This is a genomic window from Streptomyces sp. WZ-12 (genome assembly GCF_028898845.1).
GTDB lineage: Bacteria > Actinomycetota > Actinomycetes > Streptomycetales > Streptomycetaceae > Streptomyces.
Genome location: NZ_CP118574.1, coordinates 4,402,721 through 4,458,330, shown reverse-complemented (window position 1 = coordinate 4,458,330; position 55,610 = coordinate 4,402,721). Strand labels below are relative to the sequence as shown.

Here is a 55,610-nt window from a genome sequence, read left to right as displayed (position 1 = left end):
GTGGGGTGGACGCCCGCGGCGGCGTCCCCGGCTACGGCCTCCAGCTCGTCGGCGCGCTCGCCGAGTCCTGGGGCGTGACCTACCGCAGGTCCACCAAGACGGTCTGGTTCCGGCTGACCGCCACCGAGGGCCGGTCGGCGACCGCGCCGGCCGGACCCGACCGGCGCGGCGCCGGTGCCACGGCCCCGACCCGGACCCTGGCGCCGCGCGGGCCGGGAGCGGCCGCCGAGTGGGTCGACCGCGGCGGCCCCTCGTTCCTCGCGGAAACCAGCGAACTCCTCGCCGGCCAGCTCGACCAGGACATGGTCACCGCGCTCGCCGCCCAACTGTTGGTGCCCCGGCTCGCCGACTGGTGCGCGATCTGGCTGAGCACCGAGGGCGGCGGCATGCAGCTCTCCCGGGTGTGGCACGTCGACGAGCGGCGGATCGGGCCGCTCCGCGTCGACTTGGAGCGCGAGCCGCCCATCGACGTCGTCCGGATCGGCGGCACCCCCTGGGCCTGGCCGGAATGTGCCGGCGCGTCCAGGGAGGGCGGGGCGGCGCTGGCCTTCCCCCTGGTGGCCCGCGACGAACAACTGGGCGTCCTGCTGCTGGGCCGGGCGGGCCGGCTCAAGATGACCGACACCGTCGCGCGCATGGTGGAGGACGTCGCCCGGCGGATCGCCCAGGCCGTCCACACCGCCCGCCAGTACACCCGGCAGACCACCATCAGCCTGGCCCTCCAGCGCCGCCAACTGCCCGCCACACTGGCCAGCATCCCCGGCGTCGACACCGCGATCGTCTACGAGCCGCACGGCCAGGGGCAGGCCGTCGGCGGCGACTTCTACGACGTCTTCCCGATGGGCGAGAGCCACTGGTGCTTCCTGTTGGGCGACGTCCAGGGCAAGGACCCCGAGGCGATGTCGGTGACCGGGCTGGCCCGCCACCTGGTGCGCCTGCTGGCCCGTGAGGGCCACGGCGTCGAATCGGTCCTCGGGCGGCTGAATCTGGCCATGGCCGAGGAGGGCGCCGAGGCGGTGGAACTCGGCGGGGAACAGGCCAGTTCGCGCTTTCTGAGCCTGCTCTACGGGGAGTTGACCGTCGATCCCGGCTTCCCCGGGGCCCGTTGCACCGTCGCCAGCGCCGGGCACCCGCCGCCGCTGCACCTGTTCACCGACGGCACCGTGGAGCCGGCCGCCGACCCGCAGATGCTGCTGGGCATCGACGAGGGCGCCGAGTTCCGCGCCAGCACCTTCCCGCTCGCACCCGGCGAGACGCTGCTGTGCGTCACCGACGGGGTCACCGAACGCCGGTGCGGGAACTGGCAGTTGGACGACAACGACGGCCTGGCGGGGGTGTTGCGCGACGGCCTCGGACTGGGCGCCAAGGCGCTCGCCGAACACGTCCGCCGGGCCGCCCACGACTTCGGCACCGGACCGGTCGAGGACGACCTCTCGGTCCTGGTCCTCCAGGCGGTGACGCCGAAGCCGGGCGCCACGGGGTAACGGCGGACCTACGGGGCGTGGGGTCTTCCTGGCCCGTTGAGGCGCACCGGATGCGCCGGGCGGTCGGCTGTTTGGCTGAAGCGCCCGTGTGTGCGGCATGGAAGATGGCAGGAGGAGCCGTGGTCAGGGCAGGTTGCGGTAGATCACCGATCGCGAATTCAAGGAGGAACCATGCGCGTTCGTGGCGTTGTTGCCGCAATGGCGATCGCCGGTGCCGTCGTCCTCGGCGTCGTCGGCTCGGCCAGTGCCGCCGGCGGTGGGCACGGCGGGACCGACCAGGCGACGGAGCAGAGTGCTCCGAGCTCGCTGGACGACGGAGTGGAGGTGAACGTTCCGGGCTTCGGCCCCATGCACGGGACCATTTCCCAAGAGGTCAGCAGCGACGGCTAGTTGGCGGGTAGGCCGAGTGAGACGGCCGGGGGCCGAAAAGACCAGCCGCGCGGCGGGTCGGGCCCCGGGCCGTCCTTCGCCGAGATCGGCCGCCGGGCCGCGCAGTTGGCGCACGCGCTGCGCGACGAGCTCGACGTGGCCCCCGAGGAACGGGTCGGCACGCTCATGTGCAGCAGTGCGGGTAAAACACTTGGTCTGTGACCTGCGAAAACGCAATAAGGCGCCCCCATCGGGAGTTCCCCGGTGGGGGCGTCATCGTGCCGTGCCCGTGGGTGTGAGGAGAGGGGGCTGTTCAGCCGTTGGCCTTGGCGAACTGCACCAGGCCGGCGAACGCCTCCCGGGTCAGTGTGAGCTGCGGGCCGTTCGGGGCCTTGCTGTCACGGACGGGGACGATGCCGGGGACATTGGCGGCGACCTCGATGCACTGGCCGCCATTGTCGCTGTAGGAAGACTTGAACCATCGGGGGGAAGAGTTGGTCACGGGGTGCCCTTTCGTAACTTGTTGATCAAGGCCACAGACGCCGCCTGGGGATACGCCTCCGCCTGCAATTGATGGTAGGCCGTCAGTATGGGCAACACCGAGGTGCTTTCCCGTTCGAGATGGCCCCGTTGAACTGACTCGGCGTACGACATGAGTGATCGATCCGGCAGCGTGAGCACGGTAATCGGCAGCCTGAACGTTCGGCGCTCTCCCAGGTCGAACGGTGCCACCTGGAGCACGATGTTTGGCAGCTCCGCGAACTCGATCAGGCGTGCAAACTGTGCGTCCATGACGAGGTGTCCGCCAACGGGCCAACGAACGCAGCTTTCGTCTAGCAGGACGAAGACCAATGGCGGGTTTGGCCGAACTAGTGCGGCTTGTCGCTCCGCTACAAGTGAGACTCGTTCGTCTGCCTGCTCGGGCGTGATCGCTCCGCGCTTGGCGGCGCTCTCGGCGAGTACTGATGCGTACTCCGGGGTCTGGAGCAAGCCAGGGATCACGCCCACTTCGTACAGCCGGATTTCTGCCGCCCGGCCCTCGTGCCTGACGTACTCCGGGAACCCCTCCAACAGGCTGCCGTGCCTGATCTCGCGCCACTCACGCTCGAACAGATCTCCGGTCCCCAACGCCTTGTCAGTGCCAATCGCAAAACGCTGAGTTGGTGGTCGCCGCCCAGTTTCGACGGCAGAAACATGCGCCCCGGTGCACCCGATACGCTCACCCAATTCGTCCTGAGTCCAACCGCGTTCGTCCCGTAACCTGCGCAAGCGCTCCCCGAAGCGGGCACCGGGTGACGCTTCGGGATCCAACTCCTTGCGGTTCACCATGACATCCCCAACTCATCAATCAGTATTCCCTAGTTGATGGGTGTAGCGACTGTAGGCCACGCTGAGGGCTCACCGGTAGTGGAAGCACTACAGAGAGGCAAGGAGGGCGCCACCATGACCGGTCCTGCCCGCACGCCGTATCAAGTGTGTGCCGACGCGGGAGCACAGTTCGACGACGCCCTGAGGGCGATCGGCATCCATGCGGACCGGAGCACGGTGCACGTGACGTCGTGGGAGGACGGGATGCTTCTGCACTGCTTCGCTCCGGCCCGGCTCACGCCGTACCAAACCATCACCCTGGCACGTCACTTGAAGGCGGTGTACCAGTGAGCGGCCGGCCGGACGACGTGAGCCAGAAGACCAAGGAAGTCAACGATCGCAGCAACGGAAACAACACCGGCAAGAAGACGGATGGCCGGGGGCGACCGTGCAGCGTCTGCTAGCGCGCCTCCCCGCTGCCCGGCCAGAGAATGACCCGGAGACCGACGCACCCTGGGATGACTGTCCTCAATGCCCCTTTGCTTGGCACGACATGGAACCCCTTGGCGACCACGCATACCGGTGCGACACCCACGGCGCGACGCTGATCGTTCACCCACCCGGGCCGACGAAGCGCCAGCGGTTCCGCTGGATGGCGGCGACTTGGGACGCCGCACGGGCATGGACGACCACCAAGTCCGCTAGGCATCAGAGGAGTTACTCGTGAAGCGCACCCGCGATGAAATGGACATGGTGCGGGCCGCTGTACTTGCAGGGCGAGACCGTGTGATCCGGTTGTACCGCGAAGGGTGGTCCATGGCGAGACTGGACCGGGCCTACGGTCACCCCGGCGAACAGTGGCTGGCCGCCCAGTTCGACAGATGGGGCGTACCGCGAGGAGTGGCCGCAGGCCGCCCCGGCGGCTACCGCCCCAGCGGGTAACCAACAGGACCACCTACTTCCCAACTCCCGGCGCAGGCGAGGCGTCGGGACCGCCCCCCGCGGTAGAGCCCACACCCCTGTGGCGCTCCCAATCGCCATCCCGCCGGAGACGAAGGGGAGTACGGAGTCCACTGGCCCGTTACGGGTGTCGGCCAGGCGGACTCTCCGCCGCCCAGGCCCCTCCCCGCCCGGGCCTGGGCGGCCACCCTCACCCGCCCCGGCACCCAGGGATTCACGTCCCGGCCGGGGCGGGCCCCAACCACCAAGGAACGCCCCTGAACTTCACCCTCCAGGAAGTCGTGCAGGACACCACCAGTGGCCGCATCGGCCGAATCACCGCCGTCAACGGGGACTGCCTGGTCCTCACCAGACCGGGCCACGATCCGTGGGATGCCCTGACCTCCTGGTGCATGCCCGCAACCCCCGTCGAACGCCGCGACCTTGAGGACCGGGAGCAGGAGGCCGCCGCAGCATGAGGGAGCGGTTCCAGCCCCTGCACTTCTGCGGGGGCTTCCTCATGTCCGAACCGGACTCTTGACGGCCAACGCCAGTGGGGCAATGGTCATGCAATCGGGCGCAATCAGATCGACAGAGGGAGCGGCTAGGCATGAAGCTGAAGTTCCTCGGGATCATCCCGAACACCGGCAAGGACGACTCTCCCACCATCTGGTTTGACGAGCACAGCGGGGACCTGCTGATTCAGTCCTACAGGGCCACCGACGAGGAGTTGAAGGCTTGCCAGGAGATCGGATCAGTCCCCGGTCATGGCACGAATGTGCCAGATCACGAGACGGTGATCCGTCTGCCGAAAGTCATGCTCCAGTACATCCCCCGTCCAGACGGAGACGACGCCGATGAAGCCTCCGGCACGTAAGCCCCTGTCCCAAGCCCAACGGTCTGCCATCCACCTCGAAGTCCGGGACCACTACCAGAGCGAAGACCCGGACTACCTGGAGTGGCGGGAAGGACGCCGGAAGTTCACCCCGGACAACCGGTCTGACTGGTGGGAGGGTTGGCACGACGCAGTCCACGCTGCGGCGTCACGCGGCGTGGCCATTCGTCGCGCCCGCGTGGTCTCCGAGCCCCTATCGGACTACGTACGTTGGGAGTACGACTACGCCGCCACCAACGTCGCCGCCGGTGAGCAAGTCCGTTGGCTCCCTCGGCGCCGGGCAAAAGATCTAGCCATCCCCGCCGTGGACTTCTGGGTCTTTGACTCCGAGCTGGTGCTGTTCCACCACTTCAGCGGAGACGGCGTGCTCGTTGAACGTGAGTACGTCACTGACGCCGAACTCGCCACGTGGTGCACCGACGCTTTTGACGTGATCTGGGATCGCGCCACACCACACGAGGGGTACAAGCCGGTCTAACGCGCCATGCCCCAACCAGCATCATCGAACGTCCAGGAAGCCCGACAAGCCCTTGCCGCCCGCCTCCGTGAGTTGGTCAAGGACGCCGGGCTGGACGGCAAAGACCTCGCCATGCTGTGTGGATGGCATCCGTCCAAGGTGTCTCGGATCTCGACGGCTAAGACACAGCCCAGCGAAGACGACATTCGTGCGTGGTGCAGGGCATGCCGCGCTGAGGACCAGGCAGGCGACCTGATCGCCTCTCTCCGTGCCGTTGAAGGCATGTGGCTCACCTGGCGTCGTATGGAGCGAGCGGGACTACGACGCTCCCAGGAAGAGCGTCTTCCGTTGTATCAACGCACACGTTGGTTTCGCTCGTACTGCTCGTGGGCGCTGCCCGGACTCCTCCAGACGTTCCAGTACACCGAGGACGTACTTCGGGCGATCCAGCAACAGCGAGTGCCGATCGATGATGTGGCCGACGCAGTAGCCGCCCGCATGGAGCGCCAGCGTGTACTACAAGACGGCCAGCGCCTGTTCGCCTTCCTCATCGAAGAACCGGTACTACGCAACACACTCAGTGCCAGTGAGGCACAAGGGGAACAGCTGGAGCGCCTGCTCACCGTGAGCCGTCTACCGCATGTCAGCCTCGGCGTGGTTCCCGTAGCCCAACAGCGGCGCCAACTGCCCGTTGAAAACTTCTGGATCTACGACACGACTCAAGTCAACGTGGAACTTGTCTCCGGGTATCTCACGCTGACGCAGCCCAGCGAAGTGAAGACCTACGCCGACACCTTCGCCACGCTGGCCGACATGGCGGTGTACGGCGCGAAGGCTCGCAGGTTGATCACGGCGGCCATGTCGTCGCTGGGGTAATTGGCCCGCAATCACGTGCAATCGGCTGGGCGTCAGAGCCCACCACTCCCTAGCGTGTCGTCAGCGAGACCACGCGCAACGGATGACGAAGAGTCATGAGACTCCCGCCCCGGCGGCGGAGACCCTGGACAGGTAAGCGCCGGGGCGGGTGACCCACCCGCAGCGTTGCTGCGGACCATTGGGCCGTGCCATCGACAGTACGGCGGTACGGCCCCTCACGAAAGAGGAGGTTGAGAGATGAGCGCTGTAGCTGTCGAGACGTACGAGACCCGCACGCCCGACGCCGAAGGCTGGCGAGGCATCCCCTTCCGGCACCCCGCTGACCTAGTGGTCGTCGCCGAGGCGGACGGTGGGAAGCACGACGGCGGGCCCATGCCCCCGGAGGCACCCCGCGACCCCGCCCCGCAGCCCAGCGGCGGGGACAAGAAGTAGCCTGACCGGGCCGGCTTTCGAGAATTCGGAAGCCGGCCTCTCGCGCTGAAACGGAGCGGAGATGGATGGCTTAGAGCACCCGATATCGGCGTGCGCCGGATGCAACGCAGCAGCTCATGATGGTGCCGTGCAGGCCCGCGAGGCTGAAGAACGCGAGGCACGGTCCCACACCGCTGGCATGGCAGTAGCGGCGGGTCTCGCCTGCCTCTTGGCGCTAGGTCTGTGGGCCGGCGCCATGGCCCTTCTGTCGCACGTGATCGGTTGAACTACTGACGCCCCCCGGCCCGGCTGGCACGTGTACGGCAACTACGCTTGCAAACGCCCAAAGTGGCCCGCCCCGACGCATCGGGCCGGGCCACTACATATGGGGGAGGCTACCGGGCGGCGGTGGCCTGCCAGACGGTCAGGCACATCCCGACGACGCCGACCAGCGCGGCGATGCCGGGGAGTGGCCAGCGGCGGCGTTCGACGGCGTCGAGGCGGGTGTCGAGGTCGGTCACGTGCTACCGCCTCCGGTGTCCTCGGTGCGGCCGGGCGGCGCGCTGCGCAGCCAGCCGGGGAGTGGGGCCTGTACGCCGGGGAGGGCCATGACGCGGGCGAGGCCGCCGGCGACCCAGGGCAGCGTGGCGGGGATGCCGGCGGCGTCGACAACTGCGGGCAGCAGTACGGCGAGGGCGACGGTGGTCTGCACGATGGGGCGGACGGTGCGCCGGGTGGCGTGGGGCGGTTCGGCGGGGTCGTGGTGCCGGTCGCCCATGCCCGCAGCGCGGCCCGTGCGTGGGGCGGAGCCGCTTCACCGCTCGAAGGAACTGATCCTTTTCCGCGCACGATGCGCGGGTGCCGGACCCGGTGGTCTCCCAGCCAACGGCCAGGACGTTACCGGCGACGCTGGCGCACTTCTCGACGAAGTACCTTGCCTGTGCCTCGATGTTGCCTGGCCACAGGAAGTGGTAAAAGCCCACGACGAGCCCGTTTCTGCGGGCGTGGGCGGCTTGTCGGTCAGCTTCAGCGAGGCCGCAACGTAGTGAGCGCGGATGAGCTGTTTTGGAGCCAGTGATGCACCCCGTTGACGTCCGCGGCCCGAGACCCTGAAGTCGTGGCGTCGGCATTCCAGTTGGTTGCGGCAAGGTAGGTCACGGCTACTGAGGGAAACCCCTCTGGCAGTGACGCAGGCGACGCGGGTTCCCGGCCGAATCCGGCCCTCGGGGGAAAAGAACACGCCATGGAGGCGTGACATACCACCTGGTACACATCGAGAATCGCAGCACCACTACCCGCCCGTAACAAAGCGGAGGCACCCGGTGCTCAGCACGATGCAGGACGTACCGCTCACCGTCTCGCGAATCCTCGCCCATGGGTCAACGGTCCACGGAGACGCACAGGTCATCACGTGGACCGGCGAGGCGGAGCCGCACCGCCGCACCTTCGCCGAGATCGGCCGCCGGGCCGCGCAGTTGGCGCACGCGCTGCGCGACGAGCTCGACGTGGCCCCCGAGGAACGGGTCGGCACGCTGATGTGGAACAACAGCGAGCACATGGAGGCGTACCTCGGCATCCCGTCCATGGGCGCGGTGTTGCACACGCTGAACCTCCGGCTCGCGCCCGAGCAGCTCGCCTGGATCGTCAACCACGCCGAGGACCGCGTCGTCCTCGTCAACGGCACCCTGATCCCGCTGCTGGCGCCCCTGCTGCCGCACCTGCCCAAGGTGGCGCACGTGATCGTCGTCGGCCCCGGCGACCACGCCCCGCTGGCCGCGGCCGACGTCCGCGTCCACGACTACGAGGAACTGCTCGCCGGGCGGCCGGAGCGCTACGACTGGCCGGAGATCGACGAGCGGGAGGCGGCCGCGCTCTGCTACACCTCCGGGACCACCGGCGAGCCCAAGGGCGTGCTCTACAGCCACCGTTCGCTGTACCTGCACTCGCTCCAGGTCAACACCGCGGAGGCGTTCGCCCTCGCGTCGAAGGACATCGCGCTGCCGGTGGTGCCGATGTTCCACGTCAACGCCTGGGGTCTGCCGCACGCCGCGTTCATGGCCGGCGCCTCGCTGCTGATGCCGGACCGCTTCCTCCAGCCCGCGCCGCTCGCCGAGATGATCGAGACGGTGCGGCCCACCATAGGAGCCGCGGTCCCGACGATCTGGCAGGGCCTGCTGGCCGAACTCGACGCCCACAAGCGGGACGTGAGGTGTCTGGCGACGGTCGTCATCGGCGGCTCGGCCTGTCCGCCCGCGCTGATGCGGGGCTTCGAGGAGCGGCACGGGGTCCGCGTGGTGCACGCCTGGGGCATGACCGAGACCTCCCCGCTGGGCTGCGTCTCCCACCCGCCGGCCGGCGCCAGCGGCGAGGAGGCGTGGGCCTACCGCGCCACCCAGGGCCGCTTCCCGGCCTCCGTCGAGGCCCGGCTGATCGGCCCGACCGGCGAGGAACTGCCGTGGGACGGCGCCGCCGCCGGCGAGCTGGAGGTCCGCGGCCCGTGGATCGCCGGTGCGTACTACGGCGGCGCGCAGGGCGAAGCGCTGCGCCCGGAGGACAAGTTCAGCCCCGACGGCTGGCTGCGCACCGGCGACGTCGGCACGATCACCCCGGACGGCTACCTCACCCTGACCGACCGGGCCAAGGACGTCATCAAGTCCGGTGGCGAGTGGATCTCCTCGGTGGAGCTGGAGAACCACCTGATGGCCCACCCCGGCGTCGCGGAGGCCGCGGTGGTGGCCGTCCCCGACGAGAAGTGGGGCGAGCGGCCGCTGGCCACCGTGGTGCTGACCGACGGCACCGCGCTGACCTACGAGGAGCTGCGGGCCTTCCTCGGCGAGCGGATCGCCCGCTGGCAACTCCCGGAGCGGTGGGCGGTGATCCCGTCGGTGCCGAAGACGAGCGTCGGCAAGTTCGACAAGAAGGTGCTGCGCCGGCAGTACGCGGACGGTGAGCTGGACGTGACGCGGCTGGGCTGACGCCGGCACCCGGGCCCGTCGGGGTGCAACCGGTGGGCCCGGCCGGTCAGTTGGTGCCGATCTTCGCCAGCAGGTCCACGATCCGGCCCTGCACCTCGTCGCTGGTGGAGCGCTCGGCCAGGAAGAGCACCGTCTCCCCGGAGGCGAGCCGCGGCAGTTGGGCCGGGTCGAGGTCGGCGGCGGTGTAGACGACCAGCGGGGTGCGGTCCAACAGCCCGTTGGCGCGCAGCCAGTCCACGATGCCGGCCCGGCGGCGGCGCACCTGCATCAGGTCCATCACGACGAGGTTGGGCCGCGCCTGCGTCGCCAGGGCCGCCGCGTCGGTGTCCGCGCCGGCCCGGGCCACCTGCATCCCGCGCCGCTCCAACGACGCGGTCAGCGCGCCCGCGATGGCGTCGTTCTGCTCGATCAGCAGCACCCGCGCCGGCTGGTCCTCGGCGTCCCGCGGGGCCAACGCCTTGAGCAGCACCGCCGGGTCGGCGCCGTACGCGGCCTCCCGGGTCGCCTGCCCCAGCCCGGCGGTGACCAGGACGGGCACCTCGGCGGCGCCGGCGGCCTGGCGCAGCGACTGCAGCGCGGTGCGGGTGATCGGCCCGGTCAGCGGGTCCACGAAGAGCGCCGCCGGGTACGCGGCGATCTGCGCGTCCACCTCCTCGCGGGAGTTGACGATCACCGGGCGGTAGCCGCGGTCGCTGAGCGCCTGCTGGGTGGCGACGTCGGGCGCCGGCCAGACCAGCAGTCGGCGCGGATTGTCCAGCGGCTCCGGCGGCAACTCGTCGTCCAGCGGCGGTTGTTGACGCTCCATCACCTCGACCGCGCCGTTCGGTCCGTCCAGCGGCTCGGGCCCCTCGCTGCCCTCGTCGGGCGCCGAGATGGCGAACGCGCGGCCCTCGCCGGCGTCCATGAGGTGCCCCTGCGGACCCGGCTGCTTGGGCCGGGCGGCCGGCTGCGGCTGGGGGCCGGCGGCCGGCGCCGGGGTGCCCGGCGCGGGGGTCTCGGCGGCGCCGGTGCGCTCGCCCTCCGGCGGGGGCGCGGCCAGCTTGCGGCGGCGGCCGGAACCGGTGGCGGTGCCGCCCGGCGGTACGGGCCCGGGCTGCGGCGCCGGACGCTGCGGGTCGGCCACCTGCTGGGCGAACGGCACGCCCTGGCCGAGCGTGCGCACGCTGAACGCCCGCCCCGAGGTGTGCCCGGGGTCCTCCTCGGCGGGCGGCAGCGGCTGCCGGGCCGCGGCGGGCGGCGGGCCCTGCGGCGGCACGGGGGCGGCCTCCTCGGCGGGGCTGGGGCGGCCGCGGCGGCGGCCGGTGGGCGCGGACGGCGGCGCGGCGGCGCCGGGCACCCCGGGAGCGGTCCCGGTGCCGGTGCCGGTCGCCTCCGCCGGGGCGCCCGGGCCCGCGGCCTCGGACGGCTGCGCGACCAGCCCCTCGGGCCCCGCCACGAACGTGCCGGACGCCTCGGAGTCGGCCATCGCCGCGCCGCCGCGGCCGCACGCTCCTCGGCGGCGGCCCGCCGGGCCCGGCGCCGGCCGGTCGGCTCGGCGTCCCAACCGCCCTGTGCGTCGGGGGAGTCGGCGGGGGCGGCCGGCTGCCCTGCGGCCGGCTCGGGGCCGGCCGCCACCGCCCCGCGCGCGCGCCGCCGCCCGGTACCGGCGTCCTGTGGGCCGGCCTCCGCCGGGGCGGGGGGCGCCGGCGCGGGCGGGCACCCCGCCGGCGATCGCGGGCAGCGCCGGCTGGGGCTGCTGGGTCGACGGGGTCGATGCGGGAGCCGGCTGCTGCGGCGCCCGGTCCGCCGCGGCCGGCGGCAGCGCGAACGGCGACCGCGGCGCGTCCTGGGCCTGGGCGGCCCGATTGCCGCCCTGCTGCGGCACGTTGGCACTCCGGGTGGCGGGCGCCTCCGGCCCGCCGACCCGCTCGGACGCCTCGGCCAGCGCCCGCCGGGCCCGCCGACCACCGGCGGCCCCCTGAGCGCCCGACACGGTCCGCTCCGGGGCCGCGCCCTGCGGCTGACCCGGCCGGGGTGCCGGCTGCTGTCCTTGGCGCGGCACCGGCCCGAGCGCCGGCGCCACCGCGGGCGTCAGACCGTGCGCCGGAGCGCCGGCGGGGGCCCCGTCGCCGGCCCCGGACGGCAGCGCGGGCAGCGCCGAGCCCTCCGGCGCCGGCCGCGCCCGGCGACGACCGCTCGGCGGCACCGCCTCGGCGCCCGCCGGCAGCCCGGCACCCTGCGTGCCGTCCGCCGCGGGGTCAGGCTCCGTTCCCGGGCGCCGCGCGCGACGGCGTCCGGTCGGCTGCTGCGCGCCGGTCGCACCGTCCTCCGCCTCGCCGTCCGCGGGCGGCCGCGCGCCGCCGCCCCGGCCGCGCCCGTCCGCCCCCGGGGTGGTGGCGGCCGTCTCGGCCGGCCCGTCGCCCCCGGGCGGCTGCTTCCCATCCTCGGCCGGCTCCTCGTCGTCCGCCGGCACCGGTTCGTCGATCAGCACCGGCAGTTCCAGCACGTACGCGCTGCCGCCGGCGCCGGAACCGCCCGGCACCTTGTGCGTCTGGATCAGCCCGTCGTGCATCCGCACGATGCCGCGGACGATCGGCCCGTGCACCGGATCGCCGCCGCCGAACGGCCCGCGCACCTCGATGCGGACGACCTCGCCGCGCTTGGCCGCGGCCACCACGATCGTCGAGTCGCCGGGCACCGGACGGCCGCCCTGGCCGCCGGCGCCGGCACTGGCCGGGTGCCGGCCCGTGGAGTCCACCCCGGCCACGTCCGCGATCAGGTGCGACAGCGCCTGCGCCAGCCGCTCCGCGTCGACCAGCGCCGCTATCGGCGGCGCGTGCACCGCGAACTGCGCCCGGCCCGGCCCGATCAGCTCGATGGCGCCCTCCACACCGGCCGCGACCACCTTGTCGAGCGCCACCTTGGTGCGGTTCAGCTTCGCCTTGCCGGCGTCCAGCCGCTGGTAGCCGAGCACGTTGTCCACCAGCGTCGTCATCCGGGCGTGCCCGGCCGCGAGGTGGTGCAGGATCTGGTTGGCCTCGGGCCACAGTTGGCCCGCCGGGTCGGAGGCGAGGGTGGTCAGCTCGCCGCCGAGCTCTTCGAGCGGCCCGCGCAGCGACCGCTCCAGGACGGCCAAGAGCTGGGCGTGGCGCGCCGCCAGCGCGTCGAGCGGCCGCCGGTCGGTGAACGTCATCACCGCGCCCACCAGTTGGTCGCCGTCCCGCACCGGAGCGGTGGTCAGGTCGACGGCCACCGAACGGCCGTCCTTGGCCCACAGCACCTGCCCGCGCACCCGGTGCTTGCGACCTGACTTGAGGGTGTCGGCGAGCGGGGTGTCCTCCCAGGGCAACGCCGAACCGTCCGGCCGGGAGTGGTGGACCAGCGGGTGCAGCTCCTTGCCGCCCAGCTCGCTGGCCCGGTAGCCGAGGATCTGCGCGGCGGACGGGTTGACGAGGACCACCCGGCCCTCGGAGTCGACGCCGACCACGCCCTCCGCCGCGGCCCGCAGGATCATCTCCGTCTGCCGCTGCTGGCGCGCCAACTCGGTCTCGGTGTCCACCGTCCCGGTCAGGTCGCGCACCACGAGCATCAGCAACTCGTCGCCGGTGTAGCCGTTGCGGTGGTCGGCGTAGGCGGCCTCGAAGGCGGACTCGTACGGGGTGCGGCCGTCCTCCAAGTTGGCGCTGGTCACCTCGACCAGCAACTCGACGCCGTCGGTGCGCCGGGCGACCATCCGCGTCGGCCTCGTCCGGCCCTCGACCTCCTCGTCCCGGCGCCGCATCGACCCCGGGATCCGCTTGGAGTCGAAGGTCGGCAGCAGGTCCAACAGCCCCCGCCCGACCAGGGCCGTGCCCGGGGTCTCGAACATCTCCAGGGCGATGGCGTTGGCGTTGACGACGGTGCCGTTGCAGTTGACGAGCAACAGCGCGTCGGGGAGGGCGTCCAGTATGGCTGCGAGGCGAGCAGCGCCTCGGGATGGCCTGCTGCTCACGAGACGCTTCCTCCCTGTTACCGCACCTTGCCGACCCACCGTGGTGGGTCGCTGGGATGGAGTCTACGGGCACATGCCGGGGAGGCGGGGGCGGATGACGCCCGCCGCAATGCCGCGCCCCGGCGCGACTCACCGCACGCCCGACATGTGCCCCTCGTCCTGACCTGGCGCGCTACTCCGCCACGAACCGGGTCAGGAAACGGTCGACGGGAGCATCGGTTCGAAGCGGCCCCAGCGTTCGATCTCACACCCGTTGGTGCGCCGGAAAACGGTGTTGACCGGCCGCCCCGCCCACACCCCGGCGACGTGCGCCCGCGCCGGACCGCCGTACATCATCGTGCACTTGGCGCCCTGCGGCACCGGCGCGAACGGGTCCTCGCCCCAGCGCGTCATGCGGTCCAGCCGGTCGCAGGCGCGGCCCGCGGCGAAGTGGTTCCCGCCGCGCGGATGGCAGCGCAGCTCGAACGTGCCGTCCGTGCGCGCCGACCCGGACTCGGTGACGGTGATCGTGAGGTGGTCCCCGCGCGGCCCGCCGAGCGCCGGCAGGTCGATGAAGCGGAGGTCGTCGAAGCGGATGTCGTCGTGGTGGTAGGGCAGCGGGATCGGGGCGGCGGAGGCGGCCGGCGCGACGGCGAGCGCGGGCAGCGCGCACACGGCGGCGGCCGCGGCGACGAACAGGGACAGCGACCGGGACGGGATCCGGCGACGGGACATCACGGGCTCCAGGGGGCGAGTGCGGCCGCACCGGATGCGCGGGCTCGCACGGGACGGGACGGCGGTACGCGGTCGTACGCGCCGGGGGGCGCACGACACGTGCGGCCGCGCGACCCCGTCTCTCTAACGCCCTTCCGGCCGCGACGTTGCGCCGCAGGAACGTCTTTGCCGGGTGGGTCGCGGGCCTAGTACCGTAGGGGGCGATTGGTGACGGGCCGCTGGGCTGTGTCATCATCTGGTCACGCCGCATCGCGCCGCACGCGCGATGAGGGGTGTGTGGAGGCGTCGCCTAGTCCGGTCTATGGCGCCGCACTGCTAATGCGGTTTGGGTTTTACCGCCCATCGAGGGTTCAAATCCCTCCGCCTCCGCTTGTGCGTTCAGCTCCGGGCCCGGTCGATCACGACCGGGCCCGGAGCTTTTGCGTGGGCGGATCCGACGGCCGGGCGGATCTTCCGCCCCGCCCCGGTCCCTGCGACGCGGCGGCCGCTCCCGCGCCGCCGCCCCGCCGCCTACGCTGCCGCCCATGCCCCTGCCGAGCCCGCCGCCACCGCCCCGGCCCGCGTCCCGGCGGCGCGGCCCCGCCGTCCGCACCGTCGTCATGCTGGCCTTCGAGGGCGCCCGACTGCTCGATGTGACCGGCCCGTTGGAGGTCTTCAGCGTCGCCGCGCGCCTCGGCGGCCGCTACGAGATCCGGCTGTGCTCCCCCGACGGCCACCTCGTCACCACCGCCTCCGGCACTCGTCTCGCCGTCGACGCGGGCGTCCGGGAGCTCTCCGCCCACCCCCTGGACACCGTCCTCGTCCCCGGCGCCGAGGACCTCACCCAGGGCCGCTTCCCGCCCGGCCTCCTGGACGCGGTCCGCGCCCTCGCCGGCCGCTCCCGCCGGGTCGCCTCCGTCTGCGCCGGGGCGTTCGCGCTGGCCGGCGCCGGGTTGTTGGACGGTCGGCGGGCCACCACCCACTGGCGCCACACCGCCACCCTCGCCGCCCGCCACCCCACCCTCACCGTCGACCCCGACGCGATCTACGTCCGCGACGGCGACCTCTTCACCTCCGCCGGGGTCTCCGCCGGCATCGACCTCGCGCTCGCCCTCGTGGAGGCCGACGAGGGCCCCGACCTGGGCCGCGAGGTCGCCCGCGACCTGGTGGTCTTCATGCAGCGCCCGGGCGGCCAGTCCCAGTTCTCGGTGCCCGCCCGCACCCCGCGGCCCCGCCACGACGCGCTGCGCGCCCTCCTGGACGCGATCGCCGCCGACCCGGCCGCCGACCACTCCAACACCGCGCTGGCCGCCCGCGCCGGCCTCAGCCCCCGCCACCTCACCCGGCTCTTCCGCGAGCACACCGGCACCACCCCCGCCGGCTACGTCGAGGCCGTCCGCCTGGAGGCCGCCCAGACCCTCCTCGCCAACGGCGAGACCGCCACCGCCACCGCCCGCCGCACCGGCATCGGCACCGACGAATCCCTCCGCCGCCTCTTCCTCCGCCGCCTCGGCGTGACCCCCTCCGCCTACCGCGCCCGCTTCCACACGACGAGCCGCTGACCGCCGCCCCCATGTCCCCATCTGTGGGGCGTTCGTCCCACAGACACCGGGCGCCCGCACCCCCTACGGCGCGACCCTGGCCCCATGACCACCAACGAGCCGTCCAACGAGCCGTCCAACAAGACCGCCGACGAGGGCCCCCGCACCCGGCCCACCCAGGACCTGCCCACCCTCGCCGGCATCCCCGTCCCGGACAGCCGCCTGGCCCGCGAGGCCACCGAACTCGTCCGCGACCTCACCGACGACCTGCTCTACCACCACTCCCACCGCGTCTACCTCTTCGGCGCCCACCACGGCCTCCGGCACCACCTGACCTTCGACCCCGAGCTGCTCTACGTGGGCGCCCTCTTCCACGACCTCGGTCTCACCGGGAAGTTCCGCACCTCCCAGCAGCGCTTCGAGATCGACGGCGCCGACGAGGCCCGCGCCTTCCTCACCGCCCGGGGCATCCCCGAAGACCGCGCCCGGCTCGTCTGGGAGGGCATCGCCCTGCACACCACTCCGGAGATCCCGCACCACATGGCCCCCGAAGTGGCCCTCGTCACCGCCGGCGTCGAACTCGACGTCCTCGGCATCGGTTACGCCGACCTGCCCGAGGAAACCCGTGCGGCCGTCATCGCCGCCCACCCCCGCCCCGACTTCAAGCGCCGCATCCTCCGCGCCTTCCACGCCGGGCTGGCCCACCGCCCCCAAACCACCTTCGGCAACGTCAAGGCCGACGTCCTGGACCGCTTCGAAGCCGACTACACCCGCCAGAACTTCGTCGAGATCATCGAGAACTCCCCCTGGCCGGCCTGACCCGTCGCCCCCAACACCCCCTCCCCACCCGCCTGATCATCATTTCCGCAGGTCAGAGGGGGTGTGGGCAACGGATTTCGCCTCACGGCCCAGGTCATGTAATGTTGTTCTCGCAACGCCGACCGGCAAGAAAAACCGCCGGGAAGCCAAGCGCTCGTAGCTTAACGGATAGAGCATCTGACTACGGATCAGAAGGTTGCAGGTTCGAATCCTGCCGAGCGCACAGCAGATCAAAGCCCCCGCCGGGTTCTCCGGGCGGGGGCTTTGTCGTGCGGTACGGCAGCGAAGTGCGGGAACGGGGTTACGTGGTGGCGGTGTCGGCCCCGCCTTCGGCCTCGGCGCAGAAGAACCTGGCGAGGGCTGTGCGCCCTTTGGGCGGACTTTCACGGCCATCGGCAACGAGCCGCGCGTGTGGCGGGTGTGCTGCGGCGGGATGACCCGCAGTCCGGCGCGAGCCCGTAGCGCGCACCTGCGGGTGAGGTTCCCCGGCTCGATCGGGGTGCCGTGCTTCGGGGCGGCGGTGACTCCTTAGTGACCTCCTTGTCCCGCTGGCCGGTCTCTGTGGGGCGGGTGCCAAGTGCGGGGTCAAGGGGTCAGGTTGAGGAGGGGGGTTAGGAGGGTGCGGGTGTGGGTGAAGGTTTGGGGGGCGGTGCGGGTGGTGGTGTGGAGGGGGAGGAAGTTCCAGGGGGTGGTGGCGAGGAGGCGGCGGGTGAGGGCGGTTTCGGCGCGGAGGTGGGCGGCGGCGGAGTCGAGGTCGTGGACGGCGTTGGTGCCGGGGGAGTTGGCGAGTTTGGTGAGGTACCAGTCCTCCCAGGCGGGGCCCTCGCGGTCGATGGCGCGGCGGAGGGCGGCGGCGGGCGGCGGCGGGGTCGTCCTGGACGTAGACGACGGTGACCTCGGTGGGGTGGACGGCGGCGACGAGGTCCTCAAGGAAGCGGGCGAGGGCGGGTTCGTCGTGGCCCCAGGCGACGAGGGAGGGGAGGAAGGGGAGGAGGGCGTCGGTGACGAGGAAGTCGGTGCCGGCGGCGCGGGCGTCGGTGACGTAGGTGCGGGCGGCGGCGATCAGGGTTTCGGGGCGGACGGTGTGTGGGGCGGCGGCGCATTCCTCGGCGACGGGACGGAAGGCGGGGTGGGTGAGGATGTCGGCCTCGGCGAAGTGCTCGACGGTGGCCCCGGTTTCCGCGAGCCAGGTGGCCAGGGAGTGGCAGAGGGTGGATTTGCCGACGCCTGGGCTGTTGCCGATGACGGAGATGAGGTGGGGGCGGCGGTGGTGGCGGTGGTGGTTGGTGGGCATGGGGGGAGTTTTTCAAGTGGGGGGTGGTTAAAGGGAGTTCGGGGGTGGGGTGGTGGTGTAGTGGGCGGCGGGGCCGGGGGGCGTGGGGGTGAGGTGGGGGTGGAGGAGGAGGTTGTCGTCGTAGTCGCCGGTGTTTTGGTGGCGGAAGGGGAGGGGGTCGGTGGTGGGGAGGGTGAGGAGGCGGTGGCGTAGACGGGTGGCGGCGGTGGCGTAGGCGTCGGGGGTGGTGCGGTCCGCGCCGGGGATGAGGAGGGGCGGGACGACGGCGATGCCGGTGTACCAGAGGGTGCCGTGTTGGAGGGGGAAGAGGAGGTCGTTGAGGTCGCCGTTGACGCCGCGGGGGCCGAGGGTGGCGGCGCGGGCGCCGGCGGTGACGACGACCAGGGCGCGTCTGCCGGCGAGCGGGCCCTCGCCGTAGCGCTGCGGGCGGCCGGTGGCGGGGTCGGTGTGGCCGAAGGCGAAGCCCTTGACGAAGACCCGGTCGAACCAGCCCTTGAGGATGGCGGGCATGCCGTACCACCACAGGGGGAACTGGAGGACGAGGGTGTCGGCCCAGGCGAGCTTCTGCTGTTCGGACGCGATGTCGGGGCTCAAGTGGCCGGTGGCGTGGGCGCGTTCGGACGCCTCGCCGATCCGGAGGCGGTCGGCCGGGTCGTGGTCGTAGTCGGCGGCGTCGACCAGCGGGTTCCACTTCATCGCGTAGAGGTCGGAGACCTGGTGCTGGTGGCCGTGGGCTTCGAGGGTGCGCAGCCCCTCGGTTTTGAGGGCGCCGTTCAGGGAGCGGTGATCGGGGTGGGCGAACAGCCAGAGGACCTTCATGGGGTCCACCTTCTGGCGCGGGTGGGAGCGAAACGAGTGGCCCGATGGACAGTGTGTGGAAGGATCGGGCCAAGGGTGGTCAGGGGCGTGCCAAGGGCCGGACCATGGCCGCTATGGAAGGGAAGGGATGGGGGTGCGGAGGGTGGCGCGGGGGATGCGGCGGCGGCATCGGGTGGTGGTGTTGGTGCGGCCGGGGATGCTGCCCATTGAGGTGGGGATCGTGCACCGGATCTTCGGGGAGGCCAGGTCGGCGTCCGGGGAGCCGCTGTACGAGCTGGTGACGTGTGCGCTCCAGCCGGGGGAGGTGCGGACGGACACCGATTTCACGGTGAACGTGGCGCACGGGCCGGAGGCGTTGGCGACCGCGGACACGGTCGTGCTGCCGGCGTCCTCGGTGGACTACGACCCGGGGACCGAGCAACGGGACGGGCGGTTGAGCCCGGGGATGGCCGACGCGCTCGCGCGGATCCGGCCGGGGACGCGGATCGCGTCGATCTGCACGGGGGCGTTCGTGCTGGCCGCGGCGGGGCTGCTGGACGGGCGGCGGGCCACCACGCACTGGCGGTCGGTGGACGACTTCCGGCGGTTGTTCCCGCAGATCGAGCTGGACGCCGACGTCCTGTACACGGACGAGGGGGACGTGTTGACGGCGGCGGGGGTGGCCTCGGGGGTGGATCTCTGCCTGCACATGGTGCGGTGCGATCACGGGGCGGCGGTGGCCAATGACGTGGCGCGGCGGACGGTGGTGCCGCCACACCGGGAGGGCGGACAGGCGCAGTACGTGTGGCGGCCGGTGTCGGAGCCGCGGGTGTCGTCGACGGGCGCGGCGCGGGCCTGGGCGCTGGAGCATCTGGACCGGCCGCTGAGCCTGCGGGAGTTGGCGGCGCGGGAGGCGATGAGCGTGCGGACCTTCACCCGGCGGTTCCGGGAGGAGGTGGGGATGTCGCCGGTGCAGTGGATGACCCAGCAACGGGTCGAGCGGGCGCGGCAGTTGCTGGAGGAGACCGGGCTGACGGTGGACCGGATCGCGGCGGAGGCCGGGTTCGGGACGGCGGCGTCGCTGCGGCAGCACTTCCAGGTGGCGCTGGGGGTGTCGCCGCGGGCCTATCGGGCCACGTTCCGGGGGGAGGGCGAGCGGGAGCAGGAGCCGGAGGGGGCGCGGGCGGCCGTGGGGTAGCCGGGCGGTGGTCGGCGCGCGGGGGCGTTGTCAGTGGGCGGTCGTACGCTGACGGTGTGTGGCGATGTACGGGACCGCGGTGGTCGGGCGGCGGGCCGGGGGCCGGGCCGGTGGGGCGGTTCGGCCAGCGGCTCGGTTGGTACTGCGCGGAGCGGGATGCCGAGCGGGTGAGCCCGTTGCCGGTGGGGAAGGCGCTGGCGTTCGCGGCGGTGGGGGAGCGGAGGTGCCTGGGGGTGCGGCGGGCCGGGCGGTGGATCGTCTGTCCGTACGGTGCGGTGCTGGAGGGCGAGGGGGGCAAGGACCAGTGCCCGCGGTGTGCGCAGTTGGACCGGTCGCGGTCGGTGGCGGCGGACACCATGGCCGATGATCCGCGCCCGTACGGCGTCTATCTGGCGTACTTCGGTCCCGGGCTGGTCAAGGTGGGGATCACGGCCGAAGAGCGCGGGGCGGCGCGGCTGGTGGAGCAGGGGGCGGTGGCGTACGCCTGGTTGGGGCGCGGGCCGTTGATGGCGGCGCGGCGGGCGGAGGCGCTGTTGGGGAGCGCGCTGGGGGTCCCGGACCGGTTCGCGAAGGAGGCGAAGCGGGCGGCCCGTGGGGCGCTGCCGCCGTGGCCGGAGCGGGCCGCCGAGCTGGCGCAACTGCACGGCGTGGCACGGGGGTTGGCGGGTTGGCCGGAGACGTTGGAGCCGGTGGGGTGCGAGCCGGTGGACCACGGGGAGCTGTTCGGGCTGGCGCGGATAGCGGCTTCCGGCGAGGTCGGGGAGGTGGGCGGGCTGACGGCCGGGGCGGAGGTCGTCGGTGAGGTCGTGGCCGGGGTGGGGGCCGATGTGTATCTGCGGTTGGCGGGGGCCGGTGGGGGCGGCGGGGTCGCCGTGTTGGACGCGCGGCTGCTCTCGGGGTGGGTGCTCGGCGCCGCCCGGGGAGCGGTGACGACGGCGCCGGTGCGATGGGCGGCGGAGCACGGAAGGGGGCGGGGAGGGGAACAGGAGGGGTTGTTTTGAGGGGTGGCCGCTACGGGGTAACGGGGGTGTCCGGCGCGGCGGTTGGGGTGGCCTCGGCCGTCGGCGTGGCTGCGGCGGCTGGCGCGGTCCTGGCCGTCCACGTGGTCGCGGTGGCCAGGTGGGACATGGCGGTGCGGAGGTCGGCGAGGGTCGGGGCGTCGGTGACGCGCTCGGTGCCGGGATCGACCTTCGGGCCGATGGCGGGGATCTCCCGGCAGGCGTCGGCGATGACATTGCCGGTCATCATGCGCAGGATCTCCCGGAGTTGGGCGTTGGCGTGGTCGCCGCCGGTGGGGAACGGGGAGGCGGTGATCACGGCGACCGGCTTGTCGACGCATTCGCCGCTGCTGACCAGCCAGTCGAGGGCGTTCTTGAGGACGCCGGGGACGCCGTGCGCGTACTCCGGGCTGACGATGAGCAGCGCGTCGGCGGCGGCCACGGCGGTGCGCAGGGCCGCGACGGGGGCGGGCGGGGTGGCCTCCTCGCCGTCCAGGTCGGGGTTGAAGTGCGGGAGCGCGCCGATGTCCGCGGTGGCGGTGGGGCCGTCGAAGAGGTCCAGGGCGGAGCGCAGCACGGCGCCGTTGGACGAGCGGGCGCGGAGGCTGCCGGAGAGGGCCAGGAGTCGGGGCATGGGGCGACGGTACGGGACGGGGTGGAGCGGGCGGGAGCGAAGAAGGGGGAGAGGAAGGGGAGGGGGTCCCTGGGGGCGGTGTCACCGTCGGTGTCGGCGGGTGAGGTAGGCGAGCAGCCCTTCGGTCATCGGTGAAAGTGCAGGTCAGGGCGATTGTCAGTGGGGGGTGGGAGGCTGGGTGCAGGTGATCGGTCCGGGCCGCGCGGGGGGCGGTCCGGGCTGGTTCCTCGGCCCGGTGGGCGCCCTGCGGGGCGTCCGGGGCGAGGGTGAGAAGCCGTGGCCGCGGGCCCCTCGTCGTGGGGAGCCCGGCGGCGTGGTCGACGGCTTACGGGGGCTTGACCGACGGAAGGGGAGATTCTCAGGAGATTCACAGAAACCGGCAAGGGAGCTTTCAGAGGGGTTGGTCAGGCTCCCGTCATGACCCTGACTTCGTCGACGTCCTCAGCTTCGTACCGTGCGCCGGTCCCGGGTTCGTCCTCCAGAGGGGCGCCCGGCAAGGCGTCCGGTCAGGCCCCCGGCAAGCAGCCGGAGTTGTTGCGGGCCGACGGCAGCCCGGTGCGGGTGCTGGTCGTGGACGACGAGTCCTCGCTCGCGGACCTGCTGTCGCTGGCGCTGCGTTACGAGGGTTGGGACATCAAGGCGGAGGGCGACGGCGCGGGTGCGCTGCGGTGCGCCAGGAGTTGGCGGCCGGACGCGGTGGTGCTGGACGTGATGCTGCCGGACATGGACGGGCTGACCGTCCTCGGCCGGCTGCGGAACGAACTACCGGACGTTCCGGTGCTGTTCCTGACCGCCAAGGACGCGGTCGAGGACCGGATCGCCGGGCTGACGGCGGGCGGCGACGACTACGTCACCAAGCCGTTCAGCCTGGAAGAGGTGGTGGCACGGCTGCGCGGGCTGCTGCGTCGGGCGGGCGCGGCGGCGATGCGGAGCGAGTCGCTGCTGACCGTGGGCGACCTCATGCTGGACGAGGACAGTCACGAGGTGTGGCGGGACGGCCAGGACATCCATCTGACCGCCACCGAGTTCGAGTTGCTGCGCTATCTGATGCGGAACCCGCGGCGGGTGCTCAGCAAGACGCAGATCCTGGACCGGGTGTGGAGCTATGACTTCGGGGGGCAGGCCAATGTGGTCGAACTGTATATCTCGTATCTGCGGCGGAAGATCGACGCCGGTCGGGAGCCGATGATCCACACCCGGCGGGGTGCGGGCTATCTGATCAAGCCGGCCGGGTAGCGGTCGTGGGTTCGTCCCGTTCCGCGGGGCGCTCGGGTCGTCGGGGGCGGCGGCGCTGGACGCTGCGCACCCGGCTCGTGGTGTCGTCCGTGGCACTGATCGCCGTCGTGGGGGCGGTGATCAGCACGGTCACCGCGATTGCGCTGCACTCCTACCTCCAGGGGAAGTTGGACGCTCAGCTCTTCGACGCCATCGTCCGGGCGGAGCTGCCGCGGCCGCACGATCCGCAGCGGAACGAGGGGCTGGAGTTCGTGGCCATGCCCGGCCAGCCGTTCGGGTCGGTGGGCTCGCGGGTGGCGCCGGACGGCACGTTGGGCGCCGGCGCGCGGGTGAACCGTTCGCAGAGCCGGACGCCGTCGGAGCGGCTGACCTCGCTGAGCGGGGAGCAGCTCGCGGCGCTGGCCTCGGTGCCCCGGGACGCCAAGCCGCACACCCAGCACCTGCCGCGTCTCGGTTCGTACCGGGTGCAGTACGCCGGCGACGGCGCGCTGGTCTTCGGGATGCCGCTCAACGAAGTGAACGACACGGTGGGGCGGTTGGTGCTCATCGAGTGCTGTGTGACGGGTTCCGGGCTGGTGGCGGCCGGGATCGCGGGCTCGGCGATGGTCGGGATCGCGCTGCGCCCGCTGCGGCGGGTCGCCGCGACCGCGACCCGGGTCTCCGAACTCCCGCTGCACCAGGGCGAGGTGGCGCTGCACGTGCGCGTCCCGTTGGCGGAGGCCGACGCGCGTACGGAGGTGGGGCAGGTCGGCGCGGCGCTCAACCGGATGCTGGGGCACGTCGGTTCGGCGCTCTCGGCGCGGCAGGAGAGCGAGACGCGGGTGCGGCGGTTCGTCGCCGACGCCAGCCATGAGCTGCGGACGCCGCTGGCGTCGATACGCGGCTATGCCGAGCTGACCCGGCGCGGACAGGAGCGGCCCGGTCCGGAGACCCGGCACGCGCTGGGCCGGATCGAGTCCGAGGCGGAGCGGATGACCGGCCTGGTGGAGGACCTGTTGCTGCTCGCCCGGCTCGACTCCGGGCGCCCGCTGTCGTACGACACCGTGGACCTCGCGCCGCTGGTGGTGGACGCGTTGAGTGATGCCCGGGCGGCCGGCCCCGAGCACCGCTGGCGGCTCGAACTGCCGGAGGCGGACGCCCCCGTGCTGGTGCGCGGCGACGCCGACCGGCTCCAGCAGATCCTGGTCAATCTGCTGGCCAACGCCCGGACGCACACGCCGGAGGGGACGACGGTGACGGCCCGGGTGCGGGCCCGGGCCGCCCAACGGGCCGGGGGCGTCGTCCAGTTGGAGGTCCAGGACGACGGCCCCGGAATCCCCGGCGCGCTGCTGCCGCACGTCTTCGAGCGGTTCGCGCGGGGCGACGCGTCCCGTTCGCGGAGCGTGGGCGGCGGTAAGGGCGGCGGTAGCACGGGGCTGGGCCTGGCCATCGTGCAGGCGGTGGTGGCCGCGCACGACGGGACGGTCGAGGTGGCGAGCGCGCCGGGCCGGACGGTGTTCACGGTGACGCTGCCGGCTGCCGGGGAGGGCGTCAGCGGGGGTGTGCAGGGCGGCGGGGACGGTGCCCGGGCGACCGGTGCGCGGCCCGGTCCGCCGCCGTCTCACAGCCGGCGCACAGCCTCACCACACGGCGGTGACAGGCCAGTTGGCGAGCGTGGTGACCATGACGACGCCATCGCAGGCCCCGACGCCGCTGGGTTCCCTGCCGCCACGTGAGCATCTGCGTCCGGGCCAGATCGAGACCGTCCTCGATGTCGTGATCCCGGTCTACAACGAGGAGAACGACCTCGAACCCTGTGTGCGCCGGCTGCACGACCATCTCGTCCGCACCTTCCCGTACGGGTTCCGGATCACCATCGCGGACAACGCGAGCACCGACCGTACGCCCCGGATCGCGGCCCGGTTGGACGACGAGTTGGACCGCGTCACCGCCGTGCGGCTGGAGCAGAAGGGCCGCGGCCGGGCGCTGCGCACGGTGTGGTCGCATTCCGGGGCGCCGGTGCTCGCCTATATGGACGTCGATCTGTCCACCGACCTCAACGCGCTGCTGCCGCTGGTCGCCCCGTTGATCTCCGGGCACTCGGACCTGGCGATCGGCTCCCGGCTCAGCCGGAGCTCGCGGGTGGTGCGCGGCCCGAAGCGGGAGTTCATCTCGCGCACCTACAACCTCATCCTGCGCGGGTCGTTGGCGGCGCGGTTCTCCGATGCGCAGTGCGGCTTCAAGGCCATCCGGGGCGATGTCGCGGCCCGGCTGCTGCCGATGGTCGAGGACACCGGGTGGTTCTTCGACACCGAGATGCTGGTGTTGGCCGAGCGGGCCGGGCTGCGGATCCACGAGGTCCCGGTGGACTGGGTGGACGACCCCGACAGCACCGTCCACCTGGTCCGCACCGCGACCGACGACCTCAAGGGCGTCTGGCGGGTGGGGCGGGCGCTGGCGACCGGGACGCTGCCGCTGGACCGGCTCGCCCGGCCGTTCGGCGACGACCCCAGGGACCGGGAGCTGTCCGGGGTGCCGCGCGGGCTGGCCCGGCAGGTCCTCGGGTTCGCCGTCGTGGGGGCGCTGAGCACCCTGCTCTACCTCGGCCTCTACTCCCTCTTCCGGCTCGGGGTCGGCCCCCAACTGGCCAACGCCGCCGCCCTGTTGGTCTCCGCCCTGGTCAACACCTCCGCCAACCGGCGGCTGACGTTCGGGGTGCGGGGCCGGGAGCGGGCGGTCCGCCACCAGGCGCAGGGCCTGGTGGTCTTCGCCATCGGGCTGGCGCTGACCAGCGGGTCGCTGGCGGCCCTGGGCGCCGCCACCCGCCACCCCTCGCACACCAGCGAACTGACGGTGCTGGTGGCCGCCAACCTCGCGGCCACGGTGCTGCGCTTCCTGCTCTTCCGCGCCTGGGTGTTCCCGGAGCGGGAGCGGCGGGAGGCGGCGGCCCGCCCGACCGACGGCGCGGGTCCGGACCCGGCCGCCGGCCCGGCCGGCGCCGCGCACGACCGGAACGACCTCAGCAGGAGCGCTCGATGAGCACCCGCCCCCGCACGACGCACCAGGAGAGAACGATGGCCCCGAGGACGGCCGCGCACGACGCGCCGGACCCCGTATCGGAACCCGCGGCGGAGGGCGGGCCGCGCACCGGCCCGCCCGAGGCCCCCGACCGCACCCCGCCGCGCGGCCTCGTGCAGCGGATCGTGCGGGGCAGGCCCGAGGACCCGGGGTGGGCCCGGCCGGCGCTGCTCGCGCTGCTGGCGGTCACCGCGGTGCTGTACGTGTGGGACCTGTCGGCGTCCAAGTACGCCAACCAGTTCTACTCGGCCGCCGTCCAGGCGGGCAGCGTCAGTTGGAAGGCGTTCTTCTTCGGCTCCTCGGACGCGGCGAACTCCATCACCGTGGACAAGCCGCCGGCCTCGCTGTGGCCGATGGCGCTCTCGGTGCGGCTCTTCGGGCTGAACCCGTGGGCGGTGCTGGTGCCGCAGGCGCTGATGGGCGTCGCCGCGGTCGGGGTGCTGTACGCGACGGTGCGGCGGCGGTTCGGGGCGGCGGCGGGCCTGTTGTCGGCCGGCGCGCTGGCGATCACCCCGGTCGCGGCGCTGATGTTCCGCTACAACAACCCCGACGCGCTGCTGTGCCTGCTGATGGTCTGCGCGGTCGCCTGCGTGCTGCGCGCCCTGGAGGCGGGGCGGACCAAGTGGCTGCTGCTGGCCGGGCTCTGCTTCGGGCTGGGCTTTCTCACCAAGACCCTCCAGGCGTGGCTGATCCTGCCGGCGGTGGCCGTGGTCTACGCGTGCTGCGCGCCGGTCGCGCTGCGCAAGCGGGTGGGCCAACTGCTGCTGGCCGGGCTGGTGCTGGTGATCTCCGGCGGCTGGTGGGTGGCGATCGACGAGCTGCTGCCGGCGTCCGCGCGCCCCTATGTGGGCAGTTCGCAGACGAACAGCTTCCTGGACCTGACGTTCGGCTACAACGGGCTGGGGCGGATCTCCGGGAACGAGCGGGCCGGTGCCGCCGGCGGCGGTGGCCACCACGGGTCGGGCGGCTTCGGCGGTCACGGCCAGACCGGGCTCACCCGGCTGTTCTCCTCCGACATGGGCGGCCAGATCTCCTGGCTGCTGCCGGCCGCGCTGATCCTGCTGGTGGTGGCGGTGTGCGTGCTGTGGCGGGCGCGGCGCGCGGTGGCCGCCGAACAGGCCGCCCAGCGGGCGGAGTTCCTGGTGTGGGGCGGCGCGCTGCTGATGACCTTCACGATCTTCAGCTTCATGTCCGGGATCTTCCACCAGTACTACAACATCGCGCTCTCCCCGTACATCGCGGCGTTGGTCGGCATGGGGACGGTGCTGGTGTGGCGGCGCGGCGGCTGGCTGGCGCGGATCGTGCTGGCGGCGGTCGTCGGGACGACGGCGGTCTGGTCGTACGTCCTGCTGGCGCGGTCGCCGCACTGGCTGCCGTGGCTGAAGTGGGTGGTGCTGGTGGTCGGCCTCCTGGCGGCGCTGGGGCTCCTGTTGGCGGCCGGCGGCGTACGGGAGGGCGCGCCGGAGCGGCGGCGTCCGGCCGGCGCGGTGACCGCGGTCGCGGCCGGCCTCGGGCTGGCGGCGGCGCTGGCCGGCCCCCTCGCGTACACCCTGAACACCGTCAACACCGCCAAGGGCGGCGGGATGGTCCTCGCCGGCCCCGCGGTCCAGGGCGCCGGGGGCTTCCCCGGTGGCCTGGGAGGGATGCGCGGGCAGGGCGGCGCCAAGGGCGGGATGCCGGGCGGCGCCGCGGGCCGGCACGAGGGCGGCGCGGGTGCCGCCGGCGGGCAGGGCTTCCCGGGTGGCTTCCCCGGCGGGATGGCCGGCGCCGGGCACGGCGGGACGCACAAGGGCGGCATGGGCGAGGAGGCCACGGTGAGCGCGGCGGCCCAGCGCCTGGTGGAGCAGGACGCCGATCACTACACCTGGGCCGCGGCCGCCATCGGCTCGCAGAGCGCCGCCAGCTACCAACTGGCCACCCAGAAGCCGGTGATGCCGGTCGGTGGCTTCATGGGGAGCGACCCGTCGCCGACCCTCGCCCAGTTCCAGCGGTACGTGGCCGAGGGGAAGATCCACTACTTCATCGTCAGCGAGCGGGGCTTCCACGGCCTCGGCGGCGCGAAGGGCGCGGGCGGCGCCGACGGCAAGCGGGCCGGCGGCCCGGGGGCGCCCGGCGGGTTCGGGCAGAAGGGCCCCTCGTCGCAGATCAGTGCCTGGGTGGAGAAGACCTTCAAGAAGGTCACCGCCGGCGGTGCCACCTTCTACGACCTGACGCAGAAGAAGGCGTAGCGCCAACGGGGCGGCGGGACCCGCGGTTTGGGTCCGCTCCGCCCCGTCCTCCCCACCCGCCAGATGTACGGCGTATAAGAGTCCCTGTACGGTGTAAGTCACCCGCCTCGCACCGTACAGGGAGCTCGTATGTCCGCCGTGGCCCCGGACGCCACCGCCACCCCCCTCCAGCCACCGGGTCGGCCGGCCACCCGCTGGCTGATCCTGGCCGTCATCTGCGTCGCCCAGCTCACCGTTGTCCTCGACAACACCGTGCTGAACGTCGCCGTCCCGTCCCTCACCGGAGGGCTGGGCGCGAGCACCGCCGACGTCCAGTGGATGCTCAACGCCTATTCGCTGGTGCTCTCCGGGCTGCTGCTGATCGCCGGCAACTCCGCCGACCGCTACGGCCGCAAGAAGATGCTGGTCGTCGGCCTGGTGCTGTTCGGCCTCGCCTCGCTCGCCGCCAGCCTCGCCCAGGCCCCCGGCCAACTGATCGCCGCCCGCGCCGCGATGGGCGTCGGCGGCGCGCTGCTGGTGACCACCACCCTCGCCGTGGTGATGCAGGTCTTCGACGACACCGACCGCCCCAAGGCCATCGGCATCTGGAGCTCGGTGAACTCCCTCGGCTTCGCCGCCGGGCCGCTGATCGGCGGCGCGCTGCTGGACCACTTCTGGTGGGGTTCGCTGTTCCTGGTCAACCTCCCGGTCGCGGTGATAGCCGTGGTGGCCGTCGTCGCCCTGGTCCCGGAGTCCAAGACCCGCGGCGGTGAACGGCCGGACGTGCTCGGCGCGTTGCTGTCGATGATCGGCATGGTCGGGGTGGTCTACGCGATCATCTCCGGGCCGTCGGACGGCTGGCTGTCCGGCCGGGTGCTGGCCGCGGTCGGCGTCGGTGTGGTCGGCCTGGGGCTGTTCGCGCTCTGGGAGCTGCGCCACCCGAACCCCATGCTGGACATGCACTTCTTCAGCAACCGCCCCTTCATCGGCGCGGTCTCCGGCGGCATCCTGGTGGCCTTCGGGATGGGCGGCTCGATGTTCCTGCTCACCCAGCACATCCAACTGGTGCTCGGGTTCGGCCCGTTGGACGCCGGTCTGCGGATGGCGCCGCTCGCCCTCACCGTCGTGCTGATCAACTTCACCGGCCTGGGCGCCCGGCTGATGCCGCGCTTCGGCACCCCCGGGATGATCGTCACCGGGATGTCCCTGCTGGCCGGCGGGCTGGCGGCGATCTCGCTGCTGGGCGGCCGCAGTTACGGCGGCATGCTGTTCGGCCTGATCGTCATGGGCGTCGGGGTGTCCATCGCGATGCCGACGATGGCCAACGCCATCATGGCGGCGATCCCGCCCGCCAAGGCCGGCGTCGGCGCCGGAGTCAACGGCACCCTGATGGAGTTCGGCCAGGGGCTGGGCGTCGCGGTGCTCGGCGCGGTGCTCAACTCCCGCTTCGCCGCGCTGCTCCCGGTGGTCGCCGCCGGCGCCGGCTCGCTGCCGGCGGCGCTGGCCCGGACCCATACGGCCGAGGAGCGCACCGCCGTGCACGACGCCTTCGCCGCCGGCATCGGCACCAGTCAACTCGTCGGCGCGGCCGCGGTCTTCCTCGGCGGGCTGGTCGCCGCCGTGCTGCTGCGCCGGGCCGAGCGCGCGGGGACCGAGGCCGACGGCCGGGAGGAAGCCGTCGGGCAGGGCGCCGGCCCCAACCCGGCGCCCGCGCCGGCGGAATAGCATCGGTCCCGGGCGGGAAGCCGGTCACCGCACCGGCCCCCGCCCGGGCCCCGTAGGACCCGCACCACCCGCACCACCCAAGGAGGGGCGCCATGGCAGCAGCGACGAACGGGCGCGTCAAGCAGCGGCCGCACAGCGTCTGGCTGACCCAACGCCCCCCGCTGCGGCGGAAGGCGGAGCAGCCGGCCGGGCTCGACCTCGACCGGATCGTCGAAGCCACCGTCCGGCTGCTCGACGACGAGGGCCTGGCCAAGTTCTCCATGCGCCGCCTCGCCGCCGAGCTCGGCGTCACCGCGATGTCCCTCTACTGGTACGTCGACACCAAGGACGACCTGCTCGAACTCGCCGTGGACGCGGTCGCCGGCGAGCTGGTGCTGCCCGACGAGTCGGACGGCGCCGACTGGCGCGGCCAACTCCGGCTCCTGGCCACCTCCTACCGCGATGTGCTGCTGCGCCACGCCTGGGCGCCCCGGCTGCTCGGCGAGGTCCTCAACATCGGCCCGCACGCCACGGCCTTCTCCAACGCCACCCTGCGCGTGATGGCCCGCAGCGGCCTGGGCCCGGAGCACACCTCCGGGGCGCTGGCCTCGCTCTTCCAGTTCGTCTACGGCTTCGCGACCATCCGGTCCCTGCACGAGGCCCGCTGCCGGGCCGCCGGCATCGACCTGGACGCGCACTTCGCCCAGGTCGTCGACGCGATCTCGGACCGCCCCGAGTTCGCCGAGGCGCGGGCGCTCTCCACCCGCGCCGGCTACGCCACGGGCGACGTCAGCGCCGTGGAGTTGCTCGACCGCGACTTCGCCTTCGCCCTGGACCTCCAGATCGCGGGCATCGAGGCGATGCGCCGGCAGACGGCCGCGGGGCGGCCCGAGGGCCACTGACGAGGCGCGGCGCGAAACCCCAACTCCTCGCCACCGACGCACACTTCGCCCCTCCGATCGCCCGGAACGCCCCCTATTCAACCTGGCATGGCCATGGCACGATGCCTCATCGGTCCATGGATCCATCGGCCCATCGAATCGACGGCACCGCGCAATGCTCCCGGAGCGCCGACCGGTCCGGCCTCCGGGAGCCGTCGCGGGCGGGGGCGCACAAGGCCGCGCCCCCGCCCGCGGGCAGGTGCCCCACACCCCCCACGGAAGGCCATGCCATGCCCGGGAAAACCCTGGTGACCACGGCCGCGGCAGCGGTGGTCGTGGCACTCACGGCCCTCTCCCCGCTCACCCCGTCCGCCCTCGCCCACGCGCCGAGACACCCCCATGCGTCCGGCGAGCGCACCGTGGTCGTCTACCGCGTTCCCACCCACGACCGCGGCGACGCGAGGAAGTTGATCTCCGCCGGTTTCGACCTGATCGAGCGCCGCCAGGGCAACGACCTGTTCGTCATGGGCGATCCGGCCACCGCCAACGGGCTGCGCCGGCTCGGCTTCGCCCCCACGGCCGTCGAGACGACGCAACAGCCGGCGGCCCACGAGCCGCGCCCCACCCGTTCCCAGGGCGGCGTGGACGACACCTACGACGGCGGCTACCACACCGTCGACGCGCACTACGCCCACCTCGACCAAGTGGCCGCCCAGCACCCGGACATGGCCAAGGTTGTCACCTACGGCAAGAGCTGGCTCAAGGAGAAGGGGCGCGGCGGCCGCGACCTGAAGGCCATCTGCCTCACCAAGATGAAGGAGGGCGACTGCGCGCTCGACCCGAAGTCCGCCAAGCCGCGGTTCTTCCTGATGAGTCAGATCCACGCGCGCGAGCTGACCACCGGTGAGACGTCCTGGCGCTGGATCGACACCCTGACCAAGGACTACGGCAAGGACCCCAAGATCACCGCCCTGATGGACTCCACCGAGATGTGGGTCGTCCCGATCACCAACCCGGACGGCGTGGACATCGTCGCCCAGGGCGGCGACCACCCCGTCCTCCAGCGCAAGAACGCCGACGACGCGCAGGGCGAGTGCGGCGGGGACGGCCAGATCGGCGTGGACCTCAACCGCAACGCGGGCACCCACTGGGGCGGCGAGGGCACCTCCACCGAGCCGTGCAGCGAGATCTACCTCGGCCCGGGCGCCGACTCCGAGCCGGAGAACACCGCCCTGGAGGGCCTGTTCCGCAAGCTGTACCCGGCCGTGCGCACCGGCACCGGCGACACCGACCCGGCGCCGGCCACCGCCAAGGGCATGATGATCAGCCTCCACAGCGACGCGAGCATGGTCCTCTTCCCCTGGGAGTCCGACCACACCATCCACACCGGCAACGACGCCGCCCTGCGCGCGCTCGGCGGACAGCTCGGCAAGATCACCGGCTACAAGTCCGGACAGGCCGGCGAGATCCTCTACGACGCCTCCGGCGGCTCCGACGACTGGACGTACGACAAGCTGGGGCTGGCCAGCTTCACCATCGAGATCGGCGACAGCGACGGGCGCGGCTGCGACGGCTTCACCCCGGAGTACTCCTGCCAGGACAGCTACTTCTGGCCGAAGATGAAGCCCGCGCTCCTGTATGCCGCACAGCAGGCGGCGGCACCGTACAAGACGACGTCCCAGGGCCACTGACGACGCCCCAGGACGGCTGAGCCAACGACCACCCGCGCCGGGGCGCCCGGCGCGGGTGCGCGGCCGGGAGTTGCCAACGCCCGGAACGCCCCGCCCCCTCACACGGGCCACGCCCGGCCGGGATCATCCAGCCAGGCGAACTGCCCCCGCGCCGTCACCGTGAGCCCGAACCGCTCGTGCCCGGGCCGCCGTTGCCCCACCCACCAGCGGAACGCCGACTCCACCTCGTCCCACAACCGCCGTGGCCCCGACTGCCACACGCGTGCCGCGCCACCGTCTCGGAACCAGACACAGGCCCATGAGCGGTCGGCCAGCCCGTAGAACCACACGGGCCGCGCGCCGTCCCGTCGCTCCGCCACGACCTGGCAGCAGTCCGGAACCCGGAGCCCCAGCGCGAACGCCAGCGGATCGAACCGCCCCTCCGCCACGAACTCCGCCTCCCGCACGGTCGTGGACGTCTCGTCCCCGTCGGCCACGCTCCCCGTCACATACGCGGCGTGCCCCGGAAACGCGCTCCGCTGCCCCCGCAGCTTCATGAACTCGACCGGCCCCGTGAAGTGCCCGGACGCGCCCTCGCCCGCCGGCCCGACGACGAGGCGTGCCACCGCGTCACCATTGCCGAAACGCGTGCCCCAAGGGGCGACGATGACGCCGCCGGGTCGGCATTGCGTCACCCAGGAGAACGGCAGGACGCGGGCCCCACAGGTGGCGATCAGCCGGTCGTACGGCGCAGCCTCCGGACACCCCCGGAAACCGTCCCCGTGCACGACCCGGACCGCGACCCCGAGCCGTTCGGCCCTGGCCCGGGCCGCCCGCGCCAGGGCTTCGTCCACCTCCATCGTGACGACGAGCCCCGGCCCCGCCCGGTGTGCCATGAGCGCCGCGTTCCAACAGGTCGCGGTGCCGATCTCCAACACCCGGTGCCCCGGCCGGAGATCCAGATCCCGCAGCATCCGGAAGACGACGGACGGCATGGACGCGGAGCTGGTGGGCGTCGCTCCCGGCTCGGTACCGACCTGCTCGCCGTCGTCCCACTGCGTGACGAGGGGCACGTCGGCGTCCGCGTACCGGTGCCAGAGGTCCGGGTCGTGTGCCTTGGAGACCGCCACGCTCCGCCCGGCCGCCATGTCGAACGGCCACATCAGGTCCGGCAGGAAGGCGGCCCGCGGCACGGCGTCGAATGCGGGCACCCAGTCCGGCGCGAGCGCCCCGCCGGCGACGAGCGCGCGCCTCAACGCGACATGCCCGGTCCGCTCCCCGTACGGCTCGATGTTCCTGTTCACCGGTCAGCCGACCTTGGGCGGGTTGGGGACGCCGGGGCCGCCGTCCGGTGTGGGCGGCTGGTGAAGGCCGGGGTAGGGCTCCCCGGGGAGCTTGTCGCCTCCGGCGATACCGGGCGTTGCGTTCATGATGCGGTTCCCTTCTTCCGGTTGCTGCGGAGATTGTGGTGGAAGCCGAACGGCGCGGTGACATCGTCGAGTTGGTCCGTGCGCCCGCCCGTCCAGGCCACCCCTTGCCGGTCGATGTGCGTCCCGTCCTCGTGCGCGGCGCGGGCGCACGGCCTGGGGTTGTTGCTGCCCGCGGGCCGCGTCGCGCCGCAGAGGGGCGGGTGTGCCCGGCCCGCTTCCTCCTCGCTCATCTCACGCCGCCACGGGGACGCTGCCGGCCCCTGCGCCGACCTCGACGCCGTGGACCCGCGTCGGCCCGACGTCGATCCCGCGCACCGCCAGGTAGAGCGCCCAACGCCTTTCCGCCTGCGCCTTGTTGGCCGGATCGCCGCCGGCCGGGCAGTGCAGGGCGGCGAGCACGTAGGGGCGTACGGGGTCGGGCGGGTCGATGAGGGGCGCGTCGGCCGTGCACTCCGCGGCGTACGGGCTCTTGTGGCGCGGCAGGCGGCTCGGGCGCGGGGCGGCCGGGGCGTTGGCGGCGGGGCCGACGGCGGCCCCGGCCCGGTGCCGCCCGCTCGCCGGCAACAGCCGCGCCAGCACGCGCCGAACGAAGCCGATCACGACTTCGGCTCCTCGCGGGACAGCCGCGCCGGAACGGGCACGTCATCGTGGCGCGGGTGCCGACGTAACAGCACCCGGCAGTCCACCGCCCGGGCCCGATCGCGGGCCTCTTCGGCGGCGGCCAACTCGGAGCGAAGATGGGCGCACTCGGCGCAGGTATCTCCGCCGCGATCGTTGCCGTTGCGATGCTTGGTGTGGTTCTCGTAGTACGCCGGACCACGGTGGAGCTGTGTCGCTCGTGGATGCCGGCCGCCCATCTGCGCCGCATCGCCGTTGGCCGTCGCGGCCAACGGTGCCCAGGAGAACAGCACCTGTGTACCGTGCCGACCGAGGTGATACAGCTCCGGGTAACGCAGCTCATGGTCCGGCGACAGAGCACTGGGCCACCGGGTGATGACCACGGAGATCTCCCCGCGCTCGGCCAGTTCACGGACTTGACACCAGCCGGACCGCTTCTGCGGTACCGGCTCGCCGTACGGGTCGGTGATCTGCGTGACGACCCGCAAGTCGCGTTGGTCGGCGAAGCCGTGCCCCTCGGAGACTGCGCGCATCACTGCGAGACCGGAGGAGTCCTGACGGCGGTCCACGCAGATGTAGAGAACGGCCGAGGGACGTGAACTGGTGCTGGGTTCGGGCATCGTGAGCCTCCTTGTCAGGGCGTGATCGAGCCTCGCGCCGCAAGGGCTGTAGCGACCGTGACTGCTTGCCCGGCGGCGATGAACAGAAGCATTGCGACGGCGGTGACGCTGACAAAGGCCCAGCTGATTACCCAACTTGGGTACCATCACGGTTGGTGGCGAATCGACGACAATGCGTAGCCCTCATCGATCGGAGCCTGCCTGATGCCGAAGCCGGTCCGTCCACGCGAGCTTCCTGCCCGACTGCTGACCAACCCGGAGATGATCAACGCCTGTCGGGTAAGGGACTTCAGCAGGGTCTTCCGCCTGATGAAGAGGTACGCGGGTGTCTATCCATCGATGATCGCGCGCCTGTGTGATCTGACGCCGAGCCGTGTGGCTGAAGTGGTTGCCGGCCAACGCAGGTTGCGGCACATGGACGTGATCGAACGGGTTGCTGACGGGCTGCGTATCCCCGGGCATATGGTCGGGCTCGCCCGGCGCCCGTGGGAGACGTCCACACCCCTCGAAGCGGCAGAGCGAGAGCCAGAGCCCCAGGTGGCAGAACTGGAGCGGGCCAGTACGGCAGTTCTGCCGAGCCCCGAGGTGGACAGCATCCTCGCCTTGGCTTCGGGCGCGCCCCCGAGTCGTTCCACTCTGCATGCCCTGCGATCCTCGATCGAGGACTACTGGCGGCGAGACGATCAGCACGGCGGTGCGGCACTGCGGCCGGCAGTGATTGGCCAACTGCGTTATGTGGAAGGTCTCTTGCGGAGCAATCTGCCGAAGTCCGCCAAACATGAGATGTACGGAGTTGCAGCCGAACTCGCACACCTCACCGGTTGGCTGCACTTCGATGCCCGCCAATACAGCCAAGCGCGTGCCTATTTCACACAGTCTTTGGAACTGGCCAAGGAAATCGACGACAGGCGGTTCATGGCCAACGTTCTGGCTTGCATGAGTTTGCAAGCGACCTATCAACACAAGCCTGGGGACGCGTTAGCTCTGGTCAATGCGGCACAGGACGCGGCTTGCACGGCTAAGTCCGGTGTGACACCGCGAGTCCTCTCCATGCTGTCGATGCGGGAAGCGTTCGCGCATGCCACGGTCGGCAGTCGAACTGCCACTCATGCGGCGATCTCCGAAGCGCACCGGCAGTTCGAACGGATTGGCACGAGTGACCCCGACCCGGCGTGGGTGACCTACTTCGATGAGGCCAAGCTCCTCGTGGACACCGGGATTGCTCACGGTCGGCTCGGAGAAGCCTCGACCGCCGAACCCCTGATCGCAGAGGCCATGCGTCGGGAGAGCAGCTCCAATCGGCGCGGCCGCGCCTTCCATGGTTTCTGGTTGGCCCGCACGCAGCTGGATCTGGGGAAGTTGGAGCAGGCGTGCCACTCCGCCACCGGGGCTCTCGAATGCACATCTGCGGTGGCCTCCGAGCGACTGGCCGGCCATCTCAAGGAGTTCCACGGACAGTTGGCCGCCTACCGGCAGAAGCCAGCGGTGGTGGCGTTCGAGGCGCGCTTGAGGGAGGTTCTCTCCAGCTGACTTATCGGAGCGCTTCGTCCATGAGGAGGTATAGGAGCCCGACAAGGGAGCCGCTGCTCACGATCTCGTGGCGGTCGATCATGCCCCGGACGTCGGCGAGCGGGATCCATTCGATGCGGTCGGATTCGTTCTTCTCGGTGGGTGGCCCCACGTAGGTCGCCCTGTCGGCACGGAAGACGTGGTGCTGTGAATCCGTGATCCCGTTGGCCGGCTCCGCGTAGATGAGGGGCTTCATCGGTTCCGGGCGCCATCCGGTCTCCTCAAGAACCTCGCGGGATGCCGCTTGCTCGGGGGTCTCCCCTTCCTCTATGAGCCCCATGGGCAACTCCCATGCCCAGGTATCCGTGATGAAGCGGTGCCGCCACATCATCAGAACCTCACGTCTGTCATTGAGCACGGCGGCCACTGCCAGGTGTCGCAGCCTGACAACGTGGTGCTCCCAACGGCGTCCGTCGGGTTGCTGAACGTCCACGAGGCACAGGTTCACCCAGGGATTCGTGTAGATCTGCCGTTCGCCATGGGTTTTCCACTGCATGAACGCCGCCTCTCTCGCCTGGTGGCGTCCAGCATCTCAGACGAGGGTTGTGCCCTTCGTCGTGCTGCATCGGCTGCGGTCCCGGTGCGGTGCCCTGATGGGTAACTCGACAACTAGGCCGACTGTCTTGTCCGTTGCGCGCAGCAAAGCGTGACCCCGGACCGTTCGGGACGGTCCGGGGTCACAGGTGGGGCGTCGCAGCCCGGTTCGTTGGACGGGCGCCGGGCTGCGACGGTCGGTGGGTGGTCCCGCCCGGTCCCGGGCGGCCCGGAGGCCGCTTCGGAACGGGCGGTCATACCACCGGTGAACGGGTCACTTGGTGAAGGCCGCGGTGCCGTTCGGGGTGCCGAGGCCGGTCGGGCCGTCGTAGCCCTTGCCCGCCGTGCAGAGGTACGACGGGGAGCAGGTGCCGTTGGCGCCGCTGGTGACGTCGTTCAGTGCGGAGGCGTGGCTGTAGGGGTACGAGGCCGGGGTGTCGCCCGAACCCGGGGCGCCCGCCAGGGCGTAGACGCCGGCGATGAACGGGGAGGACGCGCTGGTGCCGCCGTAGACGTTCCAGCCGGTGGCCTGGTAGCTGTCGTAGACCGCGAGGCCGGTGGCCGGGTCGGCGACCGACGCGACGTCGGCGACGGTCCGCTTGGCGCAGCCGGTGTCCTTCTGCCAGGCCGGCTTGGCGTCGTACTGGGAGCAGCCGGAGCCGGCGCCGTTGCCGCCCGCGCTGGAGCCCCACACCGACTCGCTCCACCCGCGGGAGCTGCTGTCCTTCTTCAGCGAGGTGCCGCCGACCGCGGTGACGTACTGCGAGGCCGCCGGGTACTCCACGCCGTAGCCGCTGTCACCGGAGCTGACCGTGATCGCCACGCCCGGGTGCTTGAAGTACTGGGTGTCGGAGGCGGCGTCCGTGGAGTCCTCGCCGCCGCCGTAGCTGTTGGAGACGTACTTGGCGCCCATGGTGACCGCGCGGTTCACCGCGGCCCCCAGGTCGGGCATGTTGGCGCTGTTGGCCTCGACCAGCAGGATGTGGCAGGAGGGGCAGGCCGCGCTGACCATGTCGACGTCGAGCGAGATCTCGCCGGCCCAACCCGCGTCGGCCTTGGGGTACTTGGTGCCGCCGCTCTGGTCGACCTTCTTGAAGCAGCCGTTGGCGGTGGTGCAGTCCGGCAGGCCGTACTGCTTGCGGTAGGTCGCCAGGTCCTTCTCGGCGTTGGGGTCGTCGTAGGCGTCGACGATCGCGACCGTCTGGCCCGAACCGCCCGTCTTGGGCAGCTTGTAGGCGCTCTGCAGGTCGCTGGGGCCGAAGCCGGACGGGGTCGCGTGCGGGGCCAGGGACAGGCTCTGCTTGACGTCCGTACGGGCCACCGAGTTGCACGCCATGACGCCGGGCTTGGTCGGCTGGGCGCAGAGGCGGTGGGTGGGGACGGCGGCGGTACCGGACGCGGCGGGGGACGCGTGCGGGGCGGCCGGGGCCGGTGCGGCGCCCGCCGGAACGGCGGCGATCAGGCCGCCGACGACGAGGGTGGCCGCCGAGAGCAGGGCCGGGGCGCCCCGGCGCAGCAGTCCTCGGGAACGGTCCGCTCTGCCGTTGTCCGCCGTGCTCTGTCGCAGGGAAGGCAAGGGATTGACCTCCGTGGGGGAGAGGGGCCGGCGGCCGACGTGGTGCGACAGCCGGGTGGGGGGTGCCGGTGCGGTGCGGTGGTGCGGTCGTGCCGTGGTGCGGGTGGTGCCGGCGGCGGGTCCGTGGGGGGAGCCCGCCCGGGAGTTGCGCACCTGGACGTCCTGTCGCGCACATGACATCCCGTGCTGGGTCGTCATGGTGCGGGCGGGGCGTCCAGCCCCCCGTGGGGCATGAGGGCAACTCCGGTGGTGCGTCGCGCACGTGCACTCGGTTGGTGCCACCCCGGTCAGTGGTGGCTTCCTAGGAAGCTAGTGAACACACCGTCAAAGGGACACCGGGTTACGGCAAAGCCTTCCCCTGGTCCGGTGTCAACTCCCCTGTGGACAACGGCCCGTCACCGCGCCGGGCCGGCTACCTTGTGGACCATGGAGTGGGAAGAGGACGCGGTCGGCAACCTCGTCGCGCTGGGGCTGGCCCGGTATGAGGCGCGGGTCTACCTCGCCCTGGTCAAGCGCGAGTCGTTCACCGCCGCCGAGGTGGCCCGCGAGGCGGACGTGCCGCGCCAGCGGGTGTACGACGTGCTGGACGCCCTCGTCCGCCGCCGGTTGGCCAACGCGCACCCGGGCCGGGTGGCGACGTACTCGGCCGTCGCGCCCGAGCTGGCCGTCACCCGGCTGATGGTGCTGCAACGCGAGTCCCTGGAGCGGCTGGAGCGCGCCTCCGGCACCCTGGCCGCCGTCCTCCAGCCGCTGTGGGCCGACGGCCGCGGCCACTCCGATCCGCTCGACTACGTGGAGGTGCTGCGCGATCCCGCGGTGATCTCCGAGCGGTTCGCCGACATCCAACGGCAGGCCCGCCGCGAGCTGTTGAGCTTCTGCAAGCCGCCCTTCGTCGCACCGGCGGAGAACGCCGAGGGCATCAAGGCGGCCCGCCGGCTGCACCGCGCCGGCGGCACCATCCGGGCCATCTACACCTCCGGCGCCCTGGAAGACGCCGGCATGCTCGCCAACGTCCGCAGTTTCGCCGCCGCCGGCGAGGAGGCCCGCTTCACCGACGACCTGCCGCTCAAACTCGTCATCGCGGACGCCGCGTTGGTGCTCTGCGACATGCCCGACCCGGTCGCCGGCGCCGGCTCCACCACCGCCCTGGTCATCGAGCACCCCGCCCTCGCGGCCTGTCTACGACTGGCGTTCCTGGCGGTGTGGGAGGGCGCGGCGACGGCCCCGGAGCCGCGCGAAGCGCTGCGGCCGTAGCCGATCCCCGGCCGGGGGCCACCCGTCGCATTCCAGCCACTACCAAAGGGCGGCCCCGGCAGCGTGGTTGCCGCTGGGGCCGCCCTTTGGGCGTCACGCGCACGGGTGCACGTCAAGGCGTCGGGCAGGGGGCCGTCAAGGCGCCGAACCAGCTCTCGGGCGGCGAGCGGAACCCCAACCCACCGAACGGATCAGGCCATCGGCAGGCTCTCGCCCTGCACGGCCTGGATGTCCAGTTCGACCTTCAGGGTGGTGCCGATCGCCGCGATGCCGGCGGCCACCACCTGGTTGTAGTTCATCTTGAAGTCCTCGCGGTGCAGTTCGGCGGTGGCGCGGAACGCCGCGCGGACGCCGCCCCACGGGTCCGGGCCGGTGCCGAGGTAGCTCAGGTCGAGGTCGACGGGGCGGACCACGCCGCGCAGCGACAGTTCGCCGTGCACCGTCCAGCGGTCCGGGCCGGCCGGCGTCAGGCCGTTGCTGCGGTAGCTGATCTGCGGGTACACCTCGACGTCGAGGAAGTCGTCGTTGCGCAGGTGGCCGTCGCGCATGCCGTTGCCGGTGTCGATCGACGCGGCGTTGATGACCGCCTCCACGCGGGACTGCTCGACGTCCTCGGCGATCACGATCCGGCCGCTGAACTCGGTGAACCGGCCGTGCACGCTGGAGATCCCCAGGTGCTGGGCGACCGCGGCCACCGTGGAGTGCATCGGGTCGATGGTCCAGGGGCCGGGCGGCGGCAGTTCCACGCCGCCCTGGCGGGCCAGCACGATGGTGCCGACGTCCATCCGGCCGCTGGCCGTGACGATCGCGCTGGAGGCGACCGGTGCGTAGCCGACGGCGGTCACGATGACCGTGTAGGGGCCGGCGGGCAGCGGCTCCGCGCTGCGCACCGCACCGTCCGCGTCGGCGCCCGCGCGCAGCACCTGCGCGCCCGTCATGTCGGTGACGGTCAGCACGGCGTGCTGTACCGCCCAGCCGTCCCGCGTGCGGACCTGCGCCCGTACGCCCGCAGCTCCCGCGCCCGTCGAAGTCATGTAGGTGCCTCTCCCGTTCAGTGCCGGTACGTGCCGCTGCGTTGCGGTCCGTACCGTTCCTGTCCGTGCCTGTGTCCGTGTGAGCTCCCCCGACTGCCGCCGGGGGCCGGGCCGTTGACCCGGGTGCGCCACCGCGTCCGGCCCCGGTGTCTGCCGTTCCCCGGCCGGTCGGTGGTGGGGTCGGACCCCGGCGGCGGCCTGCAGGCCGTCCCCTGCCTGTGCGCAGCGCCGCCGCCGGAGTCCTGGGGTCCGGGCCGGGGCGCGTCTCCGCTCAACGCGCGCCCCGGTCCGGGGTCTTCCGCCCGGGCCGCCGCTCTCGCGCGGCCCGGGCCGGGGATCAGTCCCCGGGGTGGGCGAGCTGGACGTCGTAGCCGTCCACCCCGCTGGCGTCGACGACCAGGCCGGCGGCGATCGGCGGGTAGCCGCTCGCGATGACCGTGTAGTCGCCGGCGTCCAGGTCGGTGAAGGCGTAGGCGCCGTCGTCGCCGGTGGTGGAGGTGGCCACCACGTTGCCCGCCGCGTCGACCAGGGTGACCCGGGCGTCGGCCAGCGGGGCGCGGTTGGCCCCGGCCCGCACGACGCCCTGCACCCGGGCGCCGGACAGCAGCTCGATCTCGGTACGGGTGGTGCCCTGGCCGCCGACCTCGACCGGCTGCGCGGTGGGCCGGAAGGCGGCCGCGTTGACCGCGACCGTGTAGGTGCCGGGGGCCAGTTCACCGAAGGAGAAGTCGCCCTCGGGGGAGGTCTGCCCGGTGGCCAGCACCTCGCCGCGGACGTCGGTGACCACGACCATCGCGCCGCTCACCGGCTCGCCGGTGACCGCGCTGCGCACCTGGCCGAGCAGTCCGCTGGTGCCGCTGAGCAGGATGTCGAAGCCGTGCGGCGCCTCGCCGACGACGACCGTGGACGCCTGCGGCTGGTGGCCGTCGGCCGCCGCGATCAGCACGTAGGAGCCGGCGCCGGGGGCCTGGAGTGCGTACGAGCCGTTGGCCTGGGCGACCGAGCGGCCCAACTGCCGTCCGCTGAGCGAGATCAGCGTGACCGCGGAGCGGGGCACCGGGTGGCCGTCGCCGTTGCGGACGAAGCCGTGGATCGAGGGGCCGCCCGGGAGGGCGTCACCGCCGCCGGCGGACGCGAACGCCGCCAGGGGCTGGGCCGCCGGGGCGGACTTCGCCCACGAGGGGGTGTGCAGTCCGTCGTCGTCGGATATGGACGGGGCGGCGCCGACCAGGGCCGGTTCGCGCTCCTCGACCGGGGCGACGGGCGCCTGGGCGGACGAGGCGAACGGGGCCGGCGCTTGGGCGGCCGCGGGGGACTGGGCCGTGTCGCCTTCGCCGTCAGCGGCGAGGGCGCGCTCCGTACCGGACTTGCTGCGCAAGGCGACCTCCTTGATGAACAGGGTGAGGATCAGGGCGAGGAGGGCGCACGGGGCGGCGTAGAGGAAGACATCGCCGACGCCGTGTCCGTACGCGTCCTCCATGATCGACCGGATCGGGGCCGGCAGCGTCGACAGGTCGGGAATGCCCTCGCTGCTGCCGCCACCGTGGCTCGCCGCCGCGGCGGCCTTGGGCCCGAGGGCCGTCAGACCGTCGGTCACGTAGTGCGTGACCCGGTTGGCGAGCGCCGCGCCGAGCGCCGAGACGCCCACCGCACCACCGAGGGTACGGAAGAACGTCACCAACGAGCTGGCGGATCCGATGTCTTGGGGCGCGACCTGGTTCTGGGTCGCCAGGACCAGGTTCTGCATCATCATGCCGACGCCCAGGCCCATCAGCGCCATGTAGATCGCCGAGTGCCAGTACGGGGTGTCCGCGCGCAGCGTGCCCAGCAGGCCGAGACCGGCGGTGAGCAGCACGCCACCGCTGACGAGGAAGATCTTCCAGCGCCCGGTGCGGGTGATGATCTGGCCGGAGACCATCGACGACAGGAACAGGCCCATCACCATCGGGATGGTCATGACGCCGGACATCGTCGGGGTCTTGCCGTGCGCCAACTGGAAGTACTGCGAGAAGAAGACCGTGCCGCTGTACATCGAGACGCCGACGAACAGCGAGGCGAGGGCGGCCAGCGTGATCGTCTTGTTCCGGAACAACCGCAGCGGGATCAGCGGCTGTTCGACCTTGGTCTCCACGAACACGAAGACCAGGGCGAGCACGAGCGCGCCGCCGATCATCGCGAAGGTCTGCCAGGAGATCCAGTCGTAGTTCTTGCCGGCCAGCGTGACCCACACCAGCAGCAGGGTGACCGCGGCGGCGATGAAGAACGAGCCGGCCCAGTCGACCTTGACGCCCTTGCGCTTGACCACCGGCAGCTTCAGCGTCTTCTGGAGCACGATCAGCGCGATCACCGCGAACGGCACGCCGACGTAGAAGCACCAGCGCCAGCCGAGCCAGCTCGTGTCCGTGATGACGCCGCCGAGCAGCGGTCCGCCGACGGTCGCGACGGCGAAGGTCGCACCCAGGTAACCGCTGTAACGCCCGCGCTCCCGCGGGGAGATCATCGCGGCCATCACGATCTGCGCCAGCGCGGACAGGCCACCCACGCCGATGCCCTGCACCACACGGCAGGCGATCAGCATCCCGGTGTTCTGCGACAGCCCGGCGACCACCGAGCCGCCGACGTAGATGATCAGCGCGATCTGGACGAGCGCCTTCTTGCTGAACAGGTCGGAGAGCTTGCCCCACAGCGGCGTGGTCGCCGTCATGGCCAGCAGCGAGGCGGTGACGACCCAGGTGTAGGCGCTCTGCCCGCCGCCCAGGTCGTGGATGATGTGCGGCAGCGCGTTGGAGACGATCGTCGACGACAGGATGGCGACGAACATGCCGAGCAGCAGCCCGGACAGCGCCTCCATTATCTGACGGTGCGTCATAGGGCCGTCATGGGAAGCGCCGTGGCCGCCCCCATGCTTGGCATGCCCGCCCCGCACACCGGCTGGTGAGGTCGTAGCCATGTGGTTCCTTACTTCCTTTACTTCGCTTCTCATCCGGCTGCGGGGGCGCGGGTGGTGGAGGGGGGTTCGTGATGTGCCCGGGTGCGGCAGTCGCCGAAGCTCGTGCGGAGCCTGGTGAGCAGCTCGATGAGGTGCCCGACGTCGGTGTCGGTCCAGTCGTCCAAATACCGGGCGAGCGTCTGCGTGTAGCGCTCGGAGAGCTCCGCCAGGAGCTCCCTGCCCTTCGGGGTCAGTCGCAGCAGCCGTGACCGCTTGTCCGCCGGATCGGGCTTCCGCTCGATCCAGCCGCGCTCAGCGACGTGCGCGACGTGCCGGCTGGTCACCGACATGTCGATCGCGAGCAGCTCGGCCAACTGGCTCATCCGCATCTCGCCGTGCCGGTCGAGGAGCGTGAGCACCCCGGCCGACGCCGGCGGGCAGTCCTGGGGCAGGATCCGCCCCATTTCCCGCTTGACGGCCCCGACGGCGCTGAGTTGCCGGGCCAGCTCTTCGTACTGACTGTGAGCGGCCACCGGCTCCTCCACGCCTCTTCTTCACCTGCGCAACCTTCGCGGTGTTTTGTTGCTTGGGGCAACCATAGGCAAAGTTGGTTGCTGAAGGCAAACGATTTCGCGCCCGTCGGGGCATAGGAAACGCAAAGTCTGAGCCACCTGTGAGTCAATAAAATCGCCTTGCGGCGTAAAGGTGCTGGTCAATGCGGTAGGCGACCATCCGTCACCGCTCCTGCACCCTTTGCGCCACCCTGCCCCCCGGCGCCCACCCCTACCCTCACGCCCCGTACACCCCACTCGTACGTTCCGTAAGCGCCGCAACTCCGCCCCGTGATCGGCGACTTGGCGCTCCGTGAGCGCGGCCACCGTTCCTCTTCTCACCGCCCGCGCACGCGCGCGCAGGATACGCGCCCCAGGGGTGCTCCCCGGGCCGGGGTTCGCTAGGGTCCTTCCCCATGGCGACCAACCCGCAGCACCCTGCCGACGGCAACTTCGACCCGGCGGGCAGCACGCAGATGTTCCAAGCCTTCGTCAACGAGGGCGGCACCCCGCAGCCGGGCGCCCGCCGCGCCCCCGCGCCCCAGCAGGCGGCCGCCGGCCCGCGCGTCGGCCTGATCGTCGGCGTGGTCGTCGCCCTCGTGGTGGTGGCCGTCGCGGCCTGGCTGGCACTGGGCTGACGGGCCGCTAGGGCCGGGGCGTCGGTCACCGCTCGACGCCCCTCTGCCCAACGAGCCACCCCCGCCGTCGAGTCCGACGCCGCACCGGCCTCGCCCTCCCCCGACGGCGGGCCCTCTCGCGCTCCGGGGCTCACCCCTCCGCTGCCGCCTCCATCGCCGCGATGTCCAACTTCCGCATCCCCAACACGGCCTGCATCACGCGCGTCGCGCGGTCCCGGTCGGAGTCGTTGAGGAGGTCGGCCATCCCCTCCGGCGTGATCTGCCAGGACAGCCCGTACCTGTCCTTGAGCCAGCCGCAGGGTCCCTCCTCGCCGCCCTCGGAGAGCCGGCCCCAGTAGTAGTCGATCTCCTTCTGGTCGGCACAGCCGACGGCGAACGAGACCGCCTCGTCGAAGACGAACTGCGGTCCCCCGTTGATCGCGGTGAACTCCCGCCCGTCCAGCACGAATTCCACCGTCAACACGGTGCCGGCCGCCCGCGGCCCGGCCTCCGTGTAACGCGTGACGTTCCTGACCTCCGAGTTCGGAAACACCGAGCAGTAGAACTCGGCGGCCTCCAGCCCCTGGGTGTCGAACCAGAGGCTGGGCGTGATCTGCGGCATGACGCACTCCTGATGACGGGTCCGGACGGCCGGACGGCTGCGGTCGGTTGGCGGCTCGAAACGGGCCGTCCTCTGTATCGACCGCCGCGCGCGGCCGGACTCATCGCCATTCGGGTGGGATTCCGCCGGGGAGGGTACAGGGGGCGTTGGTGCGCCGATTGATGTCGTTGGCGATTGACCGGAAGGCGACGCTAGCTAGCCGTAGTTGGCGCCAACTAGCACCTCGTTACTTCCACGTGAACGTCACGTCCCTGGTGTTCAGGTGCATGCCCAGGGGGACGCGCCAGGCGTCCACGCACAGCCGCCAGGTGCCGGTCGCCGGGTGGCCGGGGGCGAGCGGGAGGGGGAGGCGGCGGGTGGAGCGGAGGGTTGCCCAGTCGATGCCGAGGGGGCCGATGACGTGGCTGCCGAAGGTGACGGTGCCGGAGGTGATCGGCGTGGGGCCGGTGTTGAGGAAGTCGATGGTGATCCGTTGGCACCAGCGGACGTCGGTGTCGGCGAGCACGGGCTTGCCCACCACCAGGCCGGCGGGGGCGTCCGGGCCGGCCGGGAGGGTGGGGGAGGGCGACGTGGGGGACGGGGAGCGGGACGGAGCGCCGGGTGAACTGGCTGGTGGGGGAGCCGAGTTGGAGCCCTGGCCCGGGATGGGGCTCGCGGGCGGGGAGGCCGGTGGGTCGGCCGGGCTCGGCGGTGGGGCGCTGTGCGTCGCGCCCAGGGAGGGGGTGTCGCCACCCGGGCCGGTAGACGGGCGGGGGTGTGCGGCGCCGCCGCGGTCGCCGTCCAGGGGGGTGAGTTGGACCCGACCCGGTGGGGCCGAGGGGCGCGTCGGTGCGACGCCGTCCGAGGGGCCGGCCGCGCCTATCGCGGCGTAGCCGGAGCCAGCCGCGCTGCCGCAGCCGGTGAGGAGGACGCCCAGGCAGCACACGGCCGCCGAGGCGGAGGCAACAGTCGTGGTCCGTCGCGTCATGGGGTACCTCCCAGCGAGGGCTGGGGGTCAGTGTTCCTGACGCAGCGTCAAGTGGGAAGGCGTGAGCACGGGTTGGCGCGCGAGAAGGTGTCTGGGGTCACGGTGCGCGGCCGGTCGTGCGGAGCCGGACCGGCGTCGTTGCGCGGTGCGGTCTCCCCTTGCTGTCCGCCGAGCGACCCGGAGCGGCTGTCGCCGGCTGCCCCTCGGCGGACCGTTCCTCAGTCCGAGATGAGTCCCTCGCGAAGCTGTGACAGCGTGCGGGTGAGCAGCCGGGAGACGTGCATCTGGGAGATGCCGACCTCCTCGCCGATCTGGGACTGCGTCATGTTGGCGAAGAACCGCAGCATGATGATCTGGCGTTCCCTGGGCGGGAGTTTGGCCAGCAGCGGCTTGAGGGACTCGCGGTACTCGACGCCCTCCAGCGCGCTGTCCTCGTAGCCGAGGCGGTCCGCGAGGGAGCCCTCGCCGCCGTCGTCCTCGGGGGAGGGGGAGTCGAGCGAGGAGGCGGTGTAGGCGTTGCCGACCGCCAGGCCGTCGACGACGTCCTCCTCCGACACCCCCAGGCACAGGGCGAGTTCGGGCACCGTCGGCGACCGGTCCAGCTTCTGGGAGAGCTCGTCGCTGGCCTTGGTGAGGGCCAGGCGGAGCTCCTGGAGGCGGCGCGGGACGCGGACGGACCAGGAGGTGTCGCGGAAGAAGCGCTTGATCTCGCCGACCACGGTGGGCATCGCGAACGTCGGGAATTCCACCCCGCGTTCGCAGTCGAAACGGTCGATGGCCTTGATCAGGCCGATGGTGCCGACCTGGACGATGTCCTCCATGGGCTCGTTGCGGCTGCGGAAGCGGGCCGCGGCGTAGCGCACGAGCGGGAGGTTGAGTTCGATGAGTGTGTCGCGCACGTACGCGCGCTCCGTGGAGTCCTTGTCGAGCGTGGCGAGCCGCAGGAACAGGGACCGGGAGAGCGAGCGGGTGTTGATGGCGTCGACGTCGTCATGCACGTGCGGTGCTGGCGCGGGAATCGCGGGAAGCACCTTTGAGCTGCCCAGTTCTACGGACATGCCACCCCCTTGAGGTCGCGGACGGGTCGCTGCGGCGCCCCCGGCCCAGGGTGGACCGAGGAGTCGTACCTCCACCTGAATACCGGAGGCAGCACCACGGCAAACGCGGTTCCTGCAGAATGTCACATGTCGGCAACACGCTGTAGCGTCTTGTCGACATATCCGTGCAGGAACGGGTCGCCCGTGCCGGTTAGGCGTCGATCCTGTTTGCGGATCGCAGTCGGGCGAAGCTCCGCGACAGTAGCCGGGACACGTGCATCTGCGAAACCCCGAGCTCCGCGCTGATCTGTGACTGCGTCAGATTGCTGTAGTAACGGAGCAGGAGGATGCGCTGCTCGCGCTCGGGGAGTTGGACGAGGAGGTGCCGGACGAGGTCCCGGTGTTCCACGCCGGCGAGTTCGGGGTCCTCGTAGCCGAGGCGGTCCAGCAGGCCGGGCAGTCCGTCGCCCTCCTGGGCGGCCTCCAGGGACGTGGCGTGGTACGAGCGGCCGGCCTCCAGGCAGGCCAGCACCTCGTCCTCGCCGATCCTGAGGCGTTCGGCGATCTCCGCGGTGCTGGGGGTGCGGCCGTGCAGCACCGTGAGGTCCTCGGTGGCGCCGTTGACCTGCACCCACAGCTCGTGGAGGCGGCGCGGGACGTGCACGGTGCGGACGTTGTCGCGGAAGTACCGCTTGATCTCGCCGACGACGGTGGGCATCGCGAAGGTGGGGAACTGCACGCCGCGGTCCGGGTCGAAGCGGTCGATGGCGTTGATCAGGCCGATGGTGCCGACCTGGATCACGTCCTCCATGGGCTCGTTGCGGCTGCGGAAGCGGGCCGCGGCGTAGCGGACCAGGGGGAGGTTGGCCTCGATCAGCGCGGCGCGGACGCGGGAGTGTTCGGGGGTGCCGGGTTCCAGGCCCACCAACTCGGCGAAGAGCACCTGCGTCAGCGCCCGGGTGTCCGCGCTACGGCTCTCGCGGGCCGGAGCCTTGGGCGCAGTACGGGCCGTCACGGTCACGCCACCCTTCACGGTGCAGGTATCACTGCATGTATCGCGTATCGCATGTATCCGGCAAAAGCGGTCATAGCATCACAAGACATGTGCACTGTGTGCAAGCACCCCATAACGCCGTGTTGAAGAGAGAGTTGGCGGCGTACGGGGGTCGTGCGGGGCGGGGTGTGGAGGGGGGTCCGGGGGCATGGCAGAGCCCCCCGCCGCGGGGCGGGGGGCCGGGGTGCGGGCGGCGCTGGAGGGCCGCCGCGGGCGCGGTTTAGAACGCGTAGTCGGCGATCACCCAGGTGGCGAATTCGCGCCACTGGGCGGCGGCCGCCTGGTGGGCCGGGTGCTCCAGGTAGCGCTTGAGGTCGTCGGCGTTGGCGACGGCCGAGTTGACCGCGAAGTCGTGGGCGATCGGGCGGTCGGAGATGTTCCAGCCGCACTCCCAGAACGTCAGCTCCGGGATCTCCTTGCCCAGCTCGGCGAAGGCGCGTGCGCCGGCCAGGACCCGCTCGTCGTCGCGCGTGACGCCCTCGTTGAGCTTGAACAGGACCAGGTGGCGGATCACGACGGCCTCCGTGCGGCGGGACGGTGCGCAGCCGGTCCGGCGGGCCGACTGGGACCTAGCTGACCAGCTGGGTCATGAACTCGCCGACGCTGTGGGCGGCGGTCGAGATGCCCTCGAACCCTATCTGGACGAGCCCCGCGGCCTTTTTAGGGGTGGCGATGATGGTCCAGAGCACGAAGATGATGACCACGTACATCGCGACTTTCTTCGCTGTCGCCATCTCTTCCGTCTCCCCTACGGCAATCCCGGCGCCCCTGTGGCGCCTCCGGGACGCCGGCCTCGGCGGCCGCCCCCGCTCCCGGTGCGTCGGGCGAGTGTAACCACAGGCGTTCGAGCCGGCGAGGCGCAACGGGCCGCCCGGCCCCGGCCTTCACGCGGGTCTTATGGACCAAAGGCCCCCCAAGGAGGGCCCTTCGCCCGCCTGTTGGGGCGGCCGGGGCGCGGCACGATGGGGGCACGAGGTCACGCGGATCTGGCAGGAATCCGCGGGCCCCGGGACCAGGTCCCACTGCGGGGTCCGGATCGTGCGCCCCCTGACGCGCACGGCACCGGCCACGGGGCCCGGTTCTCATCGGGGGAGGCGATCCGTCCCCCTGGCTCGCCTCCCCCGTCCCACCCCGCCCGCGCTTCCACCGCGCCCCTTCCGCGCGCCGTGTGCGCCCGCCGGTCGGTCCCGCCGGCAACCTCCGGGCCTCTCTCGTCGTCCCTCTCCCCGTAAAGCATCCCCGTACGCCGTAGGTTGCGCATGTACGCGACAATCACGCGGCACGGAGCGCGGGGTGGACCGCGGCGGTCGACCGCCGCGGTGCGGGCCCGCGCGGGACGACGAGAGGAACTCGGGGCTTACGACGATGAGCATCGACTGGAACCGGCGCACCTGCGCCCGGCGCGGTCACACCACCTATCTCCCGCACGAGGAGCACCTCCAGGCGAAACTGCACGCCGCCACCGCACTGGGCACCGCCTGGCGCTGTCTGCGCTGCGGCGACTTCGTGCTCGGCGAGCCGGCCGCCACCGGGCCGGCCGCCGACGCCCCGTTGGTCCCGCGCGGCAAGGTGCTGCGCGACCTGTTCATCCTGCGCTTCCTGGCCGTCGAACGGGCGGTGCGCGGGGTGTTCATCGTGCTGGCGGCCATCGCCGTCTGGCAGTTCAGCAACAGCCAGGACGCGGTCCGTCAGTTCTTCGACAAGAACCTCGACGCGATCCGCCCGGTGGCGGTCCACTTCCACTACGACCTCGACCACTCGCCGGTCGTCGACACCATCCGGAAGACCTTCGGCTACCACCACTCCACCCTGGTGCTGGTCGCCGCGGCCCTCCTGGCGTACGCCCTGATCGAGATCGTCGAGGCCGGCGGCCTGTGGGTGGCCAAGCGCTGGGCGGAGTACCTGACCGTGGTGGCGACCGCGGCGTTCCTGCCGCTGGAGATCTACGAACTGACCGAAAAGGTCAGTTGGCTCAAGGTCGCGGCCCTGGTCATCAATATCCTCGCGGTGCTCTACATCGCGTTCGCCAAGCGGCTGTTCGGGCTGCGGGGCGGCCGCGCGGCCTTCGACGAGGAGCGGCAGAGCGCCTCCTTGCTGGAGGTCGAGACGTCCGCCGGGATGCCCGCACCGGCCCATAATGGCTGAACGCACCGTACGAGGGGGAAAGTCACCCATGCGACCGAAGCTCATCAACTCCGCGCGCCGCCCGTCCGGTTCGACGCGCATATCCGCCCGCCGAACCGCGGTCCGCCGCCGCCCGGCGGCCGTCCTGGCGCTGCTGTTCGGCCTGTTGGCCGCCGCGGCCGGCCCGGCTGCCGCCGCCGGCCTCGCCGACGCCACCGCGGCCCACCCGGCCGTCGTGAGCGCCGGGCAGGCCGCGCCCGCCGCCCACCCGGCCGCCGACGCCGGCGTACGCGTCGCCGCGGCCGCCGAGGCGGCGCCCATGAAGTGGCGGCACACCACGCACGCCTCGCACGGCAGCAGCTACCACCACGTCACCAGCCAGGCGTCGTCCACCTCCCAGGGCAAGCCGAAGAAGAAGATGGGCTTCTTCAAGAAGCTGGGCATCTTCCTGATCGTGATCATCGTGGTGATCATCGTCATCGTGATCCTGGTGATCTGGATGATCGTGCACTTCATCCGGAAGGCGTTCCGCCGCCGCGGCTGACGCCCCGCGCCCACCGCGCACCGCGGGGGCGGCCGGAGCCCACAACGGGCCCCGGCCGCCCCCGTTTTCGTCTCCGCCCCGCGTTCCGGTTCGTTGCGGAGCGGCAGTACTCCCTGCGCCCAGGCGAACCCCATTGCTCATTGCTGGAGCAAAGTTTGAGTGTGGGGATGCGATGCTGGAGTGCGTGGGAGAGCCTTGGCTTCCGCCTCTGCGCTCGGGTTTCTCGCGCTCCCGCGGGTGGGCCCAGGCCATCAGACTCGGCCATTTTTGATCAACCCTCGACCCGGGGGGTCTTGACAGGGGGGATTTTCCGGCTAGCCGTCGCCGGGGCCCGGCGGGCGGGGCGGCGACGGGCAACTGGCGCCGGGCGTCCCGGCCTTGAGCCGGCGGCGGCCGGCCGTACGGGCGGCGCGTGGGGCGGCGGACGCGCGCGGGCGCCGCGCGACGGCGGTTGGCGCGAGAGGGGAGAGCCGCAGGTCGCGCGCCCCGGGGCGGTGGCGCGGCAGAGTCGGCGGCGCTTCTCGGGCGGTTCCACCGGGGATTGTCGGCCGATGCGGAGGGCGCTCGTACGGCCCGTGGGGCGGCCGATTCCGGGCCGCGGCCGGCGGGTGAGGGCATCGATCCTCGACCCGGCGCGAACGCAATCGGGGGGCGCGGAAGGGCGGTTGGCGCTGGGGCGGGGGCGGCCCCGGACGGGCGGCCGGCGGGCGGGGCGCGGTGCGCGTCCGGGGGCGTCGGCCACGGGTTGCCGGAGTTATACGGGCGGGTGAACACAGCCACTCTGAGCTGGAGTTCGTTGCTGTGAGGGTTTCCACCTGCATAGGCTCTTCACGGTTGTCAGTGAGGAGGGTCGGCTCTTGCCGGTATCCGCGGCGCGTCCGCAACCGGGAGCGGCCCAGCTATTGGGGGAGGGACCGCGTGCACTTAGACGCGTCAGACACACCTCTGCGCGGACGCGTGGAGGAAATGGCGTGCCTTACCAAAATCCTCGAATTCTGTCGTGACGGCGGCACCGCACTGATCACCCTTGAGGGCCCGATCGGGATGGGCAAGACCCGGCTGCTGCGGGAGTCCCTGAGGGTCGCCAGCGGTCTGGGCCTGTCCGTCGCCCTGACCACCCTCGACAAGCGGCGCGCGGCGCGCCTCTCACGGGCCCGGCAGGTGTCCATGGCCGGCAGGCCCGCGGTCATGGCCTTCGACAACGCCCACCACCTGGGGGACGAGGCCGTCAACGCGCTGGTGTCGGAGAACGCCAACAGCCACTACGGCACGCCCACGGCCTGGATCCTGGCCCGCCGGACGCGCGCCGGGGCGCCCCCGCTCGACAACTTCATCTCCAGCCCCGTCGCCGTCAACCGGCGCATCGCCCTCGGCCCACTGGACGCCCCGGCCTCGTTGGCGGTCTGCACCGACGTCCTGGGGGCCGGCCCCAGCCCGGAGTTGACGCGGGTGCTGCTCAGGGCCGGCGGGCATCCGCGGCGCCTGCACGAGCTGGTGGAGGGGATGCGCGAGGAGCGCAGCATCGCCGTCGTCGGACACCGGGCCGAACTCGTCGAGGACCGCATCCCCCGGCGGCTGACGCAGCGCGTGCACCGCTCGCTGCTCGGCTACTCCGACGCGTTCCGGCAGATGGTGCGGGTGGCGGCCACGCTCGGCCGCGAGGTCTCCTTCGGGCAGGTGGCCGACATGATGCAGCGTCCGCCGCTGGAACTCCTGCCGGTCCTGGACGAGTTGGTCTCGGCCGGCGTGCTGGTGCACCAGGGCGACAAGCTGGTGTTCTGCGACGAACTGCTCTGGCGGCTGATCTCGGACTGGATGCCGCCCACCGTGCAGGCGGCGCTGCAACGGCAGGCCGCCGCGCAGCACCCCCTCTGGCACCCCGCCGACCCGCCCGGTCCGCCGCCGGCCGACGACCGGGGCGCACCGGACCCCCCGGGCTTCGAGATCGACCCGGAGACCTTCGTCGGGGGCTTCACCGAGAAGCAGAGCAGCATCATCAGGCTGGTCTGCGAGGGACTGACCAACCAACGGATCGCCCGTCAGCTCCGGCTCTCCCCGCACACCGTCAACTACCACCTCAGGAAGATCTTCCGGGTGTTCGGGGTCAATTCGCGGGTCGAGCTGATCAGGGCGGTCCAGCAGCGGACCGGACGCGCGGACGAGGTCCCGGAAGGCGAGCGGCAGACCTGATCCGGCGCGATATCAGTGCACGTCGATGCGGTCACGGTAGGCGCGCTCGGCGCCCAACGTGACGTCGGGCCGCAGTAGTTCGGAGGCGAAGGCGCTCGGCGCCCGCCCGTCCGCGACGCGCTGCGGCCAGTCCCGGTCGCCCAGGGCCCCGCGGCCGAGCGCGAGCAGATCGGCGTGCCCCTCGTCGAGGACCGCCCGGGCCTGCTCCACGTCGTGCATGCCGCCGTTGGCGATCACCGGGCGGCCGGTGACCTCGCGGGCCAGGGCCGTGGCGGTGACGCCGGTGTCGAGCGTGGCGGTCTGCTGCCAGTCGCGGCCCTCGCTGGCCAGGTGGAGGAAGTCCGCCCCGGCCCCGGCCGCGGCCCGGAAGATCTGCTCGGCCTCCGTGGCGCCGCCGGGCCAGCGGTACTCCAGGTCGTTCACCTTCGTCTGGGACAGCCGTATGCCCATCAGGTACTCGGCGCCGACGGCCGCCCGCACCGCCCGCAGCGCCTCCACCATGAAACGGCTGCGTCCGGCCACGTCACCGCCGTAGCCGTCGGTGCGGGTGTTGGTGTACGTGGTGAGGAACTGGTCGATCAAGTAGCCGTTGGCGCCGTGCAGTTCGACGCCGTCGAAGCCCGCCTCCTTGGCCCGGACGGCGGCCCGCGCGAAGCCCTCAACCGCCTCGGCGAGGTCCGCGTCGGTGGCGGCGCGCGGCAGCGCCCAGGCCCCCGACCCGCCGTACGCGGCCATCTTCGCGCCGAGCGGCGGTACTTCGGACGGCGCGAGGGTGCCCTCGCGGTGGTGGTTGTGCTGCGACAGCGCGCCGCCGTGCATCAACTGCGCGACGAGCAGGCCGCCTTCGGCGTGCACCGCGTCCACCACCCGCCGCCAGCCGGCGACCTGCTCGTCGGTGACCAGTGCGGGCTGGTCGGGGTAGGACTGGCTGTAGGCGTGGTCGAGGTAGACGCCTTCGGTGATGACCAACGCGAAGCCGCCCTGGGCGAAGCGCGCGTAGTACCGGGCCATCTCGGCGGTGGGGACACCGTCTCCCGCGGTGCTGACCCGGGACATCGGGGCGACGGCCACCCGGTTGGCGAGCTTGAACGGGCCGAGCTGCGCGGGCGTCAACGCGGGGTGTGTGGAGGGCATATCGGGGTGGTTCTCCTGGAGTGTGCGGGGCTGGTTCGAGTCGGGACGGGATGTCAGCGGTGGAGCAGGGTGTCCTCCTCACGACGGCCCCGGGTACGCCGGTCCGGGCCGGTCCAGCGCCTCGCGTCGGGCGCCTGGAGGTCGAACTGGTCCAGGACCCGTGCGACGACGTGCGCGACGATGTCCTCGACGCTCTCGGGCCGGTTGTAGAAGGCCGGCATCGGAGGTGCGATCACCGTACCCATCCTCGTCAGGGCCAGCATGTTCTCCAGATGAATTTCGGAAAGCGGGAGTTCGCGGGGGACCAGAACCAGCCGACGCCGCTCCTTGAGCGTCACGTCCGCGGCGCGGTGCACCAGGCCGTCGCCGAACCCGGCGCGCACCGCCGCCAGCGTCTTCATGCTGCACGGCGCGATGATCATGCCGTCGGTGCGGTACGAGCCGCTGGAGATCGCCGCCGCCTGGTCGCCCGGCCCGTAGGCGCGGCTGGCCAGGGCCATCACCTCCGCCGCCGTCCAGTCGGTCTCCAACTCCACCGTGGCGCGGCCCCACTTGCTCAGTACGAGATGGGTCTCCACCCCCAGCGCCCGCAGCGTCTGCAGCAGCCGGATGCCGATGAGGGAGCCGGTCGCCCCGGTGATGCCGACGACCAGTCGCAGGTCCCGCCCGTGGCCCTCCATCGGCATCAGCCCTCCAGCGGATCGAGGAAGCTGCGCCGCACCGCGCCCCGCATCGCGTACGGGGCGGTGGCGTCGACGTAGCTGCGGTGTCCCCCCGCGGACCGGCCGCGCG

General features: G+C 72.1%; 55 protein-coding genes, 2 tRNA genes and 1 pseudogene (2 of these 58 running past the window's edge). 29 read left to right on the top strand and 29 right to left on the bottom strand.

Going from position 1 to position 55,610, the window contains the following annotated elements; genetic code table 11:
* A protein-coding gene (locus PV796_RS19095; protein WP_274914506.1) for a SpoIIE family protein phosphatase crosses the window boundary here: on the top strand, positions 1-1,484 show its 3' portion. 361 nt of this gene lie to the left of the window's left edge; only the last 1,484 of its 1,845 coding nucleotides appear in the window; its start codon lies off the left edge, out of view; it ends in the stop codon at positions 1,482-1,484.
* A gap of 171 nt (positions 1,485-1,655) precedes the next feature.
* Complete coding sequence (locus PV796_RS19090) at positions 1,656-1,874, top strand: hypothetical protein (protein WP_274914505.1); 219 nt, start codon at positions 1,656-1,658, stop codon at positions 1,872-1,874.
* Between the two features lie 292 nt (positions 1,875-2,166).
* Here PV796_RS19090 and PV796_RS19085 read toward each other — a convergent pair whose 3' ends face one another.
* Complete coding sequence (locus tag PV796_RS19085; RefSeq protein WP_274914504.1) at positions 2,167-2,355, bottom strand: DUF397 domain-containing protein; 189 nt, start codon at positions 2,353-2,355, stop codon at positions 2,167-2,169.
* Positions 2,352-3,182: a helix-turn-helix domain-containing protein gene (locus PV796_RS19080; RefSeq protein WP_274914503.1), complete on the bottom strand. Its 831-nt coding sequence runs from the start codon at positions 3,180-3,182 to the stop codon at positions 2,352-2,354. The genes PV796_RS19085 and PV796_RS19080 overlap by 4 nt, the downstream gene beginning before the upstream one ends.
* A gap of 114 nt (positions 3,183-3,296) precedes the next feature.
* Here PV796_RS19080 and PV796_RS19075 point away from each other — a divergent pair, with 114 nt between their 5' ends.
* The 7 genes from PV796_RS19075 to PV796_RS19045 all read left to right on the top strand — a co-directional run bounded on the left by PV796_RS19075 (position 3,297) and on the right by PV796_RS19045 (position 6,760).
* A complete protein-coding gene (locus tag PV796_RS19075) occupies positions 3,297-3,512 on the top strand; it encodes a hypothetical protein (RefSeq protein ID WP_274914502.1) in 216 nt (71 codons plus the stop codon).
* Between the two features lie 465 nt (positions 3,513-3,977).
* A complete protein-coding gene (locus PV796_RS19070) occupies positions 3,978-4,103 on the top strand; it encodes a hypothetical protein (RefSeq protein ID WP_274914501.1) in 126 nt (41 codons plus the stop codon).
* A gap of 299 nt (positions 4,104-4,402) precedes the next feature.
* Positions 4,403-4,579, top strand: a complete 177-nt coding sequence (locus PV796_RS19065) for a hypothetical protein (RefSeq protein WP_274914500.1) — start codon at positions 4,403-4,405, stop codon at positions 4,577-4,579.
* Positions 4,580-4,710: 131 nt separating this feature from the next.
* The gene (locus PV796_RS19060) at positions 4,711-4,977 is read left to right on the top strand and encodes a hypothetical protein (RefSeq protein WP_274914499.1); all 267 of its coding nucleotides are present in this window, start codon (positions 4,711-4,713) and stop codon (positions 4,975-4,977) included.
* Positions 4,958-5,473, top strand: a complete 516-nt coding sequence (locus PV796_RS19055; RefSeq protein ID WP_274914498.1) for a DUF6879 family protein — start codon at positions 4,958-4,960, stop codon at positions 5,471-5,473. The genes PV796_RS19060 and PV796_RS19055 overlap by 20 nt, the downstream gene beginning before the upstream one ends.
* A gap of 6 nt (positions 5,474-5,479) precedes the next feature.
* Complete coding sequence (locus tag PV796_RS19050; protein ID WP_274914497.1) at positions 5,480-6,328, top strand: helix-turn-helix domain-containing protein; 849 nt, start codon at positions 5,480-5,482, stop codon at positions 6,326-6,328.
* 237 nt (positions 6,329-6,565) lie between these two features.
* Positions 6,566-6,760: a hypothetical protein gene (locus tag PV796_RS19045; RefSeq protein WP_274914496.1), complete on the top strand. Its 195-nt coding sequence runs from the start codon at positions 6,566-6,568 to the stop codon at positions 6,758-6,760.
* A 374-nt stretch (positions 6,761-7,134) separates the two neighbouring features.
* Here PV796_RS19045 and PV796_RS19040 read toward each other — a convergent pair whose 3' ends face one another.
* From PV796_RS19040 to PV796_RS19030, 3 genes and pseudogenes are all read right to left on the bottom strand, one after another.
* A complete protein-coding gene (locus tag PV796_RS19040; protein WP_274914495.1) occupies positions 7,135-7,260 on the bottom strand; it encodes a hypothetical protein in 126 nt (41 codons plus the stop codon).
* Positions 7,257-7,517 carry a hypothetical protein gene (locus PV796_RS19035; protein ID WP_274914494.1) on the bottom strand — a complete coding sequence of 87 codons (261 nt, stop codon included), beginning with the start codon at positions 7,515-7,517 and terminating at the stop codon, positions 7,257-7,259. Before PV796_RS19035 ends, PV796_RS19040 begins: the two co-directional genes overlap by 4 nt.
* Positions 7,518-7,533: 16 nt before the next feature.
* Positions 7,534-7,755 (bottom strand): annotated as a pseudogene (locus PV796_RS19030) (GH25 family lysozyme); the annotation flags it as partial.
* A gap of 306 nt (positions 7,756-8,061) precedes the next feature.
* Between PV796_RS19030 and PV796_RS19025 the strand changes: the two are divergent.
* Positions 8,062-9,714, top strand: a complete 1,653-nt coding sequence (locus PV796_RS19025) for a long-chain fatty acid--CoA ligase (protein WP_274914493.1) — start codon at positions 8,062-8,064, stop codon at positions 9,712-9,714.
* Positions 9,715-9,760: 46 nt separating this feature from the next.
* On the opposite strand, the gene PV796_RS19020 is transcribed toward PV796_RS19025, so the two are convergent.
* Both PV796_RS19020 and PV796_RS19015 read right to left on the bottom strand, forming a co-directional pair.
* Positions 9,761-13,684, bottom strand: a complete 3,924-nt coding sequence (locus PV796_RS19020) for a PAS domain-containing protein (RefSeq protein WP_274914492.1) — start codon at positions 13,682-13,684, stop codon at positions 9,761-9,763.
* A gap of 192 nt (positions 13,685-13,876) precedes the next feature.
* Positions 13,877-14,398, bottom strand: a complete 522-nt coding sequence (locus tag PV796_RS19015) for an SSI family serine proteinase inhibitor (RefSeq protein ID WP_274914491.1) — start codon at positions 14,396-14,398, stop codon at positions 13,877-13,879.
* A gap of 278 nt (positions 14,399-14,676) precedes the next feature.
* On the opposite strand from PV796_RS19015, the gene PV796_RS19010 reads away from it, so the two are divergent.
* The 4 genes from PV796_RS19010 (at position 14,677) to PV796_RS18995 (ending at position 16,960) form a co-directional block, all read left to right on the top strand.
* Positions 14,677-14,767, top strand: a tRNA-Ser gene (locus PV796_RS19010).
* Positions 14,768-14,922: 155 nt separating this feature from the next.
* A complete protein-coding gene (locus PV796_RS19005; protein WP_274914490.1) occupies positions 14,923-15,939 on the top strand; it encodes a GlxA family transcriptional regulator in 1,017 nt (338 codons plus the stop codon).
* An 84-nt stretch (positions 15,940-16,023) separates the two neighbouring features.
* Positions 16,024-16,737: an HD domain-containing protein gene (locus PV796_RS19000; RefSeq protein WP_274914489.1), complete on the top strand. Its 714-nt coding sequence runs from the start codon at positions 16,024-16,026 to the stop codon at positions 16,735-16,737.
* A gap of 150 nt (positions 16,738-16,887) precedes the next feature.
* Positions 16,888-16,960, top strand: a tRNA-Arg gene (locus PV796_RS18995).
* A gap of 362 nt (positions 16,961-17,322) precedes the next feature.
* Here the strand turns inward: PV796_RS18995 and PV796_RS42070 are convergent.
* Positions 17,323-17,667, bottom strand: coding sequence for a hypothetical protein (locus PV796_RS42070; protein WP_342456920.1), 345 nt, complete (start codon positions 17,665-17,667; stop codon positions 17,323-17,325).
* A 391-nt stretch (positions 17,668-18,058) separates the two neighbouring features.
* Positions 18,059-18,850, bottom strand: a complete 792-nt coding sequence (locus PV796_RS18985; protein WP_274914488.1) for an NAD(P)H-dependent oxidoreductase — start codon at positions 18,848-18,850, stop codon at positions 18,059-18,061.
* 127 nt (positions 18,851-18,977) lie between these two features.
* Here PV796_RS18985 and PV796_RS18980 point away from each other — a divergent pair, with 127 nt between their 5' ends.
* Together PV796_RS18980 and PV796_RS18975 are read left to right on the top strand one after the other, a co-directional pair.
* Positions 18,978-20,027 carry a GlxA family transcriptional regulator gene (locus tag PV796_RS18980; protein ID WP_274914487.1) on the top strand — a complete coding sequence of 350 codons (1,050 nt, stop codon included), beginning with the start codon at positions 18,978-18,980 and terminating at the stop codon, positions 20,025-20,027.
* A 110-nt stretch (positions 20,028-20,137) separates the two neighbouring features.
* Positions 20,138-21,028 carry a DUF2797 domain-containing protein gene (locus PV796_RS18975; protein ID WP_376569372.1) on the top strand — a complete coding sequence of 297 codons (891 nt, stop codon included), beginning with the start codon at positions 20,138-20,140 and terminating at the stop codon, positions 21,026-21,028.
* Between the two features lie 10 nt (positions 21,029-21,038).
* Here PV796_RS18975 and PV796_RS18970 read toward each other — a convergent pair whose 3' ends face one another.
* Positions 21,039-21,659: an NADPH-dependent FMN reductase gene (locus tag PV796_RS18970; protein WP_274914486.1), complete on the bottom strand. Its 621-nt coding sequence runs from the start codon at positions 21,657-21,659 to the stop codon at positions 21,039-21,041.
* A gap of 534 nt (positions 21,660-22,193) precedes the next feature.
* Here PV796_RS18970 and PV796_RS18965 point away from each other — a divergent pair.
* The 7 genes from PV796_RS18965 (at position 22,194) to PV796_RS18935 (ending at position 32,435) form a co-directional block, all read left to right on the top strand.
* On the top strand, positions 22,194-22,895 hold the full coding sequence (locus tag PV796_RS18965; protein ID WP_274919123.1) for a response regulator transcription factor: 702 nt from the start codon (positions 22,194-22,196) through the stop codon (positions 22,893-22,895).
* An 80-nt stretch (positions 22,896-22,975) separates the two neighbouring features.
* Positions 22,976-24,610, top strand: a complete 1,635-nt coding sequence (locus PV796_RS18960) for a sensor histidine kinase (RefSeq protein WP_274919122.1) — start codon at positions 22,976-22,978, stop codon at positions 24,608-24,610.
* A complete protein-coding gene (locus PV796_RS18955) occupies positions 24,558-25,913 on the top strand; it encodes a bifunctional glycosyltransferase family 2/GtrA family protein (RefSeq protein WP_274914485.1) in 1,356 nt (451 codons plus the stop codon). Before PV796_RS18960 ends, PV796_RS18955 begins: the two co-directional genes overlap by 53 nt.
* Positions 25,914-25,948: 35 nt before the next feature.
* The gene (locus tag PV796_RS18950) at positions 25,949-28,180 is read left to right on the top strand and encodes an ArnT family glycosyltransferase (protein WP_274914484.1); all 2,232 of its coding nucleotides are present in this window, start codon (positions 25,949-25,951) and stop codon (positions 28,178-28,180) included.
* A gap of 129 nt (positions 28,181-28,309) precedes the next feature.
* Positions 28,310-29,884: an MFS transporter gene (locus PV796_RS18945; RefSeq protein ID WP_274914483.1), complete on the top strand. Its 1,575-nt coding sequence runs from the start codon at positions 28,310-28,312 to the stop codon at positions 29,882-29,884.
* A 92-nt stretch (positions 29,885-29,976) separates the two neighbouring features.
* Complete coding sequence (locus tag PV796_RS18940) at positions 29,977-30,765, top strand: TetR/AcrR family transcriptional regulator (RefSeq protein WP_274914482.1); 789 nt, start codon at positions 29,977-29,979, stop codon at positions 30,763-30,765.
* A gap of 269 nt (positions 30,766-31,034) precedes the next feature.
* Positions 31,035-32,435 carry a M14 family zinc carboxypeptidase gene (locus PV796_RS18935; protein ID WP_274914481.1) on the top strand — a complete coding sequence of 467 codons (1,401 nt, stop codon included), beginning with the start codon at positions 31,035-31,037 and terminating at the stop codon, positions 32,433-32,435.
* A gap of 98 nt (positions 32,436-32,533) precedes the next feature.
* On the opposite strand, the gene PV796_RS18930 is transcribed toward PV796_RS18935, so the two are convergent.
* From PV796_RS18930 to PV796_RS18910, 5 genes are read right to left on the bottom strand one after another with little or no spacing between them, the layout of a single operon-like run.
* On the bottom strand, positions 32,534-33,718 hold the full coding sequence (locus PV796_RS18930; protein ID WP_274914480.1) for a protein-L-isoaspartate(D-aspartate) O-methyltransferase: 1,185 nt from the start codon (positions 33,716-33,718) through the stop codon (positions 32,534-32,536).
* Between the two features lie 3 nt (positions 33,719-33,721).
* The gene (locus PV796_RS18925; protein ID WP_274914479.1) at positions 33,722-33,844 is read right to left on the bottom strand and encodes a hypothetical protein; all 123 of its coding nucleotides are present in this window, start codon (positions 33,842-33,844) and stop codon (positions 33,722-33,724) included.
* On the bottom strand, positions 33,841-34,074 hold the full coding sequence (locus PV796_RS18920) for a hypothetical protein (RefSeq protein WP_274914478.1): 234 nt from the start codon (positions 34,072-34,074) through the stop codon (positions 33,841-33,843). Before PV796_RS18920 ends, PV796_RS18925 begins: the two co-directional genes overlap by 4 nt.
* 1 nt (position 34,075) lies before the next feature.
* Positions 34,076-34,444 (bottom strand): hypothetical protein, encoded by a 369-nt coding sequence (locus PV796_RS18915; protein WP_274914477.1) that lies wholly within the window; start codon positions 34,442-34,444, stop codon positions 34,076-34,078.
* Positions 34,441-35,082 (bottom strand): hypothetical protein, encoded by a 642-nt coding sequence (locus PV796_RS18910; RefSeq protein ID WP_274914476.1) that lies wholly within the window; start codon positions 35,080-35,082, stop codon positions 34,441-34,443. Before PV796_RS18910 ends, PV796_RS18915 begins: the two co-directional genes overlap by 4 nt.
* A gap of 204 nt (positions 35,083-35,286) precedes the next feature.
* Here PV796_RS18910 and PV796_RS18905 point away from each other — a divergent pair, with 204 nt between their 5' ends.
* Positions 35,287-36,612, top strand: a complete 1,326-nt coding sequence (locus PV796_RS18905; protein ID WP_274914475.1) for a hypothetical protein — start codon at positions 35,287-35,289, stop codon at positions 36,610-36,612.
* Position 36,613: 1 nt separating this feature from the next.
* On the opposite strand, the gene PV796_RS18900 is transcribed toward PV796_RS18905, so the two are convergent.
* Positions 36,614-37,147: an NUDIX hydrolase gene (locus tag PV796_RS18900; RefSeq protein ID WP_274914474.1), complete on the bottom strand. Its 534-nt coding sequence runs from the start codon at positions 37,145-37,147 to the stop codon at positions 36,614-36,616.
* Between the two features lie 312 nt (positions 37,148-37,459).
* The gene (locus tag PV796_RS18895) at positions 37,460-38,761 is read right to left on the bottom strand and encodes a S53 family peptidase (RefSeq protein ID WP_274919121.1); all 1,302 of its coding nucleotides are present in this window, start codon (positions 38,759-38,761) and stop codon (positions 37,460-37,462) included.
* A 426-nt stretch (positions 38,762-39,187) separates the two neighbouring features.
* On the opposite strand from PV796_RS18895, the gene PV796_RS18890 reads away from it, so the two are divergent.
* The gene (locus PV796_RS18890; protein WP_274914473.1) at positions 39,188-40,015 is read left to right on the top strand and encodes a TrmB family transcriptional regulator; all 828 of its coding nucleotides are present in this window, start codon (positions 39,188-39,190) and stop codon (positions 40,013-40,015) included.
* A gap of 191 nt (positions 40,016-40,206) precedes the next feature.
* On the opposite strand, the gene PV796_RS18885 is transcribed toward PV796_RS18890, so the two are convergent.
* From PV796_RS18885 to PV796_RS18875, 3 genes are all read right to left on the bottom strand, one after another.
* Positions 40,207-41,049, bottom strand: coding sequence for a YceI family protein (locus tag PV796_RS18885; protein ID WP_274914472.1), 843 nt, complete (start codon positions 41,047-41,049; stop codon positions 40,207-40,209).
* Positions 41,050-41,386: 337 nt separating this feature from the next.
* Positions 41,387-43,999: an MFS transporter gene (locus PV796_RS18880; RefSeq protein ID WP_274914471.1), complete on the bottom strand. Its 2,613-nt coding sequence runs from the start codon at positions 43,997-43,999 to the stop codon at positions 41,387-41,389.
* A gap of 29 nt (positions 44,000-44,028) precedes the next feature.
* Positions 44,029-44,511, bottom strand: coding sequence for a MarR family winged helix-turn-helix transcriptional regulator (locus PV796_RS18875; protein WP_274914470.1), 483 nt, complete (start codon positions 44,509-44,511; stop codon positions 44,029-44,031).
* A 434-nt stretch (positions 44,512-44,945) separates the two neighbouring features.
* Here PV796_RS18875 and PV796_RS18870 point away from each other — a divergent pair, with 434 nt between their 5' ends.
* Complete coding sequence (locus PV796_RS18870; protein ID WP_274914469.1) at positions 44,946-45,167, top strand: hypothetical protein; 222 nt, start codon at positions 44,946-44,948, stop codon at positions 45,165-45,167.
* Positions 45,168-45,297: 130 nt separating this feature from the next.
* Here PV796_RS18870 and PV796_RS18865 read toward each other — a convergent pair whose 3' ends face one another.
* The 6 genes from PV796_RS18865 to PV796_RS18840 form a co-directional block, all read right to left on the bottom strand.
* Positions 45,298-45,768 carry a VOC family protein gene (locus PV796_RS18865; protein ID WP_274914468.1) on the bottom strand — a complete coding sequence of 157 codons (471 nt, stop codon included), beginning with the start codon at positions 45,766-45,768 and terminating at the stop codon, positions 45,298-45,300.
* Positions 45,769-45,994: 226 nt separating this feature from the next.
* Complete coding sequence (locus tag PV796_RS18860) at positions 45,995-46,735, bottom strand: hypothetical protein (RefSeq protein ID WP_274914467.1); 741 nt, start codon at positions 46,733-46,735, stop codon at positions 45,995-45,997.
* A 218-nt stretch (positions 46,736-46,953) separates the two neighbouring features.
* On the bottom strand, positions 46,954-47,793 hold the full coding sequence (locus tag PV796_RS18855; RefSeq protein ID WP_274914466.1) for an RNA polymerase sigma factor SigF: 840 nt from the start codon (positions 47,791-47,793) through the stop codon (positions 46,954-46,956).
* A gap of 190 nt (positions 47,794-47,983) precedes the next feature.
* Positions 47,984-48,793 (bottom strand): RNA polymerase sigma factor SigF, encoded by an 810-nt coding sequence (locus PV796_RS18850; protein WP_274914465.1) that lies wholly within the window; start codon positions 48,791-48,793, stop codon positions 47,984-47,986.
* Positions 48,794-49,046: 253 nt separating this feature from the next.
* Positions 49,047-49,340: a Dabb family protein gene (locus PV796_RS18845; protein WP_274914464.1), complete on the bottom strand. Its 294-nt coding sequence runs from the start codon at positions 49,338-49,340 to the stop codon at positions 49,047-49,049.
* A gap of 55 nt (positions 49,341-49,395) precedes the next feature.
* Entirely contained in the window at positions 49,396-49,560 is a 165-nt protein-coding gene (locus tag PV796_RS18840) for a hypothetical protein (protein WP_274914463.1), read from the bottom strand.
* A gap of 631 nt (positions 49,561-50,191) precedes the next feature.
* Here PV796_RS18840 and PV796_RS18835 point away from each other — a divergent pair.
* From PV796_RS18835 to PV796_RS18825, 3 genes are all read left to right on the top strand, one after another.
* Positions 50,192-50,971, top strand: coding sequence for a DUF2127 domain-containing protein (locus PV796_RS18835; protein ID WP_274914462.1), 780 nt, complete (start codon positions 50,192-50,194; stop codon positions 50,969-50,971).
* 28 nt (positions 50,972-50,999) lie between these two features.
* The gene (locus tag PV796_RS18830; RefSeq protein WP_274914461.1) at positions 51,000-51,494 is read left to right on the top strand and encodes a hypothetical protein; all 495 of its coding nucleotides are present in this window, start codon (positions 51,000-51,002) and stop codon (positions 51,492-51,494) included.
* Positions 51,495-52,460: 966 nt separating this feature from the next.
* The gene (locus PV796_RS18825) at positions 52,461-53,684 is read left to right on the top strand and encodes a helix-turn-helix domain-containing protein (RefSeq protein ID WP_274914460.1); all 1,224 of its coding nucleotides are present in this window, start codon (positions 52,461-52,463) and stop codon (positions 53,682-53,684) included.
* A 12-nt stretch (positions 53,685-53,696) separates the two neighbouring features.
* On the opposite strand, the gene PV796_RS18820 is transcribed toward PV796_RS18825, so the two are convergent.
* The 3 genes in view from PV796_RS18820 to PV796_RS18810 are tightly spaced (at most 53 nt apart) and all read right to left on the bottom strand, a layout consistent with a single transcriptional unit that may run on beyond the window.
* Complete coding sequence (locus PV796_RS18820) at positions 53,697-54,818, bottom strand: NADH:flavin oxidoreductase (RefSeq protein ID WP_274914459.1); 1,122 nt, start codon at positions 54,816-54,818, stop codon at positions 53,697-53,699.
* Positions 54,819-54,871: 53 nt separating this feature from the next.
* The gene (locus PV796_RS18815) at positions 54,872-55,477 is read right to left on the bottom strand and encodes a UbiX family flavin prenyltransferase (protein ID WP_274919120.1); all 606 of its coding nucleotides are present in this window, start codon (positions 55,475-55,477) and stop codon (positions 54,872-54,874) included.
* A gap of 26 nt (positions 55,478-55,503) precedes the next feature.
* Positions 55,504-55,610: the end of a UbiD family decarboxylase gene (locus tag PV796_RS18810; protein ID WP_274914458.1), read on the bottom strand. 1,324 nt of this gene lie beyond the right edge of the window; only the last 107 of its 1,431 coding nucleotides appear in the window; its start codon lies beyond the right edge, outside the window; the stop codon is at positions 55,504-55,506.

Bases quoted from the DNA above. Each gene is read 5' to 3' on its own strand.
- PV796_RS19090 (WP_274914505.1), top strand. From the start codon at position 1,656: ATGCGCGTTCGTGGCGTTGTTGCCGCAATGGCGATCGCCGGTGCCGTC.
- PV796_RS19080 (WP_274914503.1), bottom strand. From the start codon at position 3,182: ATGGTGAACCGCAAGGAGTTGGATCCCGAAGCGTCACCCGGTGCCCGC.
- PV796_RS19075 (WP_274914502.1), top strand. From the start codon at position 3,297: ATGACCGGTCCTGCCCGCACGCCGTATCAAGTGTGTGCCGACGCGGGA.
- PV796_RS19070 (WP_274914501.1), top strand. From the start codon at position 3,978: ATGGCGAGACTGGACCGGGCCTACGGTCACCCCGGCGAACAGTGGCTG.
- PV796_RS19060 (WP_274914499.1), top strand. From the start codon at position 4,711: ATGAAGCTGAAGTTCCTCGGGATCATCCCGAACACCGGCAAGGACGAC.
- PV796_RS19055 (WP_274914498.1), top strand. From the start codon at position 4,958: ATGAAGCCTCCGGCACGTAAGCCCCTGTCCCAAGCCCAACGGTCTGCC.
- PV796_RS19050 (WP_274914497.1), top strand. From the start codon at position 5,480: ATGCCCCAACCAGCATCATCGAACGTCCAGGAAGCCCGACAAGCCCTT.
- PV796_RS19045 (WP_274914496.1), top strand. From the start codon at position 6,566: ATGAGCGCTGTAGCTGTCGAGACGTACGAGACCCGCACGCCCGACGCC.
- PV796_RS19035 (WP_274914494.1), bottom strand. From the start codon at position 7,517: ATGGGCGACCGGCACCACGACCCCGCCGAACCGCCCCACGCCACCCGG.
- PV796_RS19015 (WP_274914491.1), bottom strand. From the start codon at position 14,398: ATGTCCCGTCGCCGGATCCCGTCCCGGTCGCTGTCCCTGTTCGTCGCC.
- PV796_RS19005 (WP_274914490.1), top strand. From the start codon at position 14,923: ATGCCCCTGCCGAGCCCGCCGCCACCGCCCCGGCCCGCGTCCCGGCGG.
- PV796_RS19000 (WP_274914489.1), top strand. From the start codon at position 16,024: ATGACCACCAACGAGCCGTCCAACGAGCCGTCCAACAAGACCGCCGAC.
- PV796_RS18985 (WP_274914488.1), bottom strand. From the start codon at position 18,850: ATGAAGGTCCTCTGGCTGTTCGCCCACCCCGATCACCGCTCCCTGAAC.
- PV796_RS18980 (WP_274914487.1), top strand. From the start codon at position 18,978: ATGGGGGTGCGGAGGGTGGCGCGGGGGATGCGGCGGCGGCATCGGGTG.
- PV796_RS18970 (WP_274914486.1), bottom strand. From the start codon at position 21,659: ATGCCCCGACTCCTGGCCCTCTCCGGCAGCCTCCGCGCCCGCTCGTCC.
- PV796_RS18955 (WP_274914485.1), top strand. From the start codon at position 24,558: ATGACGACGCCATCGCAGGCCCCGACGCCGCTGGGTTCCCTGCCGCCA.
- PV796_RS18950 (WP_274914484.1), top strand. From the start codon at position 25,949: ATGGCCCCGAGGACGGCCGCGCACGACGCGCCGGACCCCGTATCGGAA.
- PV796_RS18945 (WP_274914483.1), top strand. From the start codon at position 28,310: ATGTCCGCCGTGGCCCCGGACGCCACCGCCACCCCCCTCCAGCCACCG.
- PV796_RS18940 (WP_274914482.1), top strand. From the start codon at position 29,977: ATGGCAGCAGCGACGAACGGGCGCGTCAAGCAGCGGCCGCACAGCGTC.
- PV796_RS18935 (WP_274914481.1), top strand. From the start codon at position 31,035: ATGCCCGGGAAAACCCTGGTGACCACGGCCGCGGCAGCGGTGGTCGTG.
- PV796_RS18925 (WP_274914479.1), bottom strand. From the start codon at position 33,844: ATGAACGCAACGCCCGGTATCGCCGGAGGCGACAAGCTCCCCGGGGAG.
- PV796_RS18920 (WP_274914478.1), bottom strand. From the start codon at position 34,074: ATGAGCGAGGAGGAAGCGGGCCGGGCACACCCGCCCCTCTGCGGCGCG.
- PV796_RS18910 (WP_274914476.1), bottom strand. From the start codon at position 35,082: ATGCCCGAACCCAGCACCAGTTCACGTCCCTCGGCCGTTCTCTACATC.
- PV796_RS18905 (WP_274914475.1), top strand. From the start codon at position 35,287: ATGCCGAAGCCGGTCCGTCCACGCGAGCTTCCTGCCCGACTGCTGACC.
- PV796_RS18900 (WP_274914474.1), bottom strand. From the start codon at position 37,147: ATGCAGTGGAAAACCCATGGCGAACGGCAGATCTACACGAATCCCTGG.
- PV796_RS18890 (WP_274914473.1), top strand. From the start codon at position 39,188: ATGGAGTGGGAAGAGGACGCGGTCGGCAACCTCGTCGCGCTGGGGCTG.
- PV796_RS18885 (WP_274914472.1), bottom strand. From the start codon at position 41,049: ATGACTTCGACGGGCGCGGGAGCTGCGGGCGTACGGGCGCAGGTCCGC.
- PV796_RS18880 (WP_274914471.1), bottom strand. From the start codon at position 43,999: ATGGCTACGACCTCACCAGCCGGTGTGCGGGGCGGGCATGCCAAGCAT.
- PV796_RS18870 (WP_274914469.1), top strand. From the start codon at position 44,946: ATGGCGACCAACCCGCAGCACCCTGCCGACGGCAACTTCGACCCGGCG.
- PV796_RS18865 (WP_274914468.1), bottom strand. From the start codon at position 45,768: ATGCCGCAGATCACGCCCAGCCTCTGGTTCGACACCCAGGGGCTGGAG.
- PV796_RS18860 (WP_274914467.1), bottom strand. From the start codon at position 46,735: ATGACGCGACGGACCACGACTGTTGCCTCCGCCTCGGCGGCCGTGTGC.
- PV796_RS18855 (WP_274914466.1), bottom strand. From the start codon at position 47,793: ATGTCCGTAGAACTGGGCAGCTCAAAGGTGCTTCCCGCGATTCCCGCG.
- PV796_RS18840 (WP_274914463.1), bottom strand. From the start codon at position 49,560: ATGGCGACAGCGAAGAAAGTCGCGATGTACGTGGTCATCATCTTCGTG.
- PV796_RS18835 (WP_274914462.1), top strand. From the start codon at position 50,192: ATGAGCATCGACTGGAACCGGCGCACCTGCGCCCGGCGCGGTCACACC.
- PV796_RS18830 (WP_274914461.1), top strand. From the start codon at position 51,000: ATGCGACCGAAGCTCATCAACTCCGCGCGCCGCCCGTCCGGTTCGACG.
- PV796_RS18825 (WP_274914460.1), top strand. From the start codon at position 52,461: ATGGCGTGCCTTACCAAAATCCTCGAATTCTGTCGTGACGGCGGCACC.
- PV796_RS18820 (WP_274914459.1), bottom strand. From the start codon at position 54,818: ATGCCCTCCACACACCCCGCGTTGACGCCCGCGCAGCTCGGCCCGTTC.